56 protein-coding genes and 1 pseudogene (1 of these 57 cut by a window edge) are annotated in these 55,339 nt (G+C 67.7%); 16 read left to right on the top strand and 41 right to left on the bottom strand.

Annotated features, from left to right (window positions below; all coding sequences use genetic code 11):
- The 3 genes from ABZ004_RS20255 to ABZ004_RS20265 all read right to left on the bottom strand — a co-directional run.
- Positions 1-223: Lsr2 family protein (locus ABZ004_RS20255; RefSeq protein ID WP_355681582.1), on the bottom strand; the 223-nt coding region annotated here is incomplete at its 3' end.
- Between the two features lie 276 nt (positions 224-499).
- On the bottom strand, positions 500-2,020 hold the full coding sequence (lysS, locus tag ABZ004_RS20260; RefSeq protein ID WP_355681584.1) for a lysine--tRNA ligase: 1,521 nt from the start codon (positions 2,018-2,020) through the stop codon (positions 500-502).
- Positions 2,021-2,029: 9 nt separating this feature from the next.
- On the bottom strand, positions 2,030-3,247 hold the full coding sequence (locus ABZ004_RS20265; protein ID WP_355681586.1) for an MFS transporter: 1,218 nt from the start codon (positions 3,245-3,247) through the stop codon (positions 2,030-2,032).
- A 58-nt stretch (positions 3,248-3,305) separates the two neighbouring features.
- On the opposite strand from ABZ004_RS20265, the gene ABZ004_RS20270 reads away from it, so the two are divergent.
- The 4 genes from ABZ004_RS20270 (at position 3,306) to ABZ004_RS20285 (ending at position 5,972) form a co-directional block, all read left to right on the top strand.
- Positions 3,306-3,872 (top strand): helix-turn-helix domain-containing protein, encoded by a 567-nt coding sequence (locus ABZ004_RS20270; protein WP_355681588.1) that lies wholly within the window; start codon positions 3,306-3,308, stop codon positions 3,870-3,872.
- A 69-nt stretch (positions 3,873-3,941) separates the two neighbouring features.
- A complete protein-coding gene (locus tag ABZ004_RS20275; protein ID WP_355681590.1) occupies positions 3,942-4,388 on the top strand; it encodes an NfeD family protein in 447 nt (148 codons plus the stop codon).
- Positions 4,376-5,230, top strand: a complete 855-nt coding sequence (locus tag ABZ004_RS20280) for an SPFH domain-containing protein (protein ID WP_355681592.1) — start codon at positions 4,376-4,378, stop codon at positions 5,228-5,230. The genes ABZ004_RS20275 and ABZ004_RS20280 overlap by 13 nt, the downstream gene beginning before the upstream one ends.
- A gap of 46 nt (positions 5,231-5,276) precedes the next feature.
- Entirely contained in the window at positions 5,277-5,972 is a 696-nt protein-coding gene (locus tag ABZ004_RS20285; protein WP_355681594.1) for a DedA family protein, read from the top strand.
- On the opposite strand, the gene ABZ004_RS20290 is transcribed toward ABZ004_RS20285, so the two are convergent.
- Positions 5,958-7,241, bottom strand: a complete 1,284-nt coding sequence (locus ABZ004_RS20290) for a hypothetical protein (protein ID WP_355681596.1) — start codon at positions 7,239-7,241, stop codon at positions 5,958-5,960. The two genes, ABZ004_RS20285 and ABZ004_RS20290, sit on opposite strands and share 15 nt — an antisense overlap.
- An 82-nt stretch (positions 7,242-7,323) precedes the next feature.
- Here ABZ004_RS20290 and ABZ004_RS20295 point away from each other — a divergent pair, with 82 nt between their 5' ends.
- Positions 7,324-7,725, top strand: a complete 402-nt coding sequence (locus tag ABZ004_RS20295) for a TIGR03668 family PPOX class F420-dependent oxidoreductase (RefSeq protein WP_355681598.1) — start codon at positions 7,324-7,326, stop codon at positions 7,723-7,725.
- Here ABZ004_RS20295 and ABZ004_RS20300 read toward each other — a convergent pair.
- Genes ABZ004_RS20300 through ABZ004_RS20310 form a run of 3 tightly spaced genes read right to left on the bottom strand, consistent with a single transcriptional unit; the run spans position 7,722 to position 11,537 of the window.
- Positions 7,722-8,984 carry a hypothetical protein gene (locus ABZ004_RS20300; RefSeq protein ID WP_355681600.1) on the bottom strand — a complete coding sequence of 421 codons (1,263 nt, stop codon included), beginning with the start codon at positions 8,982-8,984 and terminating at the stop codon, positions 7,722-7,724. The genes ABZ004_RS20295 and ABZ004_RS20300 overlap by 4 nt on opposite strands.
- 10 nt (positions 8,985-8,994) lie before the next feature.
- Positions 8,995-10,260 carry a hypothetical protein gene (locus tag ABZ004_RS20305; protein ID WP_355681601.1) on the bottom strand — a complete coding sequence of 422 codons (1,266 nt, stop codon included), beginning with the start codon at positions 10,258-10,260 and terminating at the stop codon, positions 8,995-8,997.
- A gap of 14 nt (positions 10,261-10,274) precedes the next feature.
- On the bottom strand, positions 10,275-11,537 hold the full coding sequence (locus ABZ004_RS20310; protein WP_355681603.1) for a hypothetical protein: 1,263 nt from the start codon (positions 11,535-11,537) through the stop codon (positions 10,275-10,277).
- A gap of 272 nt (positions 11,538-11,809) precedes the next feature.
- Here ABZ004_RS20310 and ABZ004_RS20315 point away from each other — a divergent pair, with 272 nt between their 5' ends.
- Positions 11,810-12,214, top strand: a complete 405-nt coding sequence (locus ABZ004_RS20315) for a carboxymuconolactone decarboxylase family protein (protein WP_355681915.1) — start codon at positions 11,810-11,812, stop codon at positions 12,212-12,214.
- 617 nt (positions 12,215-12,831) lie between these two features.
- Here the strand turns inward: ABZ004_RS20315 and ABZ004_RS20320 are convergent.
- The 6 genes and pseudogenes from ABZ004_RS20320 to ABZ004_RS20345 all read right to left on the bottom strand — a co-directional run.
- Positions 12,832-13,287, bottom strand: a pseudogene (locus tag ABZ004_RS20320) (multicopper oxidase domain-containing protein); the annotation flags it as partial.
- A 204-nt stretch (positions 13,288-13,491) separates the two neighbouring features.
- Entirely contained in the window at positions 13,492-14,250 is a 759-nt protein-coding gene (locus ABZ004_RS20325; protein WP_355681605.1) for a type III pantothenate kinase, read from the bottom strand.
- A complete protein-coding gene (nadC, locus tag ABZ004_RS20330) occupies positions 14,250-15,104 on the bottom strand; it encodes a carboxylating nicotinate-nucleotide diphosphorylase (RefSeq protein ID WP_355681607.1) in 855 nt (284 codons plus the stop codon). The genes ABZ004_RS20325 and nadC overlap by 1 nt, the downstream gene beginning before the upstream one ends.
- Before the next feature lie 4 nt (positions 15,105-15,108).
- On the bottom strand, positions 15,109-16,764 hold the full coding sequence (locus ABZ004_RS20335; RefSeq protein WP_355681609.1) for an L-aspartate oxidase: 1,656 nt from the start codon (positions 16,762-16,764) through the stop codon (positions 15,109-15,111).
- Positions 16,765-16,786: 22 nt separating this feature from the next.
- Entirely contained in the window at positions 16,787-17,614 is an 828-nt protein-coding gene (gene panC / locus ABZ004_RS20340; RefSeq protein ID WP_355681611.1) for a pantoate--beta-alanine ligase, read from the bottom strand.
- Positions 17,611-18,447 carry a Rossmann-like and DUF2520 domain-containing protein gene (locus ABZ004_RS20345; RefSeq protein ID WP_355681612.1) on the bottom strand — a complete coding sequence of 279 codons (837 nt, stop codon included), beginning with the start codon at positions 18,445-18,447 and terminating at the stop codon, positions 17,611-17,613. The genes panC and ABZ004_RS20345 overlap by 4 nt, the downstream gene beginning before the upstream one ends.
- A gap of 124 nt (positions 18,448-18,571) precedes the next feature.
- Here ABZ004_RS20345 and ABZ004_RS20350 point away from each other — a divergent pair, with 124 nt between their 5' ends.
- Complete coding sequence (locus ABZ004_RS20350) at positions 18,572-19,147, top strand: 2'-5' RNA ligase family protein (RefSeq protein ID WP_355681614.1); 576 nt, start codon at positions 18,572-18,574, stop codon at positions 19,145-19,147.
- Complete coding sequence (locus ABZ004_RS20355) at positions 19,144-19,998, top strand: SAM-dependent methyltransferase (RefSeq protein WP_355681616.1); 855 nt, start codon at positions 19,144-19,146, stop codon at positions 19,996-19,998. Before ABZ004_RS20350 ends, ABZ004_RS20355 begins: the two co-directional genes overlap by 4 nt.
- On the opposite strand, the gene ABZ004_RS20360 is transcribed toward ABZ004_RS20355, so the two are convergent.
- Together ABZ004_RS20360 and ABZ004_RS20365 are read right to left on the bottom strand one after the other, a co-directional pair.
- The gene (locus tag ABZ004_RS20360; protein ID WP_355681618.1) at positions 19,939-21,321 is read right to left on the bottom strand and encodes a PH domain-containing protein; all 1,383 of its coding nucleotides are present in this window, start codon (positions 21,319-21,321) and stop codon (positions 19,939-19,941) included. The two genes, ABZ004_RS20355 and ABZ004_RS20360, sit on opposite strands and share 60 nt — an antisense overlap.
- Positions 21,318-21,806, bottom strand: coding sequence for a PH domain-containing protein (locus tag ABZ004_RS20365; RefSeq protein ID WP_355681620.1), 489 nt, complete (start codon positions 21,804-21,806; stop codon positions 21,318-21,320). The genes ABZ004_RS20360 and ABZ004_RS20365 overlap by 4 nt, the downstream gene beginning before the upstream one ends.
- 26 nt (positions 21,807-21,832) lie before the next feature.
- Between ABZ004_RS20365 and ABZ004_RS20370 the strand changes: the two genes are divergently transcribed.
- Complete coding sequence (locus ABZ004_RS20370; RefSeq protein ID WP_355681622.1) at positions 21,833-23,026, top strand: NADH-quinone oxidoreductase subunit D; 1,194 nt, start codon at positions 21,833-21,835, stop codon at positions 23,024-23,026.
- 48 nt (positions 23,027-23,074) lie between these two features.
- On the opposite strand, the gene ABZ004_RS20375 is transcribed toward ABZ004_RS20370, so the two are convergent.
- From ABZ004_RS20375 to dacB, 14 genes are all read right to left on the bottom strand, one after another.
- Positions 23,075-24,034 carry a hypothetical protein gene (locus ABZ004_RS20375; protein WP_355681624.1) on the bottom strand — a complete coding sequence of 320 codons (960 nt, stop codon included), beginning with the start codon at positions 24,032-24,034 and terminating at the stop codon, positions 23,075-23,077.
- A 123-nt stretch (positions 24,035-24,157) separates the two neighbouring features.
- Entirely contained in the window at positions 24,158-24,598 is a 441-nt protein-coding gene (locus tag ABZ004_RS20380; protein WP_355681626.1) for a hypothetical protein, read from the bottom strand.
- An 11-nt stretch (positions 24,599-24,609) separates the two neighbouring features.
- Positions 24,610-25,131 carry a DUF3180 domain-containing protein gene (locus ABZ004_RS20385; protein ID WP_355681628.1) on the bottom strand — a complete coding sequence of 174 codons (522 nt, stop codon included), beginning with the start codon at positions 25,129-25,131 and terminating at the stop codon, positions 24,610-24,612.
- Entirely contained in the window at positions 25,131-25,697 is a 567-nt protein-coding gene (gene folK, locus ABZ004_RS20390) for a 2-amino-4-hydroxy-6-hydroxymethyldihydropteridine diphosphokinase (RefSeq protein WP_355681630.1), read from the bottom strand. The genes ABZ004_RS20385 and folK overlap by 1 nt, the downstream gene beginning before the upstream one ends.
- The gene (folB, locus tag ABZ004_RS20395; RefSeq protein ID WP_355681632.1) at positions 25,694-26,083 is read right to left on the bottom strand and encodes a dihydroneopterin aldolase; all 390 of its coding nucleotides are present in this window, start codon (positions 26,081-26,083) and stop codon (positions 25,694-25,696) included. The genes folK and folB overlap by 4 nt, the downstream gene beginning before the upstream one ends.
- Positions 26,080-26,535, bottom strand: a complete 456-nt coding sequence (locus ABZ004_RS20400; RefSeq protein WP_355681633.1) for a nuclear transport factor 2 family protein — start codon at positions 26,533-26,535, stop codon at positions 26,080-26,082. Before ABZ004_RS20400 ends, folB begins: the two co-directional genes overlap by 4 nt.
- On the bottom strand, positions 26,532-27,329 hold the full coding sequence (folP, locus tag ABZ004_RS20405) for a dihydropteroate synthase (RefSeq protein WP_355681917.1): 798 nt from the start codon (positions 27,327-27,329) through the stop codon (positions 26,532-26,534). The genes ABZ004_RS20400 and folP overlap by 4 nt, the downstream gene beginning before the upstream one ends.
- Positions 27,330-27,470: 141 nt before the next feature.
- Positions 27,471-28,604, bottom strand: a complete 1,134-nt coding sequence (locus tag ABZ004_RS20410) for a S1 family peptidase (protein WP_355681635.1) — start codon at positions 28,602-28,604, stop codon at positions 27,471-27,473.
- A 130-nt stretch (positions 28,605-28,734) separates the two neighbouring features.
- Positions 28,735-29,307, bottom strand: a complete 573-nt coding sequence (folE, locus tag ABZ004_RS20415) for a GTP cyclohydrolase I FolE (RefSeq protein WP_355681637.1) — start codon at positions 29,305-29,307, stop codon at positions 28,735-28,737.
- 60 nt (positions 29,308-29,367) lie between these two features.
- Positions 29,368-31,401 (bottom strand): ATP-dependent zinc metalloprotease FtsH, encoded by a 2,034-nt coding sequence (gene ftsH, locus ABZ004_RS20420; RefSeq protein WP_355681639.1) that lies wholly within the window; start codon positions 31,399-31,401, stop codon positions 29,368-29,370.
- A 167-nt stretch (positions 31,402-31,568) separates the two neighbouring features.
- Positions 31,569-32,120: a hypoxanthine phosphoribosyltransferase gene (gene hpt, locus ABZ004_RS20425; RefSeq protein ID WP_355681641.1), complete on the bottom strand. Its 552-nt coding sequence runs from the start codon at positions 32,118-32,120 to the stop codon at positions 31,569-31,571.
- Between the two features lie 4 nt (positions 32,121-32,124).
- Complete coding sequence (tilS, locus tag ABZ004_RS20430; RefSeq protein ID WP_355681643.1) at positions 32,125-33,150, bottom strand: tRNA lysidine(34) synthetase TilS; 1,026 nt, start codon at positions 33,148-33,150, stop codon at positions 32,125-32,127.
- Positions 33,122-34,219 carry a zinc-dependent metalloprotease gene (locus ABZ004_RS20435; protein WP_355681645.1) on the bottom strand — a complete coding sequence of 366 codons (1,098 nt, stop codon included), beginning with the start codon at positions 34,217-34,219 and terminating at the stop codon, positions 33,122-33,124. Before ABZ004_RS20435 ends, tilS begins: the two co-directional genes overlap by 29 nt.
- 114 nt (positions 34,220-34,333) lie before the next feature.
- Positions 34,334-35,698, bottom strand: a complete 1,365-nt coding sequence (dacB, locus tag ABZ004_RS20440; RefSeq protein ID WP_355681646.1) for a D-alanyl-D-alanine carboxypeptidase/D-alanyl-D-alanine-endopeptidase — start codon at positions 35,696-35,698, stop codon at positions 34,334-34,336.
- A 50-nt stretch (positions 35,699-35,748) separates the two neighbouring features.
- On the opposite strand from dacB, the gene ABZ004_RS20445 reads away from it, so the two are divergent.
- The 4 genes from ABZ004_RS20445 to ABZ004_RS20460 all read left to right on the top strand — a co-directional run bounded on the left by ABZ004_RS20445 (position 35,749) and on the right by ABZ004_RS20460 (position 40,568).
- Positions 35,749-36,237 carry an inorganic diphosphatase gene (locus tag ABZ004_RS20445; protein ID WP_355681648.1) on the top strand — a complete coding sequence of 163 codons (489 nt, stop codon included), beginning with the start codon at positions 35,749-35,751 and terminating at the stop codon, positions 36,235-36,237.
- Between the two features lie 92 nt (positions 36,238-36,329).
- A complete protein-coding gene (locus ABZ004_RS20450) occupies positions 36,330-37,817 on the top strand; it encodes an alpha/beta hydrolase (RefSeq protein ID WP_355681650.1) in 1,488 nt (495 codons plus the stop codon).
- 67 nt (positions 37,818-37,884) lie between these two features.
- The gene (locus tag ABZ004_RS20455) at positions 37,885-38,496 is read left to right on the top strand and encodes a hypothetical protein (RefSeq protein WP_355681652.1); all 612 of its coding nucleotides are present in this window, start codon (positions 37,885-37,887) and stop codon (positions 38,494-38,496) included.
- 89 nt (positions 38,497-38,585) lie between these two features.
- Positions 38,586-40,568: a hypothetical protein gene (locus ABZ004_RS20460; RefSeq protein ID WP_355681653.1), complete on the top strand. Its 1,983-nt coding sequence runs from the start codon at positions 38,586-38,588 to the stop codon at positions 40,566-40,568.
- Here the strand turns inward: ABZ004_RS20460 and ABZ004_RS20465 are convergent.
- Positions 40,562-40,993, bottom strand: a complete 432-nt coding sequence (locus ABZ004_RS20465; RefSeq protein WP_355681655.1) for a MarR family winged helix-turn-helix transcriptional regulator — start codon at positions 40,991-40,993, stop codon at positions 40,562-40,564. The two genes, ABZ004_RS20460 and ABZ004_RS20465, sit on opposite strands and share 7 nt — an antisense overlap.
- An 86-nt stretch (positions 40,994-41,079) precedes the next feature.
- On the opposite strand from ABZ004_RS20465, the gene ABZ004_RS20470 reads away from it, so the two are divergent.
- Positions 41,080-42,030 (top strand): zinc-binding dehydrogenase, encoded by a 951-nt coding sequence (locus ABZ004_RS20470; protein ID WP_355681657.1) that lies wholly within the window; start codon positions 41,080-41,082, stop codon positions 42,028-42,030.
- 5 nt (positions 42,031-42,035) lie between these two features.
- Here ABZ004_RS20470 and ABZ004_RS20475 read toward each other — a convergent pair whose 3' ends face one another.
- From ABZ004_RS20475 to ABZ004_RS20505, 7 genes are all read right to left on the bottom strand, one after another.
- On the bottom strand, positions 42,036-42,209 hold the full coding sequence (locus tag ABZ004_RS20475) for a hypothetical protein (protein WP_355681659.1): 174 nt from the start codon (positions 42,207-42,209) through the stop codon (positions 42,036-42,038).
- Positions 42,210-42,300: 91 nt separating this feature from the next.
- Positions 42,301-43,629: a C40 family peptidase gene (locus ABZ004_RS20480; protein ID WP_355681660.1), complete on the bottom strand. Its 1,329-nt coding sequence runs from the start codon at positions 43,627-43,629 to the stop codon at positions 42,301-42,303.
- Positions 43,630-43,827: 198 nt separating this feature from the next.
- The gene (locus tag ABZ004_RS20485; protein WP_355681662.1) at positions 43,828-44,631 is read right to left on the bottom strand and encodes an endonuclease/exonuclease/phosphatase family protein; all 804 of its coding nucleotides are present in this window, start codon (positions 44,629-44,631) and stop codon (positions 43,828-43,830) included.
- Positions 44,632-44,692: 61 nt separating this feature from the next.
- Positions 44,693-45,772: an oxidoreductase gene (locus ABZ004_RS20490; RefSeq protein WP_355681664.1), complete on the bottom strand. Its 1,080-nt coding sequence runs from the start codon at positions 45,770-45,772 to the stop codon at positions 44,693-44,695.
- A gap of 93 nt (positions 45,773-45,865) precedes the next feature.
- Positions 45,866-47,161: a ThuA domain-containing protein gene (locus ABZ004_RS20495; RefSeq protein ID WP_355681666.1), complete on the bottom strand. Its 1,296-nt coding sequence runs from the start codon at positions 47,159-47,161 to the stop codon at positions 45,866-45,868.
- A gap of 29 nt (positions 47,162-47,190) precedes the next feature.
- The gene (locus ABZ004_RS20500) at positions 47,191-49,071 is read right to left on the bottom strand and encodes a glycoside hydrolase family 3 N-terminal domain-containing protein (RefSeq protein ID WP_355681668.1); all 1,881 of its coding nucleotides are present in this window, start codon (positions 49,069-49,071) and stop codon (positions 47,191-47,193) included.
- 112 nt (positions 49,072-49,183) lie between these two features.
- Complete coding sequence (locus tag ABZ004_RS20505) at positions 49,184-50,032, bottom strand: helix-turn-helix transcriptional regulator (RefSeq protein WP_355681670.1); 849 nt, start codon at positions 50,030-50,032, stop codon at positions 49,184-49,186.
- A 99-nt stretch (positions 50,033-50,131) separates the two neighbouring features.
- Between ABZ004_RS20505 and ABZ004_RS20510 the strand changes: the two genes are divergently transcribed.
- Positions 50,132-50,878 carry an SDR family NAD(P)-dependent oxidoreductase gene (locus ABZ004_RS20510; RefSeq protein ID WP_355681672.1) on the top strand — a complete coding sequence of 249 codons (747 nt, stop codon included), beginning with the start codon at positions 50,132-50,134 and terminating at the stop codon, positions 50,876-50,878.
- A 63-nt stretch (positions 50,879-50,941) separates the two neighbouring features.
- On the opposite strand, the gene ABZ004_RS20515 is transcribed toward ABZ004_RS20510, so the two are convergent.
- From ABZ004_RS20515 to ABZ004_RS20525, 3 genes are read right to left on the bottom strand one after another with little or no spacing between them, the layout of a single operon-like run.
- Positions 50,942-51,241: an MTH1187 family thiamine-binding protein gene (locus ABZ004_RS20515; protein ID WP_355681674.1), complete on the bottom strand. Its 300-nt coding sequence runs from the start codon at positions 51,239-51,241 to the stop codon at positions 50,942-50,944.
- A complete protein-coding gene (locus ABZ004_RS20520; protein ID WP_355681676.1) occupies positions 51,238-52,803 on the bottom strand; it encodes an MDR family MFS transporter in 1,566 nt (521 codons plus the stop codon). Before ABZ004_RS20520 ends, ABZ004_RS20515 begins: the two co-directional genes overlap by 4 nt.
- Positions 52,800-53,438, bottom strand: a complete 639-nt coding sequence (locus ABZ004_RS20525) for a TetR family transcriptional regulator (RefSeq protein WP_355681678.1) — start codon at positions 53,436-53,438, stop codon at positions 52,800-52,802. Before ABZ004_RS20525 ends, ABZ004_RS20520 begins: the two co-directional genes overlap by 4 nt.
- Positions 53,439-53,578: 140 nt before the next feature.
- Here ABZ004_RS20525 and ABZ004_RS20530 point away from each other — a divergent pair, with 140 nt between their 5' ends.
- On the top strand, positions 53,579-55,204 hold the full coding sequence (locus tag ABZ004_RS20530) for a GMC oxidoreductase (RefSeq protein ID WP_355681680.1): 1,626 nt from the start codon (positions 53,579-53,581) through the stop codon (positions 55,202-55,204).
- Here the strand turns inward: ABZ004_RS20530 and ABZ004_RS20535 are convergent.
- Positions 55,197-55,339, bottom strand: partial view of an SDR family oxidoreductase gene (locus tag ABZ004_RS20535; RefSeq protein WP_355681682.1) — the final stretch only. It continues 556 nt past the right edge of the window; 143 of the gene's 699 nt are visible here — the last part of the coding sequence; the start codon falls outside the window, past its right edge — the gene reads right to left on this strand; its stop codon occupies positions 55,197-55,199. The genes ABZ004_RS20530 and ABZ004_RS20535 overlap by 8 nt on opposite strands.

A 55,339-nucleotide genomic window follows, 5' to 3' on the forward strand; every position in this document is an offset into this window, starting at 1 on the left:
GCGGCCGAGTGTCCGTACCGCCCGGCCTACCTGCCGGTGAACCGGTTGGAGGACGGAACGGTGCAACCATGGTGATGCCGGCGAGGGCGTCGCGCAACTTGGCGGCGTTCTTCTTGGACAGATCGATCTCGTACGTCGAACCATCCAGACCGAATGTCACGGTCTCGTCGGCCTTACCGCCGTCGAGATCGTCCTCGAGAACCACCTGAACCCTTTGCGCCATCGCTGACAGTCCTTTCCGCGCCCGTCAACGGGCACAATCCCCCTGCCGATTTACTTGCAACCTGATTTGTACCGCACAAACCGGTTCCGTGTCATTCAACAGGCGGAATGGAAGCTAAAGATGTGACTAAACCCTCCGCCCCGGCCGAGATCCCGCATCGTTCGTGACGAAGGGTATTCATGTCACTCCGCGTACTTGTCACCGAAGAAATCGGACCCGGGAATGGATATGACCGTTGGTTGTGCTATGCAACGGTCACCCGGATCCGATTCCCGATCACTCCGGCCGAAGCAGCGGGAACAGAATCGTCTCCCGGATACCGACCCCGGTGAACAACATCACCAACCGGTCCAGGCCCATCCCCAGACCGCCGGCCGGCGGCATTCCGAACTCCATCGCGCGGAGGAAATCCTCGTCGAGTTCCATCGCCTCGGGATCACCGGCGGCAGCCAGCAACGACTGCGCCACCAGGCGTTCACGCTGGATCACCGGGTCGTTCAGCTCCGAGTACGCCGGTGCCAGTTCGACCCCGTTGATGATCAGGTCGAAGGCCTCGACCAATCCCTCGACCTGGCGATGCGGCTTGGCCAGCGGCCGGACGGCGGCCGGATAGTCCTGCACGAAGGTCGGCTGGATCAAGGTGTGCTCGACCAGCTTCTCGTACAGCTCCAGCGCGATGTCACCGGCATTCCAGCCCGGTTGCAACTCGACCTGATGCTGTTCGGCCAGCTTCTTCAACACGGCCGCCTCGGTGGTCACGTCGACCTCTTCACCGACCGCCTCGGAGATCAGCTCGAAAACCGTCGCCTCCCGCCACGGCGCGGTCAGATCGATCTCCGATCCGTCACGTCCGGTCACCGTCGTGCGACCGACCGCCTCGCCCGCATTCAGGATCAGATCGCGCAGCAATGTCTTCATCGTGTTGTAGTCGCCGTAGGCCTGATATGCCTCGATCATCGAGAATTCCGCGGCATGGGTGGAGTCGAGGCCCTCGTTACGGAACGTCCGGCCGATCTCGTAGACCCGGTCGACGCCACCGATCATCGCCCGCTTGAGGTCCAGCTCGAGGGCGATCCGGAGCAGCATCTGCTGATCGAAGGCATTCAGATGGGTCCGGAACGGCCGGGCCGCGGCGCCACCGTTGGTCAGCTGCAGGACCGGCGTCTCGACCTCGATGAAGCCCTGCGCGTCGAAGGTCGAGCGCAGTGACTTGAGCACGGCCGCCTTGGTGCGGACCATGTCCCGGGCCTCGGGGCGGACGATCAGGTCGACATAGCGCAGCCGGACCCGGGACTCCTCGCTCAGCGGGGTGTGCTCGTTCGGCAGCGGGCGCAGCGTCTTGGCTGCCATCTGCCAGGCGCTCGCCTGCACCGACAGCTCGCCGCGGCGACTGGTGATCACCTCGCCCTGAACCGCCAGCAGGTCGCCGATGTCGACCAGCGCCTTGAACCGGGCCAGCTCTTCCTCACCGAGATCGGCCAGTGACAGCATCACCTGCAACTCGGTCCCGTCACCCTCGCGGAGCCGGACGAAGCAGAGCTTGCCGGTGTTGCGCAGGAAGATCACCCGGCCGACCACGGCCACCTGCTCGCCGGTCCGCGTGTCGGGCTCCAGCTCCTGCGCGTCGTACCGGTCGCGGAGCTCCTTCAGCAGGTGCGTCCGCTCGACGGCGATCGGATAGGGCTGCACCCCCTCGGCCAGTAGCCGGTCACGCTTCTCCCGGCGGACCCGCATCTGCTCGGGCAGGTCGTCCTGCCCGCTGTCGGGGGTCGTCGGGGTCTCGCGTGCATCAGTCATGCCCAAAGGCTAGTGACTGAGCACCTCCGCAGCCGAATCCTTTGTCCACACCCGCACCAGCGGCACGCAAGCGACTACAGCTGCGAGCGCCGCCAGAGCGCCGGCGGTGATGAAGGTCGGCCGGGTGCCCAGCAGTGCACCCGCAACGCCTCCGAGTAGAAGAGCCAGCAGGCTGGACGCGCGGGCGGTCCCGCCGAGAGCAGCGATGACTCGACCGCGCTTGTGCTCAGCGGTCCGCGTCACCAGCAGCGTGCTGACGGCCGCATTCAGCATTCCGCTGGCCAGACCGATGGTCACCGCCCCGACGGTCAGCACCACGACATCGCGGGCCAGCCCCATCAGGACACACGAGATCCCGATCCCGGCCATCCCAACCAGTACGGCGTGCGCTCGGGGCCGGTCACCTTTGAGCCGCCCGGTGATCCAGGCACCCGCGATCGCCCCGGCGCCCTGAGCCGCCAGCACCACGCCGTACCCGGTCGGGCCGAGCCCGATCTCGTCGGTGATCAGCAACACCTCGACCACGTTGACCGCCTCGCCGACCAGGATGAAGAGCCACAGCGCCGGGACCAGGATCCGGAGCAGATCGTCGGCGAAGATGCTCCGCAGCCCGGCCGTCATCGCGCCACGCTCACGGACCGCGCCGGGCTCCGGGCGGCGCCGGGTCCGGACCAGCCGGGCAACCACCGCGAGTCCGACGAAGGTCGAAGCGTCGACCAGGAGTGCGCCTCGCGGGGACCAGCCGACCAGTACGCCGCCCAGCCCGGAGCCGGCCAGCGTCGCTACGCCGATCAGCGCCTGGCTCGTTCCGGTCGAGCGCCCGACCAGTTCCTCACCCACGATCCGGGGAATCAAGGCTCCCCACGCAGGCCCGGCAACCGCCTGGCCGAGCTGCAGGACGCCGACCAGGGCAAGCGTCGCGGCCATCCCATGGGAGAAGGCGAGGCCGACCCCTGCAGCCGCCTGCAGCAGGGACGCCCAGACCAGCACAGTGCGGGAGTCGTAGCTGTCCACGATCCGGCCGGCGAACGGAATCATCAGCACCGTCGGCACCGCGAACGCCAGCAGCAGGGCGGTGATCGCGGTAGCTCCCCCACCGTCGCCGGAGACGCGGAGCATCAGGGCGACCAGGGCGATCGAGTCGCCGGCGTACGAGAGGGCTCGGGCGGGCAGGACGAGGCGGATGTCGCGGAACGACCAGATCGAGATCTGAAGTGGTTGCTTCATAGTTGTGAAGTAAACGCTTCAGATTCCCAGGCGTCAAGCGACCGGCTACGCTGTCGCCGTGGCCAAGAAGAAACGGGTGGTGCTGACCGATCCGCGGGCGATCCGCGCGCTGGCCCATCCGGCCCGGCAGCGGATCATCGACGAGCTGTACTCCGGCAAGGTGCTGACCGCGACCGAGTGCGCCGAGCTGGCCGGGCTGACCCCGTCGGCGACCAGCTACCACCTCCGGGCGCTGGAGCGCTGGGGCATCCTCGAGCGTGCCGACGCCTCTGCCGACGGCCGCGAACGCCCCTGGCAGGCGCCGGCGCAGAGCCTGATGATCTCGTCGCAGTCCACCGGCGCGGGCCGGCTGGCCAGCCAGGCGATGATGCGGACCAATGTCGACCGGGTGATCGAGCAGTTCGCCGAGATGGCCGACGACGACCCGTGGGACGACCTGAGCCTGATGGCCCGGAGCCGGCTGTGGCTCACGAAAGCCGAGGCCGAGCAGCTCGGCAAGGAGCTCACCGAGGTGATCGAGCGCCATCGCCGCTCCCGCACGATGACCAGTCATCCGGCCGGAACCCGCCAGGTGATGACCCTGCTGGCCGTGGTACCGGTCGGGAAGCCGCCGGAAGAGACCTGACCGTTAGGGACACAATCGCCCGCGCGGGCGTACCGTCGAAGGTAGGTACTCCGCCGCGTAGGTGATCGCATGCAGTCCTGGCTCCTGTGGTTGACCATCGCCGCCGTGCTCGGGATCGCCGAGTTGACGACGGCCACCCTCGACCTGCTGCTGCTCGCCGTCGCGGCCCTGGCCGCAGGTGGCGTCGCCGCGATCGGACTGGGCGTGGGGCTGCAGTTGCTGGCGTTCGCCGTCACGGCCGCCGCGGTGATCACGCTGGTCCGGCCGGTCGCCCGGCGGCATCTCACCTCACATCCCCAGCTGCGGACCGGCGTCGCGGCGCTGATCGGCCGGGAGGCCGTAGTACTGAGTGCCGTCGGCAGGGAACCCGGGCGGGTCCGGATCGGCGGCGAGGAGTGGACCGCGCGCTCGTACGATCCCGACCTGCTGATCCCGGCCGGGACCACCGTCGACGTCTTCGCAATCGAGGGCGCGACCGCCCTCGTCCATCCCCGGGAGGATCCATGGCCGAACTGATCGTCGGACTCGTGGCCGCGCTGCTGGCCGTCGTGCTGGTGCTGCGGACCGTGCGGATCGTGCCGCAGGCCAGAGCCAGCAATGTCGAACGGCTCGGCCGCTACCTGCGCACCCTGGAGCCCGGGCTGAACGTGGTCATCCCGTTCATCGACCGGCCCCGGGCGCTGATCGACCTGCGCGAACAGGTGGTCTCGTTCGAACCGCGCTCGGTGATCACCGAGGACAACCTGGTGGTGGACATCGACACCGTGCTGTATTTCCAGGTCACCGATCCGCGCGCCGCGGCGTACGAGATCTTCAACTACATCCAGGCGATCGAGCAGCTGACCGTCACCACCCTGCGGAACGTGATCGGCAGCATGGACCTGGAGAAGACGCTCACCTCGCGCGAACACATCAACTCCCAGCTGCGCGGCGTACTGGACGAGGCGTCCGGCAAGTGGGGCATCCGGGTGAACCGGGTCGAGCTGAAGGCGATCGACCCGCCGCCGTCGATCAAGGAGTCGATGGAGAAGCAGATGCGGGCCGATCGGGAGAAGCGGGCCGCGATCCTGACCGCCGAGGGGCAGCGGCAGGCGCGGATCCTGACCGCGGAGGGTGACCGGCAGGCGGCCATCCTGCGGGCCGAGGGTCAGGCGAAGGCGATCGACACGGTCTTCGAGGCGATCCACCGCAACGATCCGGACCCCAAATTGCTCGCCTATCAGTACTTGCAGATGCTGCCCGAGCTGGCCAAGGGTCCCGGCAACACGTTCTGGGTGATTCCGTCCGAGGTCACCTCGGCGCTACAGAACGTGACGAAGGCGTTCAACGGCCTGAACCCTGAAATCCCCCCGGATTAACTGAGTTGTGAAGTAAGAGGTTGCTTCCGGATGCCAGGATGGAGGCATGGGGGCAACTATGCACGCGCTGGCCATCGCGATCCCGACCGGTGGTGTCGCGATCCTGGCGTACCTGGTGGTCGGACTCGTCATCGGCGTCGAGAGCATGGGGGTGCCGCTGCCGGGCGAGACGACGCTCATCGCGGCCGCTCTGCTGGCATCGCAGGGCGAGGTGAACATCTACTTCGTGATCGGCTCGGCCGCGACCGGCGCGATCATCGGTGACTCGGTCGGCTACTTCATCGGCCGCAAGGCGGGCCGGAGCCTGTTCGAGCGGCTCGGCCGCCGGTTCCACCACTTCTCCGAGGCCCGGATCGTGAAGGCGGAGAAGTACTTCCACAAGTACGGGGTCTGGACGGTCTTCTTCGGCCGGTTCGTGGCGCTGCTGCGGATCTTCGCCGGTCCGATGGCGGGCATGCTGCGGATGCCTTATCCGAAATTCCTCGCCGCCAACGCGGCCGGCGGCATCGCCTGGTCGACCACGATCGGCGTGGTGGCGTACAAGATCGGCGACAACGCTGACAAGATCTTCGGCGAGGTGTCGGTCTGGGCGCTGGTGGCGATCGCGGTCGTCGCCGTCACGGCGTACGTGGTCTACAAGATCCGCCGGCGCCGCACCGAGGTCCCCACCGGCCCGCTGCTGGTGGAGCCCGTGCCGGTTCCTAGCCAGATCAAGAGCGAGGACAGCTCAGCGGACGCGTAGCACCATGCTCGGCGTCGCGTAGCCGTAGACCGGGGTGCCCTGGTACTGCGAACCGGGGACCAGGAAGCGGTAGGCGAAGGTGCCGGGCCGGGTCGCCTTGAACGCGAGACTCGCCTGCCCGTTCTTGATCGGGGTCTGCTTGACGCTCGCCCAGGCCTTGCCGGTCCAGAACTGGAAGATGGCCTGCTGGTTCGCGATCGGGCGGACCGTCACGACCGCGGTGACGACGTCGTTGCGGTTGCGGACGTTACCCCCGGCGTACCCGGCGTTGGTGAGCTGGACCCGGCTCCGGCTCAGCGATGCGGCGCTGGCGGACGGGGTCACCAGGAAGCCGGCGCGGCTGGTGAGTGGGAGGTAGACGCGGTAGTTCCGCGATCCGGCCGCCGTCACCCGGAGGTCGAACCACCCGCCGAGCTGGGTCACGCCGCGGCCGGCCTCGACCCACGGACCGCCGGGCCTGCTCTGCGCCTGCAGCACCACCGGCAGCCCAGGAGCGGTCGTTTGTTGCTGGACGCAACGACTGTCGGCGCAGCTGACCTGCTGCAGCACCGTCCGGCCGCGCAGCGTCATCTGGGTGCCGAACGTCCACAGCGACGGCGCGGAGATCGAGGAGTAGCTGGTCCGGCCCGCGATCGCACCGCCGGTGAGCGAGGTCCACTCGTTGGTCGCGCGGAGCTGGAAGAAGTACGGCGGCCGGAGGTTCTTCACCACTTGCCGGGTTGCCGTCGTTCCCGTACCGAGGTCGCGGAACGGCTGCCCCGGCGTACCGACGACCGGGACGTAGAGCTGGGTGTCGTGCGGTACGTCGAGCGGGTCACCCGGTGAGAAGTCCGGCTCGGGCGGCGGCACCTTCCAGGTGACCACCACGTCCTTGCCACTCGGCACCGCCACCGCGTCGGACGGCCGCTGCGGACCGTCGGTGTCGAACATCGGCGACAGCGCGGCCTTGCTGCTCACCCCGCCGATCGACGTACCGATCTCGACCGCGATCTTGTAGTTGCCGTCGGGCGGGAAGGCCGAGGTCGGGATCGCCCAGGTGTTCGGTTCGCCGGCCGGCAGATATTTCACGTACGACGGGCTGGTGCTCACCACGCCCTGGATGGTGATCCGGTTCGGGGCGTCGGAATCCTTCCAGCTGACCTGGACCGCCTGGTGGCTCTTGTCGGACCAGCCGATCGACACCCCGGTCGGCATCGGGTCGGACGAACAGGCGGTCAACGCCGACGCGCCGACCAGAAGTGCCAACGCAACGGCGACCACCCTGCGCATTGCGTCTCACCTACCCTCACTGCTGGACCGCACAGACCATACATAGTGCGGACAATGCGCTGGCTACCAGTAGGGTCGAATCGTGATACTCGGACCGGCTGCCTGCCGGGACCACCTGGCCGCCGCGGACCACGCCTACCTGGCCACCACCGGCGAAGACCTCCGGCCGCACATCGTCCCGATCACCTTCGTCCTGACCGGCGACGAGCTGGTCTTCGCCGTCGACCACAAGCCGAAGTCGACCCGCTCACTCCGCCGCCTGGCCAACATCGCCTGGAACCCCCGCGTCGCCGTCCTCTGCGATCACTACGCCCCCGACTGGACCCACCTCTGGTGGACCCGGGCCGACGGCCACGCCACCATCACCGAGAACGGCCCGCTGACTGCCTTGGCTGCCAAATACCCGCAGTACTTGGCAGCCCCACCAGCTGGCCCCTTCGTCAAAGTCACCATCGACAACTGGACCGGCTGGTCGTTCAGTTAGGGCTTGACGGTGAGCGTGAAGTTCGGGCTGTAGGCAGCTGCGACCGACAGACCGTTGTAGGTCTGCGCCGGCACGTAGTACCGATAGGTGAAGGTGCCCGCCGTCGCAGCGCTCAGGCGCCCCGTTCCGCGGCCGGAGGTGAACGGCACGTTGGCAACGGCAACCCAGGTGCTGCCGTTCCAGCGCTGGAGTGAAGCCGTGCCGGTGGTGGCGGGGTTCACGGTCAGGGCGGCGTTCACCGGCGTGCTGCTGCGGGAGACCGTGGATGCGGCCAGTGACACCGTCGCCTTGAGCTGCGTGGTGGTGGTGACCGGGGCGCTGTAGCCGCCGAACCAGACATCGCGGCCGACGTTCGAGGTCGTGTTGCCGACGACGATGCGGTACTGCCTGGTGCCACGGCTCGGCACCGTGAACTGGTAGGAGCCCGTCGGGAAGTGGTTACTGCCTACCGCGTACCAGGCGCTCGTCGCCGTGCTGCGCGCCTGCAGGGTGACCTGGGTGCTCGTCTCGGGCCCGTCGAAGGTGCCGCGGATGACAGTGTTCTGGCCGGCGACCACCCAGGCCGGAATCGACGTCGTGAACGCGGACGAGTGAGCCCTGATGCCGTCATTCTCGACCGACATCCACTCGTTCGCCGCCCGCACCCTGAGCGTGTACGGCGGGTTGGGCCCGACGACTGTGGCCGTGGTGCTCGTCGACCGCTGCCCGACCGGCACCGTCGTGCCATCCGGAAGCTGGTACGCCGCCTGGTACTTCACCGGCAGGTCCAGGTCCAACGGGTCGCCCGGAGTCGTGTCCCGGTGGGTCGGCGTGCCTTGCTTCCAGCTCACCTGCAGCGTGCTGGTGCCGGACGGCTGATAGGACGTGATGACGGGAGCCCCGGCATCGATCGTGTCGAACGGCACCGACACGGCAACGGGGCTGGTCTCCCCCGCCGCGTCGCCGACCGTGACCCCGACCTCCAGCAGCGCCCCCACCTGCCACATGAACTCCGCCGGCAGGTCAACTGCATTCGGCGCATCCGCCGCCACGAACTTCACCCTGTTGCGCATGGTCGACCCCGGCCACCGAACGAACACCTTGTTCGGCCGCGCCGAATCCTCGTCCCAGGTCACGTGGACGAACTTGTAGGTGTCGTCCTTCCAGCTGATCTGCACGTTGGTCGGCGCCGGGTCAGCCGTCACCGCAGCCTGTGCAGGCACAACAACACCGGCAGACAACAGGCCCGCCATCAAAGCAACAAGAGAGATCTTCTTCATGTGGGGCCTTTCAGACCGTGACGGAGTAGAAGGTGTTGGTGTAGGAGGCGGCGAAGTACAGGCCAGCGTAGGTGGCGGCGGGGACGTAGTACCGGTAGGCCACCCGGCCGACGCGGGCGCTGAGCATCTGGGCTACGCCCTTGCCGTTGGTGACCTTGACCGGTCCGACGGTGGTCCAGGTCTTGCCGTTCCAGCGCTGCAGACTGGCCGTGGTGCTGATCTTGGGGAGGACATCGACGGTGGCGGGGTTCTTCATCCCGACGTACTGCGTTGTCCAGGTGAAGTACCCGAACGCGTTGAGCTGGGTCGTGGACGCAGCCGAACCGCTGTAGGCACCGAACGAGGCGACGTAGCCGTAGTCCATGGTGTTGGGGATCGCCACCCGGTACTGGCGCGATCCACCGGTGCCGAGATCGAACCCGAACTTGCCGCCGGTGAACGAGCGCGACGACACGACGTACCAAGGGCTGGTCGAGCTGTTCCGCGCCTGCAGCACCACCTGGCGCCGTTCCTCAGCCGGGGTGTAGGTGCCGGTGATGCTGACGCCGTACTTCCCGTACACGGCCCAGGCCGGGATCTTGACGGCGATCCTGGTCTGCCGGGCGTCGACCCAGGCGCCGTCGAACTGGCCGCCCCATTCGTTGTGGGCGATGACGCCGAACCAGTACGTCGACTGGGGGCCGGTGAAGGTCAGCTGGGTGGCCGGCCCGCGGCTGCCGATCATGGTCTTCGGGCCGCCCTGGGTCAGGCTGTAGTACGGCGTGTAGGTGATCGGGATGTTCCGGTCCAGCGGGTCGTTCGGCGTCGTGTCGACGAACAGCTTGGGCGCCCACTTGGCCGTGATGGTGCTGGTGCCGGACATGCCGGCCGAGACCAGCGTCGACCGGTCCGGGGTGTAGGCGTCGAAGGCCTCGGACCCCGTCGCGGGGCTGGTGTCCTCGGTGGTGCCGGTCGTGACGGCGAACTCCAGCGGACCCTCTGCGGAGCTGACCCACTGGTCGTACCGCAGGATCTGCGGGGCGACTTCCAGTACGTCGGGTGCGTCGGCCGCGACTCGGTAAGCCTCCAGGACCTTCGTCGAGCCCTTGTGGCGGAGGACGATCCGGTTCGCCTGCGGGGTCTCGTCCGTCCAGGTCAACTGGACCTTCTGGAAGGTCTCGTCCTTCCAGCTGACGTGCACGTTCGCCGGCGCCGGGTCGGCGGCGAACGCCTCGGTGGCGGTCAGGCCGGAGGTCAGGAGGGCGGCGGCGACGATCGCTACAGGCCACTTCTTCATGCTGGTGGTGCCTTTCAGCGGACTGTCGTGATGGCGAATTGGTTGCTGTAGGCAGCGGCTACCGGAAGGTTTCGCCAGGTGGCGTTGGGGACGTAGTAGCGGTAGACGGCGCGGCCGACCGTGGTGGCGCGGAGCTTGGCCTGGCCGTTGCCGTTCTGGCCGAAGGCCACGGTGCCTACCTTGATCCAGGTCTTGCCGTTCCACTGCTGGAGGGTTGCGGTGCCGCTGTGGGGCGGGCCGACATTGATGCCCAGGGTGCTCGTCAGGCCGAGCTTGATCTGATCGTTCAGCGGCGCCCCGACGACGTGTTGCTGGACGGTCATGGTGCCGGTTGCACTGTAACCACCGAAGTACGCGTCGGTCTGGGTCGCGAAGTCCGGAACCCACAGCCGGAACTGCCGGGTGCCCTGGAACGGGTGCAGCTCGAACCAGATGTTGCCGCTGGTCTTCGTCGTGCCGACCGTGTACCAAGGGCCGGTCGAGCTGTTCCGGGCCTGGAGGGACGCCGGTCGCAAGTCGGAGGACGGTGCCACCGTCCCGCCGATCGTCGCCGTGTTGTTGGCGTCGACCCAGGTCGGGATCGTGGCCTTGACCCCGCTGGGATTGACGCCGACGCGGGCGCCTGGCACTGCGAACGACCACTCGTTGATCGCGTCGACGAAGAAGTTGACGCGTTCGGCCGGTGCGCTGAAGCTCAGCTCCTTTGCCGTGATCGGGCCGCCCAGGTCCACGCTGCCGTTGTCGCTGAGCCGCTGGTAACGCGGCTGGAAACGCACCGGGAGGGCGTTGTCCAGTGGGTCGTTCGGGGTGTCATCGGCTGCGGCGACGCCGTCGATCCATTTCACCTTCATCCCGTTCGTGCCCGACATGGTGAACGAGTCCAGCCGCGCCGGAGCCGGCCCGAGGGTGTCGAAAGGTGCGGACACCGCGACCGGGCTGGCCTCGCCGTCCGGACCAATGGCGACCACGCCGATCTCCTTGGCGAGGGTGGACGTTCCTTTGCCCAGCTGCGACACGGGTACGTCGAGTTCGTTGGGCGCGTCGGCCGACGGGTGGGGGCCGTACTGGTAGCGCGTGGGCTCACCGACCACGCGGTGGAACACGATGTTCGGCTGCGGGGTTGCTTCGTCCCAGGTGATGTGGACGTACTTGAAGGTGCTGTCTTTCCAGCTGATTCTGACGTTGGTGGGCGCGGGCTCCGCGGCGGAGGCTACTGAGGGCGTGGCGAGGCCGGCGGCGAGGAGGGCAGCGGGCAGGGCGGTGGTGATGAGCTTCATGAGGGTCCCCAGGAGAAAAGGGCCTGTGTTCCCCCACTGGCCCTGGCTTGACGCATTCTGCAGTATGGAGGGGTTGGGGGCCAACAAATTGCACGTTGTTGCAAACAGGGGGTTTCACCATGGCATTCATCCGTACGCCGGACGCCGACGACGCGTATCTCGAGGAGAACCGGCTGCCGGCCGGTCACATCCCGAATTTTGCCCGGACCTTCGCAGCGCGACCCGCGGTCTTCGAAGCCTGGAAGCAGCTGAACGGCGCCATCAAGGCATCCATGGACCTACGCCGCTACGAACTGGCCACTCTCGCCGCAGCCACTGCGCTGAAATCGAGCTACTGCAGCATCGCCCACGGCCAGGTCCTCGCCGAGAAGTTCTTCACCCCCGAGGAAGTCGCCGCCCTGGCCACCACTCCACCCACCGACCCGGTCGACCGCGCCGTCATGACCTTCGCCCGCAAGGTCGCCCTCGAGGCCGACCAGATCACCCAGCAAGACATCGACAACCTGAAATCCCTAGGGTTGAGCGACGAAGACGTTCTAGATGTCTCGCTGGCAGCCGCAGCGAGATGCTTCTTCTCCAAAACCCTGGACGCCACGGGCACCACCCCCGATACGGCGTACCGCGACCTGTTACCGCCAGACCTGCTCTCCGCACTGACGGTCGGCCGCCAGATCTGACCTACTCCGGCTTGTTGTGGCCGTTGATGATGTACGGCGAGGTGACGCCTTCGTACATCAGATGGGTGAACATCGGCACGTCGGGAATACTGATGCCCGTTGATGGTCCACCACAGACCAGGACGGCCGTTGAAGAAGCCGAGCCGGCGCCCGATCGTGTAGTTGAAGTGCCGATCAGCATCCGACGAAAACGGCAGCGCCGCCGGTACGCCGTACGAAAGCAGGTCGACGCGCTGAGTAGGCGCCACCCCTGCAGGAGCGTCGCCGGACCCCACCACGAGCGTCGTCGGTCCACCGCCCAGGCCCACGCCCACCGCCGTACCGACCGTGAACTCGAGATCGACCCGCCCACCAGCCGTCACCACCACCGCCCGACCCGAAACCGCCGACGGCCCATGAACCTCGGCCCCGTCCACCGCGACCACCTTGTACGCCGCCCCGTCGACCCACGACGTCATCGGAGGGTTGTCGGTGTTGATCAGCCGCACCCGTACGACGGACCCCGCCGGAACCTCCGTACGACGTTCGCCGTACCCACCGTTGACCGTCCGGATCTTGCCGTAGGTATGCACCGAGGCCACCACATCCCTTGCCTGCAAGGGGATCCGCGGCACCACCACCAAGGCACCGAACAACCCGTCCCGCACCTGCACATGCGACTGCTGATGTGAGTGGTACCAATACGTCCCGACATCCCGTACGACGAAGCGGTAGACGAACGACTTCCCCGGCATCACCGCGTCCTGGGTGACCCCGGCGACCCCGTCCTCGGCAGCCGGTACGTCGACCCCGTGCCAGTGCAGCGTGATCCCGTCCGGCACCGATTCGTTGACCAGCGTCACCTCGACCAGATCGCCTTGCTGGGGACGGATCTCGGGCGCCGGCGAACTGTCGTTCAGCGTGTACCCGGCGAACGACCCGCGCCCGGCGATCTCGAACCGCTCCTTCCGAGCGACCAGTCGCACCACGACGTCAGGCTTCTGATCAGCCGGCCCGGTCAGGGTCTGGACATCATGCCCGTGCCCGGCATGCACCGCGGGCCCGCCACCGAAGTCGGCGTACCTCATGGCCATCGGCGACAGGTTGCCAGGCAGCAGGCTCCGCCGCCAGAAGAAGACAAGCGGAGCCAGGACGACCACCGTCGCGGCGGCCGCGATCAACCCACGACGCCGCACTAAGGAGTGACCCCCACAGCGCTAGTTGCCCCGCGACCCGCTTCAGGTGTCGCTGTCGTCATGGTGGACCCGGCCCGGTCCACAACACCAGACGCCGAGCTGTCACCCGGCGTGATTGCGGGTGTGCGCGTGATGCAGCCCCAAGAGCGGCAGGAAGGGTTCCTGCGAGGTGATCGTCTGCGATTCCTCAACCACCAACGGCGCCAACGCTCCGGTCGCAACGACCGGGGCCGGGCCGAGGTCCGCGAGGATCCGGGTCACGAGCCCGTCGACCAGCGACGCGAAACCGAAGATCGCCCCGGACTGCAGTGCTTCGACAGTGTTCTTGGCGACCACCGAGCGCGGCCGGGTCAGCTCCACCCGGCGAAGCTGGGCCGCGGCGGCGCCGAGGGCGTCGACGGACGTCTCGATTCCCGGTGCGATCGCGCCCCCGACGAAGGCTCCGGCCGCGTTCACCACATCGACCGTCGTCGCCGTACCGAAGTCGACGATCACACACGGTGCGCCGTACAGGTGGACCGCCGCCAGCGCGTTGGCGATCCGGTCGGTGCCGACCTCGCGCGGGTTGTCGACCAGCACCGGCAGGCCGGTCTTCACGCCGGGCTCGACGACGACACTCGGCAGGTCGGGGTAGTACCGCGCCACCAGGTCGCGGAGTTCGTGCAGGACGCTCGGAACCGCCGAGCAGACGGCGACGCCGGAGACCGGCGATTCCCCTGCCAGCAGTCCGTCGAGCAGCACGGCCCACTCGTCCGCCGTACGGCGTGAGTCGGTGCCGACCCACCAGTGCCGCTTGACCGTGCCGTCGAGGACCAGGCCGACCAGGGTCCGGGTGTTCTCGACGGCGACCGCGAGCAGCATCAGGATCCCTGCAGGTCCATCGCGATGTCGAGCACCGGCGCCGAGTGGGTGAGCGCCCCGACCCCAAGGAAGTCGACCCCTGTCTCGGCCACCTCCCGGGCACTGTCGAGGGTCAGCCCGCCGGACGCCTCCAGCCGGGCCCGTCCCGCGACCTGGCTGACGGCTTCGCGCAGCAACGGCACGTCCATGTTGTCGAGCAGGATCAGCTCGGCGCCGGCCTCGACCGCGATCAGCGCGTCCTCGATCGTGTCCACCTCGACCTCGATGGCGATCTCCGGATACGCCTTGCGGACCAGCCGGAACGCCTCGGCGACCCCGCCGGCGGCGATCACATGGTTGTCCTTGATCAAGGCGGCGTCGGACAGGGCCATCCGGTTGTTCTTGCCACCACCGCACCGTACGGCGTACTTCTCCAGCGTCCGCAGCAGCGGCATGGTCTTGCGGGTGTCGCGGATGACCGCACCGGTGCCCTCCACCGCGTCGACCCAGCGCCGGGTCAGGGTGGCGACACCGGAGAGGTGGCAGAGGATGTTGAGCGCCGTGCGCTCGGCCGTCAGCAGTTGCCGGGTCTTGCCGCGCACCGTCATCAGGACGTCGCCGGCCTTCACCGGGGTGCCGTCCACGACGGAGTGCTCGAGTTCCACCTCGTCCTTGCCCGCGACCAGCCGGATCACCAGTTCGGCGACCTCCAGCCCGGCCACGACGCCGTCGTCGCGGGCCACGAACTCCGCCACCGAGATCTGGCCGGCCTCGATGGTCGCCGTCGTGGTGACGTCGGCTCCCCCCGCCAGGTCTTCCTCGATGGTGGCCCGGACGAGGTCCTCGACCCATTGCCTGTCGAGCGTGTCATCCATACCGCTACTTCCCCTCCGATGGCAGTGGCACGAAAGTCGCGCCGGGCCGGCTCGAGTCGCCCTCGGCGGCCAGTGTCAGGTCCAGATTGCCCGACCAGTTCTCGTCGTCGCGATCCGGGTGGTCCTCGCGCCAGTGTGAGCCGCGGCTCTCCTCCCGGGTGGTGGCCGCCGCGATCAGCGCGGAGGCGACCGTCACCAGGTTGGTCGCCTCCCAGCCAGGCGTCCCGGGCTCGCCCGCGGGCTGCTCGATCAGCTTCTCCAGCGTGGCCCCGGCTTCGGCCAGACCGTGAGCGCTGCGGATCACTCCGGCGCCGACCGTCATCACCCGCTGCATCTCCGGTACGACGTCCGCGTCGACCAGCCCGGGCACGCGCCGGTCCACCGCCGGTTCGCGCAGCGCCGGCAGCTCGGCGGCCAGCGAGTTGGTGATCCGGCGGGCGAACACCAGCCCTTCCAGCAAGGAGTTCGAGGCGAGCCGGTTCGCACCGTGAACGCCGGTGCAGGCGACCTCGCCACAGGCGTAGAGCCCCGGTACGGAGGTCTGACCCTGCAGATCGGTCCGGACGCCGCCGGACGAGTAGTGACAGGCGGGCGCGACCGGGATCAGCTCGCGCACCGGGTCGATACCGTGCGACCGGCAGGACGCCAGGATCGTCGGGAACCGGACCCGCCACTTCTCGTCACCGAAGTGCCGCGCGTCCAGGAACACATGGTCTTTGCCGGAGGCAAGCATCTGGCGCATGATCGCCTTCGCCACGATGTCGCGCGGCGCCAGATCCGCGAGCTCGTGCTGCCCCTGCATGAACCGCTTTCCTTCATGATCCACCAGGAAAGCGCCCTCGCCACGGACAGCCTCGGACACCAACGGCTGCTGGCCTTTCGCGCTCTTGCCCAGCCACAACACGGTCGGATGGAACTGCACGAACTCCAGATCGCGCACCTTCGCCCCGGCCCGCAGCGCCAGCGCCATCCCGTCGCCGGTGGAGACACTCGGGTTCGTCGTCGCGGCGTACAGCTGACCCAGTCCGCCGGAAGCGAGGATCACTGCGCGGCTGCGAATCGCGCCGACGCCGTCCAACTGACCTTCGCCCATCACGTGCACTGTGACACCACAGACAGCACCATCTGATGCAGTCAACAGGTCCAGCACCAGGGCGTGCTCCATCAACCGGATGTCCGGCGCCCGCTTCACCGCAGCGACCAGCGCCCGCTCGATCTCGGCACCGGTCGCGTCGCCACCGGCATGCGCGATCCGGTTGCGGTGATGCCCGCCCTCGCGGGTCAGCGACAGATCGCCGGCAGCATCACTGTCGAACCGCGCACCCAGCTCGATCAGATCGCGTACGGCGTCAGGTCCCTCGGTGACCAGAGCCCGTACGGCGACCGGATCGCTCAGGCCGGCCCCGGCGACCAGGGTGTCCTGCAGGTGGTCCTCCGGTGAGTCACCCGGCCCGAGCGCGGCCGCGATCCCACCTTGCGCCCACTGCGTCGAGCCGGAAGCGACCACGTCCTTCGTCACCACCAGCACGGTGCCGAGGACGCGGGCCTCGAGGGCGGCCGTCAGGCCCGCGATCCCCGAGCCGATCACCACCACGTCGACGGTGTCGGTCCAGCCCGGTTCGGGCGCAGCCAGCCGTTGCGGCACAGCGGGAGCAGTCATTCCGCGACCGTATCAAGCACTTTCACCGCAGCGTGATGGAAATGTTGTCAATGAGACGCGTGCTACCTACCCGGGCGGCGATCAGCATCCGGGCCTCACCAGGTCCGATCACGGGACCGAGGTCGGGCGCCCGCAGAGCGAGATAGTCGATCTTCACGGACGGTACTGCTTCCAGTTCGGAGTGTGCCGCCGACATCACCGCATCCGGACCGTTCATCCCGGCCTTCGCACCTGCGGTCAGTGCCCGATAGAGCACCAGCGCCTCGTCACGTTCGGTCTCCGACAGATAGCGGTTGCGTGAGGACAGAGCGAGGCCATCCGGCTCGCGAACGGTCTGCACCGGAACGATGTCGACGTCCATGTCCAGGTCGCAGACCATCTCCCGGATCAGCGTCAGCTGCTGGTAGTCCTTCTCACCGAACAACGCCAGATCCGGCGCGGTCAGGTGCAGCATCTTCGACACCACGGTCAGTACGCCGGCGAAGTGCCCCGGCCGCACCTGGCCCTCGAGTTCGTCGGCCAGCGGTCCGGGGTGCACGGTGATCGACGGCTCGTTCGGGTAGAGCTCGTCGCGGGACGGGTTGAAGACCAGGTCGACGCCCTCGTTCTTGGCGATCGCCAGGTCGCTGGCCAGCGTCCGCGGATACCGGTCGAAGTCCTCGGTCGGCCCGAACTGCAAGGGATTCACGAAGATCGTCAGCACCACGCTGCCGTCCGGGCCGACCCGTTCGCGGGCCTCGGCGAGCAACGCGGCGTGCCCTTCGTGCAGGGCACCCATCGTCATCACGACCGCCCGTGGCCGGATCGCCGCGGCCGCCCGCAGTTCCGCCTTCGTCTGGGTGAGTCTCATCGCGGTGCCTCCCCTGTCCGATCCCGCTCCAGCACCTGTTCGATCCGCGCGGCCGTCTCCGCGTCCAGCCGGCCGTCGGCTGCCGCCAACTCGACCGTTGCTCGCGCCAACTCCGTGTATGTGCTCGCCGTCCGCCCCCGGAGAACGGCGAGATGCGCCTGCACGGTCTCGGCGTCACCCCGCACGATCGGCCCGGTGAGCGCATCATGACCGGACCGCAGCGTGTTGTCGAGAGTTGCGGTCAGCAGTGGCCGAAGTGTGGCCGACGGGTCCGCGATACCGGCCGCACGCAGTACGTCGAGGGCCTGGCTGACCAGCGTGACCAGGTGGTTCGCGCCGTGCACGAGACCCGCGTGGTACCGCGCTCGCTGCTCTTCGGCGATCCACTGCACCTCGGCGCCGAGATCCTTCACCAGTCGTTCGACCAGTGCCCGATCCGGCGCCGTCGCGGTGAACACCACACCGGCCAGACGCGCGGGCGCGTCGGTGAACGTCATCGGGGGGTGCAGGGCGACCGGGGTGGCCGCGATCCCCCGTAGTACGGATGTGCCGTGGGCGCCGGACAGATGCACGGCGTACTGGTCCTCGGTGAACGGCAAGCTGAGCGCGACGGTGGCGATCGCGTCGTCCGGTACGGCGAGCAGCACCATGTCGGCGCGGCGGGTCACCTCGTCCGGGGGCAGGACGGGGACGTGCGGAAGGAGTCGCGCGGCGCGTTCGAGTGACGCGCGCGAGCGAGCGCTGACCCCGGTGACGGGATATCCGGCCGACGCCAAGGCTGCTCCCAAGGCGCCACCGGCCCGGCCGGAGCCGATGATGCCGATGCGTTCCATGTCCACTCTCTACGTTCCAGTCCCGGGCGGGTACCAGACGGTTCGTGCGGTCGGCACCACCCTAAGGCCCGGCGCTCGGGGCCGGCACTACGTGCTTGGTCACAACTGGTGGGAGCATGGGCCGGTGAGCGACAAAGACCCCTGGGCCGCGCGCACCGGGCTGACGGCGATCCTGATCGCCCTCCCCGAGCTCGCGGCATTCACGGACCGGTGGCGGTCCGTGTCGTACTCCTCGGCGCGACCGACCATGGCGTTGAGTGAGCTGATCCCACCGCACGTGACCGTCCTCGTGCCGTGGCTTCAGGAACCCAAGCCCGACAAGGTGCAGCGGCTCGAGGAGGCGCTGGCTGCCTTCCGGCCCTTCGACCTCAGCTTCTCCACGGCAGGCCAGTTCCCGAACGGTACGACGTGGTTGCGGCCCGAGCCGTTCGACCAGGTCACCGCCCTGGTCCGGACCGTCCTGGAGGCCTTCCCCGAATGCCCGCCGTACGGCGGTGAGCATCCCGATCCGCACCCGCATCTGACCATCTCGTCGTCGGCCCAGGGCGGCGCGCAGGTGCTCGCCGAGGCCCAGGCGGCGCTCGCCGCCGAGGAGGTGCCGACCGTCCGCCTCGATGACCTGACCATCTGGCGCGAGGGCGACGACGGCATCTGGCAGCTCACCGGCTCGGTCCCGCTCGGCGGCGACCCGAACGGATGAGGTTCCGGCAGGCCTGGGACGACGCGCTCTACGGCCCGGACGGCTTCTACCGGCGCGAACGACCTGCCCAGCACTTCCGTACGTCGGTGCACGCGTCCGCCTTGTTCGGCCAGGCGATCGCCAGGCTGGCCTCGGCCGCCGGACTGACCCAGGTCGTCGACATCGGCGCTGGTTCGGGTGAACTCGGCCGGGTCCTGCGAGCCGAGGGGCTCGACGTGCTCGACATCGAACTCGACGACGAACTGCCGTCCGTGCTCACCGGACTGGTGATCGCGAACGAGTGGCTCGACAACGTTCCCTGCGAGCTGGCCGAACTGGATGACCAGGGGACACCGCGCTACCTGCAGCACGACCTGACTCTCGGCGATGTTGTCGAGGGCAACGACTTGGATTGGCTCTCGACCTGGTGGCCGCTGGCCGAACCCGGCGACCGGGCCGAGATCGGGCTGGCCCGGGACGAAGCTTGGTCGGACGTCGTCGGGCGGCTCGACAAAGGGTTGGCGGTAGCGATCGACTACGGCCATCTGCGGGACGGGCGCCCGGCGTACGGGACTCTGACCGGTTTCCGCGACGGGCGTGAGTGCGCTCCGGTGGCTGATGGGTCCTGCGACATCACTGCGCACGTCGCGCTGGACTCCCTGGCCGCTGTGGTCCCTGGTGGCACAGTCATCAGCCAGCGCGAGGCTCTGCAGGTCCTAGGCATCACGGCCGCGCGTCCGGCGTACGAGCTGTCCCGGACGGACCCGCTGCGCTACCTGTCTGAGCTGTCCGCAGCGGGTGAAGCTGCGGAGCTACTGGATCCCGGTGGCCTCGGCGCCTTCGGCTGGGTCCTGCCGGAAGGGCTGTTGTGAGAAGGACTCCGTAGTACGGCGTGCTTCTCGGGCTCTGTCGGCCTGGGCCTCTAGGAGTTGCGCGGCTTCGGCCAGGTCTCGGTGGAGGGCTACTGCGTTGGTGGGGCCTTGTGGGGTGTCCACGTGGACGTTGGCGAGGCCTAGGCGACGCTGGATGGGTCCCTGCTGCAGGCGGACCGACTGGGTCTTGTGGTGCAGGACGATCGACGTACGGCGGCTCACCCAACCCTTGGTCGTCACCAGTACTTGACCGTCAACGCCGTACGTGAGGTAACGCCAACCGACTGGGCGCAGCCATTTCGCACGCTCGGGTGCGCGGTGCATCTGGATCAGCTGCAGGTCCGTGCCAGGCAGGACGCGTCGGAGCACCTCCGCGACCTCGCCGCGCTGGCCGACGGGCAGCAGCTGTGCGCCCTCGTGCTCGTCGTCTCCGTCCGACTTGGAGCCCGCGACACCGGCGATGTCGAGATCCACTCGTGCCCAGCCGATCAGCCGCCAGATCAGCGGCTCGGTGATCAGCAGGCCTTGCACGCGACCCGGCGGAACGGTCTGCCGCTGTACGTCGAACAGGCCGCGCTTGGTCCGCAAACCGTCCTGCGTCTCCGACAGCGTGAAGCCATGGTTACCGACGACCTGCTTCCAGATCGGCTGCACGACACCGAGCAACAGCGGAAGACCAGCGAACAGACCGACATGGAACTCGAACACCATCGTCGTCACGATCAACCAGATCAGCGCGGCAGCACTAGCGAGCACTGTCGACGACAGCAGGGTCGCACCGAGCAGCCGGCCGGTCGGAACCACCAGCAGCGGCGGCCCTTCTTGCGGGGCAGGCAGCTCCTGTTCGGCCTCGCCCTTTGCCCGGAACAGCAGAGTGCCCCGCAGCTTGGTCGCATCGGCTTCGGTGAAGTAGCTCAGCTTGCCGTCGTTCTTGCCGCCACCAGCGACGTCCATCCGCAGCTCGGCCATCCCGAACAGCCTGGCCACGAACGGCTGCGCGACGTCGATCGTCTGGATCCGGTCGAACCGGATGATCCTGGTCCGCCGGAACAGGAACCCGCTGTCCACCCGGATCGCATCGTCGGTCAGCTGCCACTTGGTGAACCACCACGACAACGCGCCGAGCAGGATGCCGCCGACCAGGACCCCGAGCAGGCCGATCCCGGCGATCTTCAGGTTGCTGCGCAGACTCTCGTTGTTCGCCATCGCGATAGCCGCGACGACGAAGTACCCCCAGCCCTTCACGAACGGGGTCAGCGGGTGCAGCCGGTCCCCCGTCCTCTCGGCGACCGGCAGCTGCTGGGTCTGGGCCGGCTCGGTCACAGGCCCCACGCCTGCGCCTGGCCGAGCGCGGACAGCCGGTCACGCAGCCGCGCCGCCTCGTCCGGATGCAGCCCGGGGATCTTCGCGTCGGTGGCCGGCGTCGCGGTGTGCAACTCGACGGTGGCCATCCCGAAAGCCCGCTCCAACGGCCCGGCCGCGACGTCGACGAACTGCATCCGGCCGTACGGAACGACGACCAGCTCGCGGAACATCACCCCGTGGCTGACCAGCAGCTCGTCCTTGCGCTCGGCGTACTTCCAGGACCGCTGGTTGCGGCCGATCACGATCCAGGCCCAGCCGAAGGCGAGCCCGGCGACGACGAGCGCGAGTACGCCGTACAGCCAGCCCACGGTCAGCCCGAGGACGACCAGCGCGGCGATCCCCAGCACGCCGAGCATGATCGCGGCGTTCAGCCGGCGGAGCGCCGCGAGATTCCGGGAGACCGGCGTCCAGGTGACATCCGAAGGTGCGAAGAGGTCGTTCACGTCCTAAGCCTGTCACGATAGGGGTCATGAGCGTGGAACGAGTCGTCGGTGTTGGCGCGGGTGCTGGTGGGTTCGAGCGCGGTGGCACCGGGGCCGGCTCCGAGCTGCCGACCACCGACATGGTGCTCAACATCGGGCCACAGCATCCCGCGACACACGGCGTACTGCGGCTGCGGCTCACCCTCGACGGCGAGCGGATCGTCAGCTGCGAACCGATCGTCGGCTACATGCACCGCGGCGCCGAGAAGCTCTTCGAGGTCCGCGACTACCGGCAGATCCTCGTCCTGGCGAACCGGCACGACTGGCTGTCGGCCTTCTCCAACGAGCTCGGCGTCGTGCTCGCGGTCGAGCGGATGATGGGCCTCGAAGTACCGATTCGTGCTGTCTGGCTCCGGACGTTGCTTGCCGAGTTGAACCGGATCCTCAACCACCTGATGTTCCTCGGCTCCTACCCGCTGGAGCTCGGCGCGATCACGCCGGTCTTCTACGCCTTCCGCGAGCGGGAGACCATCCAGGCCGTCATGGAGGAACTCTCCGGCGGCCGGATGCACTACATGTTCAACCGGGTCGGCGGGCTGAAGGAGGACATCCCACTCGGCTGGCTGGAACGCACCGGGGCCGCGTCGGCCGCAGTACGGCGTCGACTGCCCGACATCGAGAACCTGATCCTCGGCAACGAGATCTTCCGCGCCCGGACCGTCGGCGTCGGCCGGCTCTCTCCCGAACTGATCGCCGCGTACGGCGTATCGGGCCCGATCGCCCGTGCCTCCGGAGTCGACGCCGACCTGCGCCGCGACGAGCCGTATCTCGCCTACGACGAGCTGACCCAGGACGGCGTACTGCGCGTCGTCACCCGCACCGAAGGCGACTGCTACGCCCGCTTCTCGGTCCTGCTCGAACAGGTCAAGGTCTCCCTCGACCTCGTCGACGCCTGCCTGGACCGCCTCCGCACCCTCCCGGCCGGCCCGGTCAGCACCCGCCTCCCCAAGATCCTCAAAGTCCCCGAAGGCCAGACCTACACCTGGACCGAGAACCCGCTGGGCATCAACGGCTACTACCTCGTCTCCCGCGGCGACAAAACCCCCTGGCGCCTCAAACTCCGCTCCGCCAGCTTCAACAACATCTCCGTCCTCCCCGAGCTCCTCCCCACCACCACCATCCCCGACCTGATAGCCATCCTCGGCAGCATGTTCTTCGTAGTAGGCGACATCGACAAATAGATCATCGGTCCCTTAATCCCCGGCGTGTCCGTGATCATCGGTCCCTTGTCACCAACGACGTGACCGCGGTACCAGCCCGAGGATCTTTCCGACGGAGTCTTCCAACGCGGTGTCCTCGCCCCAGACCTGCCATCGTCCGACCGGCAAAATGTCCCAGCCGAGCCGGCCCAGCCGCGTACGGCGTACCGAGTCCTCGCGCTGCTTCTCGGGTGTGCCGTGCCACTTGTCCGAGTCGTACTCCAGCCCGAGATGCCGATCCGCCGTACCGGGAATCGAATCGAGGAATCCCAGGTCGATCCGATAGCCGTTGACGCCGTCGGTGATCTCGATCTGCGGGACCGGCGCCGGGAACCCAGCATCGATCATCCGCAACCGGAGCCAGGACTCGCCAGGTGATTCGGCAGCCGGATCGATCAGCGCCGCCAACTCGCGGGCCTGAACGATCCCGGGATGATGCGGATAACGCCGGATTGCGTCTTGGACCTCGACCCGCGTGATCAGCCCGGCCCGAGCCATCGCATCGAGTGCGGACAGGGCGAAGGGTCGCCGGAGATGTCGGGCAAGGTGGACGGCCGTCGCCATCGGCGAGGTGATTTGCAGGCCGTACCAGTCGATCACGTCGCCAGGAAAGAGTGTCTGCGAATGCCCGTTGGCGCGGGAGATCTTCACCGCCCGCGCTTTCGTCTGACGCACGAAGTCGGCCTTGGGAGTGTCCGCGTGCTCCGACAGAGCCAGCGTGTCGATGCCGAGCAGCCAGGCAGCGGTCCGGCGGCAAGCGACGGCATCGGGTGGAGCGACTTTGGCAATCGCCGCAGCTCGCAGCGGCAGTGAGTCTTCGACGAGCGCATCGACATAGACCCCGCGGACTACAGAACGCAGCAGGCCGATCCGGAGAAGCCTGCGGATCTGCTTGGCATCCAGCGCATGGTCGCGCCCTTCGGCCCGGGTGAATGGCCGGCCGTCGAGGATGAGGTCGGGAACTGACGCGTCGGAGGTCTCGGGGTGCATCCCAGCAGGATGGGCGAGCGCGGCGCGGGTCCATCAGACTTATCCACAGGATTGCTTCAACGGACCGATGAACGCCGACACGCCGAGGAACAAGGGACCGATGATGGGTTGGGGGGTTGGGGGTTAGGAGGCGGCTAGGCCGCGGAGTTTTAGGTCTACTACGGTGGGGGCGTCGGCTTGGGAGTGTTTGTCGCCGGCGGCTACTACGGTGGCTACTTCCTCGTCGATCTTGTCCAGGCGTTGGTCGATGCGGTCTAGGCGGCGTTGCATCAGGTCGACGAACTCGGCGTTCTCGACGACGCGGGCGTTGGTGATCCGGGAGTACTCCTGGGCGACCTGGGCGCGGTCGTCGGAGTGGGCCAGGCGCTCGACCAGGAGCTGGTGGCGGATCAGGACCGAGGTGCCGATGGCGACCAGGACGGCGCCGACGGCGGCGGCGCGCAGGATCCACTGGTTCTGGGAGAACAGGGCGATCGCGACGCCCACGCAGACGACCACCAACAGCGCGTTGGCGACCGTGAGAACGGTGGTCCTGGTTCGACGGCGGCTACCCCTTGACCCCATGGACCGACATGTTAGGGGGTGTCTTCGGGGTCATCGGGGATCCGACACGCCCGTTCGAGAAGCAATCCGGCCGTGACGACCAGCACTGAGATCACCGCCGCGATACCGGCTGTGATCACCCGGTTCCGGGGACCCGAGGAACTCACCGCGTCCAGGAAGGATAACGCGAACCCTGCGTACACGCCGGTGCACAACGCGCCGACGAAAGCGCTCGCTTTCCCGATCAGCAACAGGAAAACGGCCCGCGACGGCTCGATCCGCTCGCGCCGGACCTGGATCCGCTGATGAGTGTTGCGCGCGGCAACAAAAAGTAACGACGCCAGGAACGTCCAGGCCACCAACGTGAGCAAGGACACGGTCGGTACGACGCCGCCGCGCGACTCGATCGCCTTCACCAGGGTGACCCCGATCGCCGCCCCGAGGACGGCGATCGCGACCAGCAGCCGGCGCGACGTCGGCCGGACCGAACCCTCGGGCGGCGGCTCCTTGCCCGCTCCGGGTGCGCGCTCCGGACCGGTCCCGCCGGCGGCCACTACTGGAGCTCGATGGTGAGGTCGTCGAGGCGCTTGACCCCGTCGCTCCCCACCTTGGCGAGCAGCTCGGCGACCGGGCCCACCCCGGGCAGGACCGCGTCGGACTCGATGTCGAGCCACGGCGCCAGCACGAACGCGCGCTCGTGCGCCCGCGGGTGCGGCACGGTGAGCTCGTCGGTCGAGATCTCCTTCTTGCCGTAGGTGATCAGGTCCACGTCCAGGGTCCGCGGTGCACCCGGCACGCTGCGCTCCCGGCCGAACGCCTGCTCGACGGCGTGCGCGCGGTCCAGCAGCGTCTCGACGGCCAGCGTGGTGTCGGCGAGCAGCACGATGTTCAGGTACGGGCCGGACTCGTCCGGGCCGCCGATCGGCTCGGTCTCGTAGACCGGCGAGACGTCGACGACCACGACGTCCGGGGTGTCCCGGAGCGCGTCGACGGCGCCCTGCAGGTTCGCCTCACGGTCACCGAGGTTGCTGCCGAGCGACAGGATCACCTGGCGGATCGGCTTCAGGCCACCGCTGAGGGTGTCCGCGTCGATGACGTGGGGACTAGGGGTCTCGGTCACGAGGATTCTCCGGCTCTGCGCTGCACGGTCAGGACAACGTCGTCGAACGGCACCTTGATCGGCGCCGAGGGTTTGTGGATGGTCACCGCGGCTGCTGTCACCCGCTTGTCGGCGAGGCACAGATCCGCGATCCGTTGGGCCAGTGTCTCAATCAGGTCGACGGGGTCCTTCTCGATCGCCGCGTGCACCTGCTCGGCGACGACTCCGTAGTTGACCGTGTCGGCCAGGTCGTCCGATGCCGCCGCGGGCCGGGTGTCCAGCTCGAGCCTGACATCGACGACGAACTCCTGCCCCTCGGCCCGCTCGTGGTCGAACACCCCGTGCCGGCCGAAGCCACGGATGCCGCGGATCTCGATGACGTCAGGAGGCAACTCGGGACCGCTCATTCCGCCTCCTCCAGTGGACCCCCAGACGACAGTACCGGGGACGCATGGTGGATCCACAACCGCCAGCCGGAAGAAGTTCTCCGGAAGACGTTGGTCGCCAGCGCCTTACCCCCCGCGAAACCCTCCTCCGGGGCACCTTCACCGGACGACAGGACATTCTCCGTACACGTGACGTAAGCCACGTCTTCATCGACTCTTACCTGCACATCGGTCAGGAAGAACTGGATGTACGGCGTATTGGCGAAGATCATCGCCCACGCGCGCATCATCTCGCTGTAGCCGTAGATCGCCGCGTTGCCCGGGTGGATGCAGACCGGATCGGGCTCCGGCAGCCAGACCGCCGCCATCAGATCCAGGTCGCCGGCCTCGAACGCGTTGTAGAACGCGGTGTTCGCGTTCGTCACCTCGGTCTGCTTCGTCAGACCACGACCCATCGGCTGCTCCTGCGTCATACCCCTCCCCACCTGCGGGCCACCCGGACCGCATCCGCGCTCGGCGCCACTGCGTGCGCCCTGACACACCACGCGCCTGCCGCGGCGGCGAGGGCGGAGACGGCCGCGCTGGCGTCGTCTCGCCGGACCGCCGGTCTCGGCTCGCCGGTCTCCTCGTCGGCGAGCAGCCTACCGAGGAACGCCTTGCGGGACGCACCGATCAGCAACGGCAGGCCCAGTACGCCGAACTCCCGCAGCCGGCGTAGCACCTCCCAGTTGTGGTCCGCGTTCTTCGCAAAACCCAGGCCCGGGTCGAGCGCCACCCGGCCGAGGTCGATCCCGGCCGAACGGATCGCTTCTACCCGCTCCCCGAGCTCGGCAATCACCTCGGCGACAACATCGTCGTACGTGGCCCGGTTCTGCATGTCGACCGAGTGCCCGCGCCAATGCATGCACACGTACGCCGTACGCCGGTCAGCCACCAACGGGAGCATCTCGGGGTCGGCCAAGCCGCCGGAGACGTCGTTCACCATCACCGCGCCGGCGTCCAGGGCCAGCGCGGCCACGTCGGCGCGCATCGTGTCGATCGAGATCAGCGCGCCCTCGGCGGCCAGCGTCTCGATCACCGGCAGCACCCGCCGGATCTCCTCGGCCGGCGCGGGCCGGACGGCACCCGGGCGGGTGGACTCACCGCCGACGTCGAGCAGATCGGCGCCCTCGGCGAGCAGATCCCGGCCGTGCTTGATCGCGGCCGCCGGCTCAAGCCACAAGCCGCCGTCGGTGAAGGAGTCCGGAGTCACGTTGACGACGCCCATCACCAGACAGCGATCCGGTGTCGGCAGGCCTTGAACGTGACTCGGTGGGGCAGTTCGCACCCGACCACCGTAGTGGCCGTGTCCGGACTGCCCCACCTAGGTACCAGGCCCCCATCGGATCCCGGCTCCCGCCGGGGGCCGCTAACCCAGTACCAATGAGGCGCCGCTAGCGGACAGCGCCTCACCGATCGGTTGACTGTACGACTCGTTCTGCTGACCGTATTTCGCCTGGCACTCGCCGCTGATCAGAGCGGCGCCACTGGTGATTCCCTGCGCGTAGTCGCCGGACATGTTGGCACCACCGGAGTCACCGGCCTCGACACAGGCGGTGTGCTGGAACAGGCCCTTGACGACCCTGTTGTTTCCGTAGTTCACGGTGACGTTGCGCGCGACGATCCGCCCACAGGTCCACTTGGTGCTCTTGCCGGACTTGCAGACCTCGGAGCCCACGGTCGGGCTCGCGACACCCCGTACGACGATGTCGTCGCTGCCCCAGCGCTCCACCCGGCCCTGGGGATCCCAGCCGTCGATCACGCTGACGGTGCCGAAGTCGTTGCCCGGGAAGCTCGAGGTCCGGGTGTTGCCCAGGACGTAGCCGTTGCGGGACCACGACGGCTTGCCGCTCGTGCAGTGCCCCGCGGTCAGGAAGATGTGCTGCCCCTCGCCGGTCGTAGCGTTGAAGCCCAGCGAGCAGGTGTAACCGGTGTTCTTGTCGACCTGGAGGCCGCCCAGCAGCCCGAACTCGCCGTCGGTGAGGGTCACCTTGCCCTCCGTACGCCGGACGGTCACCTTGGCGCCGTTCTGCTCGGCTGCCCGCAGGAACCGCTGGGTGATCAGATCACGGGCTCCGGAGGCCACCGTGACGACGACCGTGCCGGTGACCGGGTCGACGTACCAGGACTTGACCTGGCCCGCGCTGGAGCCGATCGCGAGGTGGTCCAGCTCGCCCTGCACCGAGTTCAGCTCGGTGGCGGTGTAGCGGACCAGTTTGGGGATCGCGCCGGCCGCCCGGACCGCGGCGGCGGTCGCCTGGTCGGAGACCGCGACGATCAGGTCACCGGAGTTGTCGAAGTAGCTGCCGACCACCCGCGAGCCGAGTTTGGACTCCAGCGACGAGGCCTGCAGCAGTTGCTGATCCTGCACGAGGGCATGGTCCGGCAGCTTCACAGCGCCGACCTTGGGATCCGCTTGCGCGCCGTTCGCCGCGATCAGTCCGGCGGTCGTCAGGACGACGATCCCGGTGAGTGCGGCGCCGACCCGAAAACGCCCTGACATACGTCCTCCTCACGAGTGGCACCCTGCACCCGAGTCAGGACGCCACTACGGACCGTAGGCGCTCGGACACGGAATGTCCATGGGAAACCGCTCTGAATGTTCAACGAGAACGCCCGGCCAGGGCTACGGCTCACCCGACGATCAGGCTCATCGCCTCGGCCCGCGTCACCGGATTCCTCAACTGCCCCCGGACCGCCGACGTGATCGTCTTCGCGCCCGCTTTCCGGACGCCGCGCATCGTCATACACAGATGCTCACACTCGATCACCACGATCACCCCGCGCGGCTTCAGGATCTCCACCAGCGACTCCGCCACCTGCGTAGTCAACCGCTCCTGCACCTGCGGCCGCTTCGCATACACATCGACGAGCCGCGCCAACTTGGAAAGCCCAGTGATCCGCCCGTCCACCCCCGGGATATACCCGACATGCGCCACCCCGGTGAAGGGCACCAGATGGTGTTCGCAGATGCTCCAGACCTCCATGTCCTTGACCAGGATCAGTTCGTCGTGGCCGAGGTCGAAGGTGGTGGTCAGGACGTCCTCGGCGCGCTGGCCGAGGCCGGCCGCGATCTCGGCGTACGAGCGCGCCACCCGGGCCGGGGTCTCCCGCAGGCCTTCGCGGTCGGGGTCCTCGCCGATCGCGAACAGCAGTTCGCGGACCGCCCGTTCGGCGCGGGCATGGTCGAAGTTCGGCGCGATCATCTGCCCAACATAGAACAAGCCCCGGGATCCACTGGGGATCCCGGGGCTCACCTCAACGCATCACTCGGCGGGAGGAGTCGGTCCGCCGCCGTAGTCCGGGCCCTTGGCCGCCTCGTCCGGGCCGATCGAGCCACCCGGGATGACGTCCTGCAGCGAACCGTTCTGCTCGTTGCGCGGCAGCGGCATCACCGGCGGCTGCTCGGACGGCACCCGGGTCGACGATCCGGTCCAGGCCGGGCGCAGCTCGCGCTTGACGATCGGCTGGAAGATCCGGGCGATCTCGCCCTTGTCCAGCGTCTCCTTCTCGAGCAGCTCCTCGACCAGCGCGTCGAGCACGGCCCGGTTGTCGACCAGGATGTCGAAGGCCTCCTGGTGCGCGTTCAGGATCAGCTTGCCGACCTCTTCGTCGACCGCCGCGGCGATCTCCTCGGAGTAGTTCCGCTGGCTGCCCAGATCGCGGCCGAGGAACGGCTCACCGGAGTCCTGGCCGAACTTGATCGCCCCGAGCCGCTCGGTCATGCCGTACTGCGTGACCATCGCGCGGGCGAGCGAGGTCGCCTTCTCGATGTCGTTGCTGGCACCGGTGGTCGGGTCGTGGAAGACCATCTCCTCGGCAGCGCGGCCACCGAGCATGTAGGCCAGCTTGTCGAGCATCTCCGACCGGGTGGTCGAGTACTTGTCCTCGTCCGGCAGCACCATCGTGTAGCCGAGGGCGCGGCCGCGCGGCAGGATCGTCACCTTGTGCACCGGGTCGGAGTGCGGCAGCGCCGCGGCGACCAGGGCGTGTCCGCCCTCGTGGTACGCCGTGAGCACCTTCTCCTTGTCCGACATCAGCCGGGTCCGGCGCTGCGGTCCGGCGATCACGCGGTCGATCGCCTCGTCGAGCGCGTTCTTGTCGATCTGCTGCTTGTTCAGCCGGGCGGTCAGCAGCGCGGCCTCGTTCAGCACGTTGGCCAGGTCGGCACCGGTGAAGCCCGGCGTACGGCGGGCGACCGCGCGCAGGTCCGCGTTCTCCGACATCGGCTTGCCGCGGGCGTGCACCTTCAGGATCTTCTCGCGGCCCGGCAGGTCCGGCGCGTCGACGGCGATCTGCCGGTCGAACCGGCCCGGCCGCAGCAGCGCCGGGTCGAGCACGTCGGGACGGTTGGTGGCCGCGATCAGGATGACCCCGCCGCGGACGTCGAAGCCGTCCATCTCGACCAGCAGCTGGTTCAGCGTCTGCTCGCGCTCGTCGTGGCCACCGCCGAGGCCGGCGCCACGGTGCCGGCCGACGGCGTCGATCTCGTCGATGAAGACGATCGCCGGCGCGTTGGTCTTGGCGGTCTCGAACAGGTCGCGGACCCGGGAGGCACCGACACCGACGAACATCTCGACGAAGTCCGAACCGGAGATCGAGTAGAACGGCACCCCGGCCTCACCGGCGACGGCGCGGGCGAGCAGCGTCTTACCGGTACCGGGCTGGCCGTAGAGCAGCACGCCCTTGGGGATCTTGGCGCCGACGGCCTGGAACTTCCCCGGTTCCTGCAGGAACTCCTTGATCTCGCCGAGTTCCTCGATCGCCTCGTCACACCCGGCCACGTCCGCGAAGGTCGTCTTCGGGGTGTCCTTGGTGATCAGTTTGGCCTTCGACTTGGCGAAGCTCATCACCCGCGAGCCGCCGCCCTGCATCGAGTTCATCAAGAAGATGAAGACGACGGCGATCAACAGGAACGGGATCAGCGTCGAGAACACCTGGCCGATGAAGCTCGGCTTCGGGTTCTCCACGTCGTACTTCTCGATCTTGCCGTTCTGGAACAGATTCTGCAGGTCGGTCCCGAGTGTGTTGGCCTGACCGTCGACCCAGTGCGCGCGCACCTTGGTGCCGTCGGTCTTCTCGATCCGGATCTCCTGGTCGGGGTCGATCAGGGTCGCCGACTTGATCGACTTCTCGCCGGCCGGGGCGTCGGTGGCCTGCTTGATCAGCTGCACCACCTGGCCGGTGGGCTCGGTCTTGTACCCGGTCGAGCCGGTCAGGAGCTGCCCGATCACCAGCACGCCCAAGAAGGCGACGACGATCCAGAACAGGGGTCCGCGGAAGATGCGCTTGACGTCCATGATCAGGGCAGGTGCCCCGTCCCTCCTAGCTCAGCAGGCCCGGGATAACGGGCTTGTGACGGTAATACCAGTCCAAGTGTCTCGTGTCGGGCAAGCGTGCCCACCACGAGGGTCACCAAAAACTGGTACTCCACTGTCTACAGCCTGTCACAAGCCCGTGAGCCTGCTCAGGAGTAGACGTGCGGTGCCAAGGTAGCCACACAGCGGAGGTTGCGGTACTTCTCTGCATAATCCAGGCCGTAGCCGACCACGAACTCGTCCGGCAGCTCCAGGCCGACGTACTTGACCGGTACCGACATCTTGGCGGCGTCCGGCTTGCGGAACGCCGTGCAGATCTCCAGTGAGGCGGGCTTGCGGGACTGCAGGTTGCTGACCAGCCAGGTCAGCGTCAGGCCGGTGTCGATGATGTCCTCGACGATCAGCACGTGCCGGTTGGTGATGTCGGTGTCCAGGTCCTTCTGGATCCGGACCACACCGGACGACTTCGTTCCGGAACCGTAAGAGGAGATGGCCATCCAGTCCATCTCCACGTGCCGGCTGAACGAGCGGGCCAGGTCGGCCATCACCATCACCGCACCGCGCAGGACGCCGATGATCAGCAGGTCCTTGCCCTCGTAGTCCACCTCGATCCGGGCGGCGAGTTCCCTCAGCTTCGCCTGGATCTCTTCCTCGGTGAAATGAATCCGGTCCAGGTCTTTCTCGATGTCCGACGCATCCACGCGATCAGGGTGTCACACCTGGCGCCAAGACGATGAATCCGGCCCGCCGCACCGCCCGGACCCCTTGCGGCAGGTCGATCCAGCGCTGTCCGCGCCAGTCGGTGACCAGCGCGTCGACGGCCGCCACGTGTCCCGCGGTGAGGTCGTTGGCCCGGCAACCGGCTTCCAGCGCCGCCTGCCGGAGCGCCCTGGTCCGGAGTGCTGCCGGCTCTCCCTCGAGGAGTCCAACATCACACTCCACGCAGGCGTCCGTACGCCGTACCGCGGACTCCGCAAGGTCAGCGGCCAGCGCGTCGAGCGCATCCGCGTCGGCGCGCAACAGACCCGCGGTACGGGCCAGTGCCTCGGTGACTCCTGGTCCTAGGGACTCCTCGAGCACGGGGAGCACCTCGTGCCGCACTCGCACTCTCTTGTACTTCGGGTCGTCGTTGTGCGGGTCGTGCCAGGCCCGGAGCCCTGATGCCAGGCAAGCGGCCGTAGTGGTCGATCGCGACAGCTCGAGGAACGGCCTGCGCAGGATCCCAGCGACCGGCGACATCCCTGCCAGCGACCGTGCACCAGATCCCCTGGCCAGGCCGAGCAGAACCGTCTCTGCCTGGTCGTTGCGAGTATGAGCGACCAGTACGACGTCCGCGCCCTCCTCGTCGGCTACGTCGCGTAGTGCGTCGTACCGGGCGGTCCTGGCAGCTCCTTCAGGTCCGCCCTCGTCGCCAACCTCTACTGCCCGAACGTGCACGGGCTCCAGGCCCAGAGATCTGCACTGCTCGGCTGCGGCCGCTGCGACATCACCGGACTTCTCCTGCAACCCGTGGTCGACGATGACCGCTCCTGCTCGCAGCCCAAGCTTCGGCGCTTCGAAGGCGGTTGCTGCGGCCAGTGCAAGTGAGTCGGCGCCACCGGAGCAGGCGACCAGCACTGTGGTCTCCTGCGGCAAGTCGGCCAGCGCAGTACGGACTGCCTCTCTGATCTTGGCGACAGCCGGGTGCAACTTGCCCCGGTGGTCAGCCGTGGAGTCTGCTGACCCAGGCATCCGGGTTGGCGATCTCGTTCTTGGTCGGCAGCGTGTTCGGGCCGGTCCAGACGCGGTTGAAGCCCTCCATGCCGACCTGGTCGACCACCCGGCGTACGAAGGCCGTCCCGTCCTGGTACTGGCGCAGCTTGGCGTCCAGACCGAGCAACCGCTTCAGCAACTGGTCCAGCGGGTTTCCGCTCGCCCGGCGGGAGGTGAACTTGGACCGGATGGTGTCCACGGTCGGGATCACCGACGGCCCGACCCCGTCCATCACGAAGTCGGCGTGACCTTCCAGCAAGGACATGACGGCAGTCAGTCGATCCAGTACTGCTCGCTGCTCCGGCGACTGCATCAGGTCGACCAGGCTCAGCTCGCTCTCACCCTTCAACGAGCGCCCGAGCCGCTGCACCGCCTCGCGGAACATCGCCGCGTACGCCGAAGCGTCCAGCTCCGCCTGGTCCAGGAACAACGCGATCTCGGAGCGCAGGTGGTCGCGCAACCACGGTACGGCGGTGAACTGCACCCGGTGGGTCTCCTCGTGCAGGCACACCCAGAGCCGGAAGTCCCGCGGTACGACGCCCAGCTCGGACTCCACATGCATCACGTTCGGCGCCACCAGGAGCAGCCGGCCGGTCAGGTCGGGCCGTGCCGGGTCCGGTTCGGACGGGTAGAACGGGTCGAACTGCCCGAGGACTCGAGACGACAGGAACGCCAGCAGCGCGCCTGCCTCAATCGCTGTCACCCGGGGACCCACGGCCGACGACAGACCGCCGCCGGAGCGCTCCTGCTTCTCCCGCAGCTTCTCGGTCAACGGTCGCAGCACGGTCCGGAAACCGTCGGCATTGGCCTGCACCCAGCCGGGCCGGTCCACGATCACCACCGGCGCCGTGGCCGAAGTCGCCTGCAGACCGGTGAAGTCCCGGACGTGTTGCTCGGAGTCCGCGGCGAACTGCCGCAGCTCGGCCACCACCTGGTCCGCCTCCGCCCGGCTGACCGCCGGACCAGGCCGGAGCAGCTTGCGGGCCACCACGGTCGCCAACTGCCAATCGACCATGTCAGTCGAGGTATCGCCTTCCGCCGTACTCATGTTTCGACCCTAGTGGCATGTTCCAACATGCGCCCCTCGGGAGCGCAGTTCATAGGACCCTGAACAACCGCATGAAGAGAGAGCGGAGGCGATGGCGCCCCTCGGGGCGCCGGTCTACGGGCCTGAACAACCGCAGTTGGCGAGGGCGGCGGTGATGCGGTCGAGCGCGGCACGGGCTGCCAGAGCCTTGGCGGGTGGCGCGCTGTCTGTGGCGACGGCGAACACCAGGAGCGTCCCGGTGCGGTCCCTGACATACCCGGCGAGTGAGTGGACCCCGGTCAGCGTTCCTGTCTTCGCTCGCACCAGCCCCGTGCCCGGCCCGGCACCAGCGCCGGCAAACCTGTCTTCAAGACTCCCGCTGAACCCAGCGATCGGCAGACCACTCAGCAGATGCCGTAGCCCAGGCGTGGCCACTGCCATTCGTACTGCGCCTGCCAGCACTTCCAGCGGGACGTGGTTCGACCGGGAGAGTCCGCTGCCGTCGTAGATCGTCGCCTTGCTCATGTCGATCCCGAGCTTGGTCAGTGTCGCCCGCAGACCTTTCACGCCACCGGTGTACGAGCCGCCGTTCCCGGTGGCGATCCCTACCTGCCGCAGCAGCACCTCGGCGCCGTCGTTGTCGCTGTGCAGGTTGATGTACTCGACGATGTCACCGAGCGTCGGCGACTTGACCTGCGCGAGCTCGGTAGCCGACGACGGCGCCACCACCGGCTTCGGAGCGCTCGTGACCTTGATCCCGGCCTTCTTGAGCAGTCCCGAGAACGCAGTGGCTGCCGCGAGGGCCGGTGAGGGTGCCCGCTTCGCCATTCCGTTCGAGAGCCGGCCCTCGTTGATCCAGAGCGCCGACGTCCGGGCCGCGATCCCCTCGGTGAGGTAGTTCGGCTCCCAGTTGGCGTTCGCGGCCGGGCCGGTGAAAAGACTGGCGTCGTATCCGAGCGTCACCCCGGTGACTCCCTGCGCCTTGAGCGCCTTCGCCGTACCGGCTGCCAGCTCCTGGAGCGTGGCTCGCTGGGGGAAGTCGGTCGACGGCCCCGGCCTGAGAGCCAGCAGTGGATCACCACCGCCGACCAGGGTCACCGAGCCCTTGGCGCCACTGACCGCCTTCGTGGTGAAGGTGTGGTCGGCCCCGAGCGTCTCCAGCGCGGACACCGTGGTCAGCAGCTTCATCGTGGAGGCCGGCACGTACGGCGTGGTCGCGTTCAGCGAGAGCAGTGGCTTGGCCCGCGACGCGTCGTACACGTAGACGCCGTGGTGCGGACCGAGCGAGGGGTCGCTGAACGCGGCGCTCAGTGCGGCCTTGATCCCGGCCGCGGTGGGCGCGACACCCTCGGTCTTGGCCGGCGGCAGTACCAGTGGCGCAGTGGTGTCACTCTGCGACCGGCCGGGCACAGCCTGCGCTCCGGTGGAGCCGGTGAGCGCGATCGGCAGCACCAACATCACGGCAAGCGTGACGAAGACCGCACGGGGAGGACGGGCCACCAGGCTGCTCCTGTCATTTCGTCGGTCCGAACCGTGACAGTATCTGCCGTATGGAGTTCGACGTCTTCATCGAGATCCCCAAGGGCACCCGCAACAAGTACGAGCTGGATCACAAGACCAACCGGCTACGGCTTGACCGCACCTTGTTCACGGCCACTCAGTACCCGTCCGACTACGGGTTCATCGAGGAGACCCTGGGCCAGGACGGCGACCCACTGGACGCTCTGGTCCTGCTGAGCGAGCCGACCTTCCCCGGCTGCCTGATCAAGGCCCGGGCGATCGGCATGTTCCGGATGACCGACGAGAAGGGCCCGGACGACAAGGTCCTCTGCGTCCCGGCCGGTGACCCGCGCCAGGAGCACCTGCGCGACATCCACCACGTGCCGGAGTTCGACCGGCTCGAGATCCAGCACTTCTTCGAGGTCTACAAGGACCTCGAGCCCGGCAAGTCCGTCGAGGGCGCCACCTGGGTGGGCCGCGCCGACGCCGAAGCCGAGATCGTCGCCTCCTTCGACCGCCTGAAGAACGAACCCCACTAAACCTTCTGCAGGTTGCTGCAACGGGGGTGTCGGTCACCTCCTGCGCTTACTAGGTTGCCCTCTGTCCGGTGCTGTCGACGGAGGGTTGACCGATGAGATTCCAGCGGCTGGTGGGAGTGCTGGCGGCAGGCGTGCTGCTGGCGACAGGACTGGCGCAGACCGCGTCCGCCACGAAGGCTCCGGTGATCACGTGGACGCCGTGCGCCGAGGTGCCGGCGATGTCGTGCGGCAAGGTCACGCTGCCGGTCGACTGGAGCAAACCGAACGGGCCGACCTTCGAGCTCGCACTGGCGAAGCGGCCGGCTGATGATCCGGCCGCCTCGAAGGGTCCGCTCTTCATCAACCCCGGCGGACCGGGCGGGTCCGGCGTGAGCATGGCCTTCAACGCGGGCGGCCTGTTCAGCCCGGAGATCCTGCGCACCTTCGACATCGTCGGGATCGATCCGCGCGGCGTCGCCCGCAGCCATCCGGTCGTCTGCACGGCGGAGGCCATGAACCAGCCGGGCGACACGGTCCTGCCCCGCACCCAGACGGAGTTCGACGCGCTGGTCCGGTTCAACAAGCAGCTCGCCGCCGACTGCCGCGCGCAGACCGGCCCGCTCTACGACCACGTCGACTCGGTCTCGGTGGCCCGCGACCTGGATGCCGTCCGGGCGGCGCTCGGCGCCGAGAAGCTCAACTGGTACGGCGCTTCGTACGGCTCGCTGACCGGTCAGATGTACGCCGAACTGTTCCCGCACCGGATCCGCAGCATGGTCAACGACGGCAACATGGACCACAGCCTCGGCAAGTGGCCCTTCCTGCTGAGCGAGGGCGGATTCGCCGAGGACTCGTTCCAGCAGTTCGCCGACTGGTGCGACCAGAGCACCAATTGCACTCTGCACGGCCAGGACGTCTCGAAGGTGTACGCCGATCTGCTGGCCAAGGCGGACGCCGGCACGTTGATCGACCCGTCCGACGGCACGACCGTGGATCCCTGGGACCTACTGGACGTCACCCAGTTCTACTTCGTCCGTCCCCGCTGGGTGCAGCTCGGCCAGCTCCTCACCTCGCTGTCGAGCGGGGCCGCCGCCAAGGCCACCTTCGCCAAGGCCCAGAGCGAACTGGCCGCCACCCGGCAACCCGTAGTACGGGCTGCTGCTGACCTGGTGGCGGACGTCCGGCCGCAGTTCTGCGAGGACTGGTCCCTACCGGTCCACACCTTCAGCGAGCTGGACGCGATGTACAAGGCCAGCTTGAAGGTCGCGCCCCGCATGCGTGCATCAGTAGAAGCGCTCTCCTCCATGACCGAGTGCATCGGCTTCCCCGGCAAGGTGAACAACCCGCAGCACCGGCTCCGGGTGCAGGGCGCCCCCACGATCCTGATGATGAACGGCATCCACGACCCGGCCACCGGTTACACCTGGGCGACCAACGCCGCTCGCCAACTCGGCAAGGCTGCACAGCTCGTCACGTACGACGGCGCCGGCCATGTGGTCTACTCGCGCACCCCCTGCACCCGCGCGGCCGCCGACAACTACTGGCTGACTCTGACCCTCCCTGCCCCCGGCACCCACTGCGCGGCCAGCAATCCGGCATAACCGCTTTCCACACTACTGCGCAATGTGTAATAGTCTCCTGAGTGGAACACCGGACCAGGAGGCTGTAGTGACGTACCAAGCGACGATGGCGGCCGAGTCGTACCTCAGACGAGTGCGGGCGGAGTTGGCCGATCTACCGGTCATCGAATTGGACGAGGTGATCCAGGAGACTGCCGCCCATCTCGCTGAAGTCAGTGATGAGCTGGCGACGGAGGCCAGCCTTGAGACGCGTCTAGGTTCACCGCGGGAGTACGCCGATCAGCTGCGCAGTGCGGCCGGCTACCCGCCTCGGTCGAATGACTACGGTCCTACAAGTCGCGGGACCGCAGCTCTGGTCTGGCTAGCGCTCTCTACTGTTCTTACACCACTCCTTCTGATCCCGTGGTTCGCCCTGGACTCCGAATCTTCCAGAGCCGTCTTCACCCTGCTCGCGATCGGCCTGGCACCAGCAGCGCTCAGCCTGCGAGCACTACGCGGCCACGCCCCATCCGTAGTCACCGACACACCGCTCTGGCGACGCAACAAACTCCACCTCAACCGCCTGACCAACAGGCTCTGGCTGCTCGTCCCGCTGAACAGCCTCGCACTCCTCGCCGTAGCCATCCTGCTGATCGGCGGCACCAGCGCCTGGGACGTCGACGGCTACAACTTCAGCGGCGTCCACCACACCCACCTCTAACCCGCCTCCCGGCACGCACCCCGTGCCGGGATTCTTTTCGCTCACTATTCAGTTTCGCGTAGTACTACACCAACCTGAAGGAGATCCTGATGTCCCGAAGACGGACCGCGGCCCTCGCCGCTCTACCCCTAGCTCTAACCCTCGCCAGCCCCCAAGCCGAGGCAGTCCCCCCGGAGGCCACCAGCTTCGACGCGACGATCCAGCTCGACGGCACGACACCACCACAGCTCCCCCGAGCACGCCAGACGCGCAGCACCACCACCAAGGCCGTTACCGTCGACCTGATCGGCCGCGACGGCAAGCCCGGCATCAGGCCGAGCGAGGCCGTCATCACCGATCTCGACCACCCGACCGGCTTCCACTTCGCCGAGCCAGGCGAGGTGCTCGATCTACCACCCGGTCGCTACGCCGCGGCAGCCACGATCTACTCCCCGATCCCCGGCCAGTGGATGCCCGCCCTCACCACCGTCGCCAGCCCGGAGTTCCGCGTCGACACCGCCCGCCACCTCACCCTCGACGCCCGCCCCGGCCAACCGGTCACCCTCCAGGTCGACCGCCCCGACGCGCAGATCATCGACCAGCGCCTCGGCGTGCGCCTCAACAACAACAACGGGGCCCACTACAGCCTCACAGCCGGCGGCAACTCCCAGCTGTACGCCGTACCGACCGACTCTCCGCAACTCGACTGGTACCTGCAGGCCCAGGTGGAGAAGCCGCAAGGCAGCCTGACCGTGACAGCCCCGGACCGCTTCAAGGTCCCGGTCGAGTGGACCCTCGAGCAACCGAGACTCGCCGGACGCCACGACCTCACCATGATCGACGTCGGCCACGCCCTGCCAACAGATCTCCGCGGCAAGGATCTCCGCGGCAAACTCGCAGTCTTCACCCTCAGCCCGGCCGAAGCCGACCAGTACGGCGTACGCGTGCAGGCGCTCGCCAAGGCCGGCGCGAAAGCAGCCGTCCTCTACCTGACCGAGATCCTCAAGTTCTCCACCAAGGACGGCACCGCGCTCCCCGTCCTGCTCAGCATCGGACCGGAAGGCAGCCGCCTCGCCCGCACCGGCGCCCGGGTCACCATCGAAGGCATCGACGCCAGCCCGTACCAGTACGAGCTCGCCTTTCCGCACCGCGGCGGCATCCCGCACGGCCGGAGCTACCACCCAGCCAACCGCGACCTCGCCGCCGTCCACACCAGCTTCCATGCCCTCGGCAACGATCGTTGGGCCTCCGCGAACACCTATCCCGTGCTCGGAGACCTGGAGATGCACGACTTCTCGCCATCGTCACTCGCCGGCACGACCCAGACCCAATACTTCTCTCCCGCACCCATCACCTGGTCACGCAGCTGGCGCAGCGGCCAACAGGTCTTCCGGCCACAGGACATCACCTTCACCAAAGGCCACTCGACCGAACACTGGGCCAAAGCCGTCCTCGCCCCGTCCCTCCCGACGCAATCACCTGATGGCCAACCACCGGCCACCAGAACAGCCGACACCCTGCGAATCAACATCCCACTACGCAGCGACTCGGCCGGCAACAGCGGCTTTGTCGGCGAGAGCAACAGCAGCTTCGGCGACCAGGGCGAAACCCGCCTGTACGCCGACGGCCGGCTCCTCGGCCGCACCGATACGCCAGGCCTCGGAACCTTCCAGGTGCCGACCGAACCCACGACGTACCGGCTTGTCACCGAAGTCACCCGGACGCTTCCGGAACTCCCGCTGTCCAACAAAGTCGTCGCCGACTGGACCTTCCGCTCGGCCGCCGGTCAATCCAAGCTGCCGCTACCGACCGTCGGCTTCGACCCGAAACTCGACCTCCAGAACTCCGCTCCGGCGGGCCGCGCCTTTACCTTCCCAGTGACCAGCTCGGACACACTCAGGTCGGTCGAAGCGTCCTACGACAACGGCGCCACCTGGCACATGGCCGTCCTTCGCAAGAACGGCTCAGCCTGGTCCGCCACCGTCACCCATCCGAAGACCGCCAGCTTCGTCTCCCTGCGCGCCGAAGCAAAAGATGCCCGAGGCAACAAAGCCGTCATCACCGTCCTGCAGGCCTACCGCCTGACTCACTGATCCCGGGTCAACCGGCTGAGCAAGCTGAGGAGGGTCTTGCGATCGGCCGGAGACAGCCCTTCGAGGAGTTCGGCCTCGGCCGCAAAGATCAACTCGTCCATCGCCGCCAAGGCCTCCGAACCCTTGGCGGTGATGGCGACGATGTTGCGACGCCGATCAGCAGGATCAGTACGCCGTATGACGTACTCCAGCTCGCCGAGCTCGTCCAGCAAGGTGACCAGGTCGCTGCGGTCGAAGATGATCCGGTCCGCCAGCGCGGTCTGGGTCGCGTCGCCGTCGTCGGCGAGGCTGGCCAGGACGTGATAGTGCTGCGTCTTGAACCCGCCACCGACCAGGTGCTGCCGGATCAGCCGGCGCGACTGATGACTCGCGTGACCCAGTTGCCAGATCACCCGATCACCATGGCGACGCCGGGACGTGTTCACAGCGAACACTCTAGGACCACAACCCTCTTGACTAAATCGTAGGAGATTCCCATCATTAGAGTCTCCTACGATTTGGTGAGGCGAACATGCGAGCAGTGCGTTACCACCGCCACGGCGGTCCCGAGGTCCTGCAGATCGAGGACGTCGACGTTCCGGTGCCGGCCGACGGCCAGGTCCTGATCGAAGTGGAGGCGATCGGCGCGAACGCGATCGACACCGTCTTCCGCCGCGGCGACGGCCCCTGGACCCGACCGCTCCCCGGGAAGCTGACCGGCGATGTCGTCGGCCGGATCACCGCCGTCGGCCCGAACACGAACGCCGAAGTGGGCCGGCGGGTAGCCGCTCTCTCCGAGGACGCCTTCGCCGACCAGGTCGTCGTCGACGCCGACTGGATCGCCCCTGTTCCGGACGACGCCGACGCCGGCGAGGTCAGCACCCTCTCGATGACCGCCCCGCTCGCTCTCCGGCTGCTCAAGACCGCCAAGGCCGGCCCGGCGGACGTCGTACTGATCCATTCAGCCGCCGGAACGGTCGGCCATCTCGCCGTGCAACTCGCCCGGGCGCTCGGCGTGACGACAGTGATCGGTACGGCGTCGTCGCCCGCCAAGCTCGACTTCATCCGAGCCCAGGGCGCCGACCATGCCGTGGACCTCAGCGACCCGAACTGGCCGGACCAGATCCCCGGCGGCGTCGATGTCGTCCTCGACTCCGTCGGCGGCAAGGTCTTCACCCAAGGCCTCGAACTGCTCGCGCCGCTCGGCCGGATGGTCACCTACGGCGCGATCGGCGGCGAGCTCCCGACAGCCTCCGCCACCAGCCTGTTCCAACTCAAGTCGGTCACCGGCCTGTCGATGCTCGCCTGGCGAACCGCCCGTCCACAGGAGGCCCACGACGATCTCGCCGAGGTGACGCGCTACTGGCGATCAGGCGAGCTGAAACCAGTTGTCCACGGCACCTATCCGCTGGCCGAGACCGCCAAGATCCACACGATCCTGGACGACCGGGCGAATCTCGGCCGGCTGATCGCGACCACCTGACCTGACTACCAGCCGATCAAGGAGTACGACGTGGCGCGGCGCTCCAACGGCTCGATCGGCTGACCGACCGGCTCGATGGTTGCCGATCGCAACGGATTGTCCGGCTTGCCGCGCCGGACAGCCGGCCGGACCAAGGACATCGCCGACACGATCATCGCCCTGCTACGCAATCGATTCATCACTCGCAACCGTTCTGCACGCCGACGGGCGGACACCGGCTCGACTGTCATGGAGAGGGGACCTGGGCTCACGCAAGTAGGCCAGGCGCTGTCAGGGGCGGCCGAAGAAATCGGGGGTCTCCCAGTAGTAGACGCTCTCGAGCTTGACCGGCTTCCCGGTCCGCGGCGCATGCACCATCCGGCCGCCGCCGAGGTACATCGCGACATGGAAGATCGTGCTCGGGTCGTTGTGGTCCTCGGCCCAGAAGATCAGGTCGCCGGGCCGGAGCTCATCGGCCGAGATGTGCTTGATCTGCTCGTACTGCGCGACGCTGTAGTGCGGCAGCTGCACCCCGGCCTTCTCCCAGGCACCCATCGTCAGCCCGGAGCAGTCCCACCGGTTCGGCCCGGTCGCGCCCCACAGGTACATGTCGCCCAACTGGGACAGCGCGAACGCGATCGCCGCCGCGGCACCCCGGCCCGCCGAGCTACCACCACCGTTGCCACCACCGTTGCCACCGCCGTTGCCACCGCCGCCGTGGCCAGGCTTGTGATGCGAAGGCTTGTCGCCCTTGTGCGCCTTCTGCCGCGCCTTCTCCTCGGCCGCTTCCCGGGCCCGCTCGGCGGCCTCCCGGGCAGCGATCCGCTTGCGCAGCTCCTCGGCCTTCTTCGCCGCCAGCGCCGCGGCCCGCTGCCGGGCGAGCTCCTCGAGCCCCCGCTGCCGCTGCTCAGCCACCTGGTACGACGTGTTGCGCAACGTCGCCAGCTGGCTGATCTGGGTCTTGCGCTCGGCGCCGATGGCGGCCACGGCAGCAGCCTGAGAATCCTCGGCAGCCTCTGCCTCAGCCTTGGCCTTGGCGGCCGCGTCGGACGCCGCCTTCACCTTGACCACTGCCTGGTCGGCCTGCAGCTTGAACGCGTTGGTGACCACCTGCGTCGCGGTGAAGCGCAGGAACGAACCCTGCATCGCGGTGGAGATAGAGTGCGCCGCACCGGCCGAGTCCAGCAGCTGCTGCGGCCCGTCGGCGGTGAACAGCGGCCCGTACTTCGCTACGTCGCCACCACCTTGGTACGACGCGGCGGCGTACCGGCCGATCTGCTGACGTTGCCCGGCCAGGGTCTGCTCGGCCTTGGCCGCCCGGGCAGCCGCCGCGGCCGCGTCGGTCTTCGCCTGCTGCAACCGGTACATCGCGCCGTTGTAGTTCTCGTCGGCCTTGCCGGAGGCGATCCCGAGCTGCTCCAGCCGATTGTTCGCGGCGGCCAGCTGCTGCTCGATGGCGGCGACCTGAGCGGCCTTGGCGGCGGCGGCCCGCTTGGCCGCGTCGACCGTCGACTGGGAAGGAATGACCGGCGGCTTGGGGTCAGCCTGCGCGGGAACCGGGACCAGCCCCGTCGTGGCGGCCAGCGAGACCGCGAGCACCCCCGAGAGAAGCGATCGCATCGGGATTTCCTTCCGCCGTTTTGGTCCTTCTGGACCACATACGTGACACTAGTTGCCTACAGCCCCATTGGGAACACCTTTCACACCAATAACTTTGTTTCACCTGCGTGTCGGCTTGACAAACTACAAGCTTGTAATTCAGGCGCAGTCAGAAAAGTGCCCAATTTCCGGGCTTTCGGCAACTAGTCCGGCGAGATGTCAGCGGCAGAAGGTGTAGCTCGCCGCCACCGGCAGATGGTCGGAAGCGAACGTGACGGGGACGTCGGCCGAGGTCGGCCGCAACGATGCCGTGTGCAAGAGGTAGTCGATCCGGGCCGTCGGGTGGTCGGCCTCATGGGTGTAGCCGGGGCCGGCGCCGACCTCGGTCCAGGTGTCGCGCCAGACCTCGGCGAGCACCTTGATCTCGGGCTTCTCCGGGCTGGCGTTGAGGTCACCGGCCAGGATCGTCGGCTCCTGCGAGCCACTCAGCAACTCGACCACCTTGTGCGCCTGCTCGAGTCGCTCGGCATTGTTGTTCGAGGTCAGGTGGGTGTTGGCGAACCGTAGTTCTTGCCCGCGGACCTTGAGCTCGGCGACCGCCAGACCGCGCTGCTCGCCGGTCGGGTAGAGCGGCAACAGGGTGTTCGTGAAGTTCCTGATCGGGTACCGCGAGAGCACCGCCGTACCGTACTGACGGCGCGGCTCCCCCGTGTTGACCGGTGGCAGGTCGAGATTCGCCGCGAAGGCGAAGTGCAGCTCGAGCCGCTGTGCCAGCCAGGCAGCCTGGTCCACCCAGTTGCTGCGAGCGCTCCAGTGGTTGTCGACCTCTTGCAGGCCGATCACGTCAGCGCCGGACTGCTCGATCACCTGAGCGATCCGCTCGAGGTCGACGACACCGTCGATCCCGGCGCCGTGATGGATGTTGTACGTCAGCACCTTCACTTGACGCGAAGGTACAGCAGCTGCGACGGAGGGTGGCAGCAGGAACAGACAGGACAGGGCGACCGTGATGAGTTTCCGCATCCCTCATCCTGGTCGCGCCGGTGCGACACCCGCACCAAGTACGGGTGTCGCCCAAGCGAACTCAGTGCTTCGGCACCAGCTTGCCGACGGCTCCCTTCGCACCCGATGCCCAGCATCCGGCGCGGATCCCGTGACCGGCGCACTCGACGCTGTCGAAGCTGCCGTCGTAGAACTGCGTCCAGCTCCGGCCGCCGTCGAGGCTGACGTCGCTGCCCGACGGTCCGACCGCGACCACCGTGGCCGGGGACCAGGGCACGAAGGCCGACCCGCTGCGATAGCCCTTCGGCGCCTTGTCCGCGGGAACGAGCTTCCAGGACCGGCCGCCGTCGTACGTGACCGACGCGGCGTCGACCGCTTCGGTCGGCTTCAGGAAGTCACCGCCGACAGCGACCCCGAAGAGCGGTCCGCGGAAGGCCAGGCTGAAGATCCCGGCCGCCGCGCCACTCGCCATCGGCGAATCGGTGGCCTTCCAGTGCACGCCACCGTCGTTCGTGCGGAACACCCGCGGCCGATCGCCGCCGCCGGTCGCGAACCAGGCGGTGCGTCCCGGTCCGGCCACCAGACAGGTCCCGCTGGCCGCGAACGCGAACTCACCCTCCAGCGCCGCCGGCATCCCGGCGTTCGGCAGCACCTTCCATGACTTACCGCCGTCGACCGACGAGGCGATCCGGAACTTGCCATCGACCGGGTCGCTCAACGCCAAACCGTGCGAACCGTTGAAGTCCAAGCAGTCGTAGAACGCGGTCGGCTCCGTGTTCCGGAAGGTCTCCGTCCAGGTCTTGCCGCCGTTCACGGTCCGGTAGATCCGGGAGTCCTCGCCGTTGCCGATCGTCATCGCCACCGCGCGCCGGGCGTCGAACGCCTCGATGTCGCGGAACTGCAGCGCCTCGGCACCCGGCGGGCTGACGTTCGTCCACTTCTCGCCACCGTCGGTGGTCAACAGCACCTGCCCCGCCGTCCCCGCGATCCACGCGGTGTCCCGGTCGACCGCGGCCAGCCCGCGGAACTGCGACGCGCTCCCCGGCGGCGTCAACTTCCACTCGTACGACGGACCGTGCCGCCCGACCGCCTGAGCAGGCACCATCTGGCTCACCGCCAACAGGACTCCAGCCGCCAGAGCGGCAACGCGCAGGGTTCTCATGCCCGGCAAACTAACCCAACCCCGAGACATTAAACAGCGAACCCGTGCATGACTACGGCCGGTGAACCAAGGTCCACCGGCCGTAGCAATCCCTTAGGCTGCGGTCAGCTTGAAGGACTGGGCTGTGCTCCCGTTGCAGGTGAGTTGGACGAGCTGGGTGGAGTCGGCAGTAGAACCGCCCGGTACTGCGAGGCACTTGTTGCTCAGGCGGCTCGTGAAGTGGAAGTAGCCGCTGCCCTCGGAGACCGCCTGCCACTGCTGGTTGCTGCCGTTGCTGTAGGTCCACAACTGCAGGCCGGCGTTGTCGGCCGAGGACACCCCGGTCACGTCGATCACCTTGGTGGCGTCGTTGCGGTTGTTGATCCGGACGAATCCGTCCGAGGTCGGCTGGAACTGGAACTGCTGCGCCTGCGACGCGTTGCACGAGTACTGCTGGATCACCGTGCCGTTCGCCGTACCGGCTGCGCGTGCGTCGACACACTTGCTGTTCGCCTTGTTGGCCACGGAGTACCAGGTTCCTGCCTCCGGCTGGTCGACCGGCGGGGTCGTCGTACCGCCGCCACCGAGCCACTTCAGCGCATCCATCATGAACTGGTTCTGCGCCGGGCTGTCGAAGGTCGACGAGAGCCGGGTGTTGGTGTCGTAGTTCATCGCGTTGTGGCCGAAGTTGGCGTAGATCACCTTGTAGTTCTTGTTGGTCCAGATGATCGGGTAGTAGCCGGAGGTCCAGATGTTGCCCTGCTGGTTGCCGACCGGGAAGCTCGACGGGTCGATCGAGGCCAGCACCTGGATGTTCGGGTTCTGCCGCAGGTCGTTCTGCCAGCTGTACCACTCACTCACCGATGAGCGGAACGTCGCACCGGTGTTCACCAGCGACGGGTGCGAACGGTTCTCGGTCCGCAGCGTGACCGCGGACGGACCCCAGGTGTTCGACTGGAACCGGCCGGTGCCGAGCAGGGTGTTGTTGAACCACGGCCAACCGCCACTCGCGTCGTTGTACGCCGAGACGTGGAAGCCGAAGAACGCACCACCGTTGTTCATGTAGTTCTGGAAGCCGGTCCGCTGCGCGTCGCTGTGCGGCGAGTCGTCCAGGAACATCACCACCTGGTACTGCGACGAGCTGAGATTGTTCAGCCGGTTCCAGTCGTTGGTAGCGGTGTAGTTGAAGCCGTTCTGCGCACCGAACTGCGGGAAGCGCTGGTTTGCCTCCTTCTCGAAGTCGATGTGCGCGGCGTCGTACGTCCCGCTGTAGAACGCCAGCACGTTGAAGGTGGCGGCGGCCTGCTCGGTCTGGGCCTCCCGGGCGTACGCGCTGGCTGAGGTCAGGCACAGACAGACGACGAGCAGACTCAACAGCTTGGCGAGGAACCTCTTGTGATCGGAAAGCATGTGGGGGCGGTCCTTCCGTGATGGTGGTGCTAGTGGCGATAGCGGAGTCCGTATCCGAACGGAAACAGCGGCGTCTGCCCGTCGCCGACGTTGATGGGTTCTTGTGCCGCGCTCTGCATCCAGGTGACAGGCAACTTCCCGGTCGGGTTGTAGTCGCCGAACAGCACGTCCGCGACGCCCTGTCCTTCGGTGCCTGGCAACCAGGAGGCGACGAGGCCGTCCCAGTCCGGCAGTTGCGCGGCGATGTCCAGCGGCCGGCCGGACACCAGTACTACGACGGTCGGTACGCCACTCGCCTTCAAGCGGGCCAGGGTGTCCAGATCGACCTGGTCCAGGCCCATCCCAGCGGGCCGGTCACCCTTACCCTCGGCGTACGGCGTCTCCCCGACGACCGCGACAGCCACGTCGTACGAGCTGTCGATGCCGGTCGCGTCCTTGCTGTAGGCAACTGTCGAGGACGGCTTGGCGGCGGCCTGGATGCCCTGCAGGATGGTGGTTCCGGGCGTCACCGGGCCGCTCGCGCCCTGCCAGCCGACGGTCCAGCCGCCCGCCTGGTTGCCGATGTCGTCCGCGTTCTTGCCGGCCACAAAGATCCGGTTGTGGCTCTTGGCCAGCGGCAGAACGTCTTTGTTCTTCAGCAGTACCTGGGATTCGCGGACCGCCTGGCGGGCCAGGTCGCGGTGCGCTTTGCTGCCGATCGTCTTGGTGAAGCTGCGATCGGTGAATGGGTGCTCGAACAATCCGAGCTCGAACTTCTTGGTCAGGATCCGCCGGTTGGCGTCGTCGATCCGGCTGGGTGCGATGTGCCCGTTCTGCACCTCGGCGCGCAGCGTGTCGATGAACTGCTTCCAGGCGAACGGGACCATCACCATGTCCACGCCCGCGTTGATCGACGCGGTCACCTCGGCCGGCGTGAAGCCCGGCTTGCCGTCGATCTTGTCGATCCCGTTGTAATCGGAGATGACGATGCCGTCGAAGCCGAGTTCCCGCTTCAGCACGTCGTTGATCAGGTACGAGTTCGCGTGCATCTTGACCGCGTTGAAGCTGCTGTAGGAGATCATCACCGAGCCGACGCCGCGATCCACCGCGGCCTTGAACGGCGGCAGGTGGATGGCCCGCAGCTCGGCCTCACTGATGTTCGTCTCGCCCTGGTCCTTACCGCCGACCGTGCCGCCGTCGCCCACGTAATGCTTCGCGGTAGCGAGCACCGAGCCGGGCGCCTTGAGCGACCAGCCCTGCAGACCGTTGACGATCGTGCTCATCGAACTCGCGAGCTGCGGCAGCTCACCGAACGACTCGTACGTCCGCCCCCAGCGATCGTTGCGAGCCACACACAGACACGGCGCGAAGTCCCAGTCGATCCCGGTGCCGGAGACTTCCTCAGCCGTCGCGCGCCCGATTCGGTAAGCCAGCAAGGGGTCTCGGGTCGCCCCGAGGCCGATGTTGTGCGGGAAGATCGTCGCGCCCTTGACCCCGTTGTGCCCGTGCACCGCGTCGACGCCGTAGATCAGCGGGATCCCGAGCCGCGACGCCAACGCCGACCGCTGGAACCCGTCGTACATGTCGGCCCAGGTCTCCGGCGTGTTCGGCGTCGGCTGAGACGAGCCGCCGGAGAGCAACGACCCGACCCCGTACGTCGCAAGGTCGGCCTGGTCGGTCACACCGAGCCGCTCCGCCTGGATCATCTGGCCAAGCTTCTCGTCCAGCGTCATCCGGCCCAGCAGGTCGTCGACCCGCACCTTCACCGGCAGCCAGGAGTCCTTGTACGCCGGTACGCCGTCCTGCTGCGCCGGAGACGCAGGGGCGCCGTCCTGATGAGTCGGGGACGCAGGGGCCGGTGATGGCGCCGCCAACATGAGCGCGCCAGTCAGCAGACCAACGAGGGCAGGCAGAAGTTTCCGAGCGGGCATGGGGCGGATCCCCTCAGTGAGCGCGGTGTTACCCAGGGTCTAATTCAGGGCTTAAATTAACCCATGACCCAACCCGCGTAAAGACTTCGGCAAGCCTTTTCCGAAAAGTCCTTCACTTTTCGGCAGTAGCCAGCCTCTGACTCCCGACCACAGACAGAAGTTCGAGCCTCTCAGCACTGACGCTGCCCGGCTCTGCGGTGAAAATGATCAACGTCTGCTGCTGGTCCCGGTTGTCGATCACCTCGCAGTACAGCTCGAGCTCACCGACCACCGGATGCCGGAAGCGCTTGGTCCGGCTGTGCGGAGCGACCACCTCGTGGGTGTCCCAGATCGCCGCGAACTCCGGACTCAGCTCCTGCAGGGTCCGCGCGATCGAGGCGGCATACGACTTCGGCCCGTCGACCGTGGCCACCGCGCGCAGCATCGACACCAGCAGCCGGCTGTGCGTGCTCAACTCGGGTTCGGCGTACAGCGCTCGCGCGTGCGGGTGGACGAACCAGCGGTAGACCTCGCTGCGTTCCATCCCGTCGAAGTTGGTCTGCTCCCCCGCGAACGCAACGTGCGCCGGGGTCTGCGCGACAGTCTCACCGCAGCGGTTCAGCAGGAGTGCCGGGGTGTCGTGCAGCCGGTCCATGATGCGCAACATCCCAGGGTCGACGTGGCAGGCACGGGTCGTCCGCGGCGGCGTACCGTGTCCGGCCAGCACGAAGAGGTAGTCGCGTTCCTCGAGCGTCAGGCGCAGCGCGCGGGCGATCGCCCCGAGCATCTCGACCGACGGCTGCGGTCCCCGGCCGCCTTCGAGCCGGCTGTAGTAGTCGGTCGACATCGACGCGAGCGTGGCGACCTCCTCGCGCCGAAGTCCCGGCGTACGGCGCCGTCGGCCGCGCGGCATCCCGACGTCCTCGGGCTGCAGGGCTCCGCGGCGCTTGCGGAGGAAATCGGACAGATCGGCGTACTCCATGGTTCCAGTGTCGCGAACTCGCCGGAGTTATCCACTGCCTGCCGAGCAGTGGCTGAACCGAGCCTGGTTGCCGGCGGCATCCGATCCCAGCCTGGAGACATGAAAACGACAGCGAACACGATCTTCGTCACCGGCGGTACTTCGGGTCTCGGGCTGGGGCTGGCGCTGCGCTGGCAGGCGCTCGGCAACCAGGTGATCATCGGCGGCCGCCGCAAGGAGTTGCTGGACCGGATCGCGGCCGAGCGCCCCGGCATCGGCACCGTCGTCATCGACGTCGACGACCCGGCCTCGATCCAGGCGGCGTACGACGAGGTCACCACCCGCTACCCCGACCTGAACGCGATCGTCACCATGTCCGGCATCATGCGACCGGAGAACCTGCTCGACCCCGCGCATCTGGAGACGACCGAGGCCATCGTCACCACCAACCTGCTCGGCACGATCCGTACGGTCGCCGTCTTCACCCCGTGGCTGGTGACGAAGCAGGACGCGGCGATCCTGACGGTGTCGTCGGGTCTCGCGTTCGTCCCGCTGATCCACACCCCGACCTACAACGCAACCAAGGCCGCCATCCACAGCTACACCCAGAGCCTGCGACTCCAGCTCGCCGACACCGGCATCCAGGTCATCGAACTGATCCCGCCGTCCGTCCAAACCGACCTGATGCCCGGCCAGCGCACCGCCGAGCACGCCCAGCCGCTCGACGAGTACCTGACCGACACCATCGACATCCTCCTCACCCAGCCCGACGTCACCGAGGTCGTCATCGACCGCGTCAAGTTCCTCCGCAACGCCGAACCCGAAGGCCGCCTCCCCGAAACCATCACGGCCCTCAACAGCCACTAGTACTACGACCAGAAGCCGCCCCACCGCCGGGACCAGCCCCTAGCCAGCACTCCCTGGTGCGGGCTAGTCGGCGAGGGCTTGTTCGATGCGGTCTACCTTGGCGGTGAGCTGGCCGGTGAAGCCGGGGCGGATGTCGGCCTTGAGGACCAGGCCGACCCGGGGTGAGACGGCGGTGACGGCTTCGACAGCTTGCTTCACCACCGCCATCACCTCGTCCCACTCGCCCTCGATGTTGGTGAACATGGCGTTGGTCTCGTTCGGCAGGCCAGAGGCGCGGACGATGCGGATCGCCTCGGCGACCGCCTTGCTCACGCTTCCGGTCTCGTCCCCGGCAGCCGGGCTGATACTGAAGGCAACGATCATGCCTCCAGCTTGTCATCCTCCTCGGCCGCTCGACGCTCGGCACCCGAAGTGGTGAGCAGGGCCTTCTCCTTGATGAACAACACCGCGATCAAGGCCAGCACGGCGAACGGCACCGACATCGTGAAGAGGTCTGCGGTCGCGTTGCCGTAGGCGTTCTCGACGACGGTCCGGGCCTGTTCCGGCAGATCCGCGATGTTCGGCACGGTGTTGCTGCCACCGCCGGACGAGGCGCCGCCAGGGTTCAGCGTCTCGGTGACCTTTTTGGCCAGGATCGCGCCGAGCACGCTGACCCCGATCGTGCCGCCCATGCTCCGGAAGAAGCTCACCGCCGATGTCGCGGCACCGAGTTCACGAGCCGGTACGTCGTTCTGCGCGGCGAGCACCAGGTTCTGCATCACCAGGCCGATCCCGACGCCGAGCACCAGCATGAACGCCCACAGCATGTACTTCGACGTGTGCGCGTCGATCGTGCCGAACAACCCGAGCCCGATCGGCAGCAGCACGCTCCCGATCACCAGGTAGATCTTCCACTTGCCGTACTTCGTGATCAGCCCACCGGCGATCGTCGAAGCGACCATCATGCCGAGGATCAGCGGCAGGCTCATCAGGCCGGCCTTGGTCGGCGAGTAGCCCTGCGCGATCTGGAAGTACTGCGCCAGGAAGACCGAGCCGCCGAACATCGCGACCCCGACCAGCGCGCTGGCGACGATGGCCAGCGTCACCGTGCGGTTGCGGAACAGGTCCATCGGGATGATCGGCTCGGGGTGCCGGCGCTCGACCAGCACCGCGGCGACCAGTGCGACCAGAGCCGCTCCGACGAGCACGAAGCTCCACCCGGACACCCAGTCGAACTTGTTGCCTGCAAAGGACGACCAGACCAGCAGGGTGCTCACGCCGGCGGTGATCAGGAACGCGCCCCACCAGTCGATCTTCACCTCCCGGCGTACGGTCGGCAGGTGCAGGGTGCGCTGCAGCAGGATGATCGCGGCGACGACGAACGGTACGCCGACCAGGAAGCAGGCCCGCCAGCCCAACGGCGAGTCGACCAGGAAGCCGCCGAGCAGGGGCCCACCGACGGTCGCCGAGGCGAAGACGGCACCGAAGATTCCGGAGTACCGGCCGAGTTCGCGCGGCGGGATGATCGCCGCCATCACGATCTGCACCAGCGCGGTCAGACCGCCACCGCCCAGGCCCTGCAGGACCCGGCTGCCCAGTAGTACTTCGATGTTCGGCGCGAAGCCGGCCACCAGCGAGCCGACCACGAAGAAGCTCAGGGACAGCTGGACGAGCAGTTTGTTGTTGTAGAGGTCGGCGAGCTTGCCCCACAACGGCACCGTGGCCGTCATCGTGAGCAGCTCGAGGGTGACGACCCAGGTGTAGGACGACTGGCTGGCGCCGAGGTCGTGGATGATCCGCGGCAGCGCCGTCGACACCACGGTGCCGGCCAGGATCGCCACGAACAGCCCCATCATCAGGCCGGAGATGGCCTGGATGGTCTGCCGCGGCGTCAGCTGGGCGATCGGCCCGGCGGTGACGTCGTCGGGGGAAGAGGTCGTGGTCATGCCTGACCTTTCTGTGTTCTGTTGCGGTGGAAACGCGGGTCGATGCCGTCGGCAAGTAGTTGGAAGGCCTCGTCGACGAGCCCCCGCAGCGATCGCTCGGGCGCCTGCTTGTGCGCCTCCATCGCGACCCGGCACGCCGTACCGGCGCTGCTGATGATCAGGGCCGCCCGGACCGATCCGGCCGGCTCACCCAGCCGCTCGGCCAGGGCGACGGTGAGCCGGCGCTCGTCCTCGATGCTCGACAACATCAAGTGGTAAAGGAGATCCGGCGAAGCCATGATCAGCTCGCCCCGCCGGGACAGCTCACCTTCGCTCTCCAGGTCGCGCAGGACGTCACGGACGACCAGCCACATCGTGGTCAGCGGCGACTGCTCGGCCGGCGCCGTCCGGAACCGCTCCAGCGCGAGCTCGAGATGCTCGGGGTTGCGGCCGAGGATCGCATGCTCTTTGTGCGGGAAGTAGTTGAAGAACGTCCGCACCGACACATCGGCGGCCTCGGCGATCTCCTCGACCGTGACGTTGTCCGGCCCCTTCTCCAACGCCAGCCGCAACGCCGCGTCGGCCAGCGCCTGCCGCGTCTCGCGCTTCTTCCGCTCCCGACGTCCCGGCGCGGCATCGTTCTCGGTCTGGATCACGTCACCCAGAGTAGACAAACTTGCAGTGCATGCAAATTGATATTCGTGCAACTTTGCAACTCTGCGCGATCGGGCAGCGCGCCACGTGACGCCGCTCACGCTGGGATCACCATCAGCATTCAATCCGTTACGGTGCGTCGGTGACCGCCTTTATCGAGACTGACCCGTCCGTTATGTCCCGCCGCCGGTTCGCCGGCCTGGCCGCCTTCAGCTCCGCCGCCGCTCTCGGCCTCACTCGGATCGGCACCGCCTTCGCCGCCCAGTCCCGCGACTTCGTTCCCGCCGTGGTGATCGGCACCGGCTACGGCTCGGCCGTCACCGCGCTCCGGCTCGGCGAGGCCGGGATTGCCACCACGATGCTCGAACTCGGCCAGCTCTGGAACAAGCCCGCCGCCGACGGCAAGGTCTTCTGCTCGACCTTGAATCCCGACCGCCGCTCGATGTGGTTCCACCGCCGCACCGCAGCACCCCTCGACACGTTCCTGTGGCTCGACCTGGTCAACCGCGACATCGGTACGCCGTACGCGGGCGTGCTCGAACGCCTCGACTTCCCGAACATGGGTGTGTACGTCGGACGCGGCGTCGGCGGTGGCTCGCTCGTCAACGGCGGAATGGCACCCACCCCGCAACGCGCGTACTTCGAGAAGCTGCTGCCTGCCGTGAACGCGGACCAGATGTATCGGCGCTACTTCCCGCTGGCTCGGCGGATGCTCGGGGTGAACACGATCGACCCGCGCTACCTGGAGAAGACCGAGGTGTACCGCTATGCACGGGTCTCGCGGCGGCATGCGCACCAGGCTGGCTTCAAGACCGCGGTGATCCCGAACGTCTACGATTTCCGTTACCTGGAACGCGAGGAGCGCAATCTCGTCCCGCGCTCGGCGCTGGCCGGCGAAGTGATCTACGGCAACAACCACGGCAAGAAGTCGCTCGACAAGACCTACCTGGCCGAAGCCGTCGGCACCGGACGGGTGACGATCCGGACCCTGACCCGGGTGACCGCGATCCGCCAGGACAAGAGCGGCTACGTGCTCTCGCTGGAGCAGATCGACACCTCTGGCAAGGTGCTGCGCCGAACCGAACTCGGCTGCCGCCACCTCTTCCTCGGCGCCGGCAGCATCGGCTCGACCGAGCTACTCCTCCGCGCCCGCGAGACCGGTGCCCTAGGCAACCTTTCGGCCGAGATCGGCGAGGGCTGGGGCAGCAACGGCAACGTGATGACGTCCCGCGCGAACCACCTCTGGGACCCGACCGGCTTCCTCCAATCAACCATCCCGACCCTGGCGATCGACAACTGGAACGACCCGGTCCACCCAGCCTTCGCCGAGATCGCCCCACTCCCGATCGGCCTGGAAACCTGGGCCAGCCTCTACCTCGCCATCACCGCCAGCCCCGAACGCGGCCGCCTCAGCTACGACCGGCACGCGGATCGCGCCCACCTCCACTGGGGCGCCACCCAGAGCAACCCGGCGATCGCCGCCGCCCGCTCCCTCTTCGACAAACTCAACCGAGCCACCGGTACGACGTACCGCCGGGACCTCTTCTCCAACAACCGCGAGTTCGCCGCCAACTTCTGCTACCACCCCCTGGGCGGCTGCCTCCTAGGCAAAGCCACCGACACCTACGGCCGAGTCAAGGGCCACCCCAACCTCTACGTCACCGATGGCTCCCTCATCCCCGGCTCCCTCGGCGTAAACCCCTTCCTCACCATCACAGCCCTGGCCGAACGCAACATCGCCCACGTACTAGCCACAGACCTCAGTTGACCTGGCCGGTGGGGCGGATTACGACTTGGTTGATGTCTACGCCTTCGGGTTGGTTGAGGGCGAACAGGATTGTGTCGGCTACCTGTTCGGCGGTCAGGGTGGGGGCGGCTGCGGGGGATCCGCCGCGGTCGTCCC

The organism is Kribbella sp. NPDC006257, from assembly GCF_040613535.1.
In the GTDB taxonomy this organism is placed as follows: Bacteria; Actinomycetota; Actinomycetes; order Propionibacteriales; family Kribbellaceae; genus Kribbella.

What these genes read in the sequence shown, in the direction of transcription:
- lysS (WP_355681584.1), bottom strand. Translation starts at nt 2,020, where the DNA reads ATGACTGATGCACGCGAGACCCCGACGACCCCCGACAGCGGGCAGGAC.
- ABZ004_RS20265 (WP_355681586.1), bottom strand. Translation starts at nt 3,247, where the DNA reads ATGAAGCAACCACTTCAGATCTCGATCTGGTCGTTCCGCGACATCCGC.
- ABZ004_RS20275 (WP_355681590.1), top strand. Translation starts at nt 3,942, where the DNA reads ATGCAGTCCTGGCTCCTGTGGTTGACCATCGCCGCCGTGCTCGGGATC.
- ABZ004_RS20280 (WP_355681592.1), top strand. Translation starts at nt 4,376, where the DNA reads ATGGCCGAACTGATCGTCGGACTCGTGGCCGCGCTGCTGGCCGTCGTG.
- ABZ004_RS20285 (WP_355681594.1), top strand. Translation starts at nt 5,277, where the DNA reads ATGGGGGCAACTATGCACGCGCTGGCCATCGCGATCCCGACCGGTGGT.
- ABZ004_RS20290 (WP_355681596.1), bottom strand. Translation starts at nt 7,241, where the DNA reads ATGCGCAGGGTGGTCGCCGTTGCGTTGGCACTTCTGGTCGGCGCGTCG.
- ABZ004_RS20300 (WP_355681600.1), bottom strand. Translation starts at nt 8,984, where the DNA reads ATGAAGAAGATCTCTCTTGTTGCTTTGATGGCGGGCCTGTTGTCTGCC.
- ABZ004_RS20305 (WP_355681601.1), bottom strand. Translation starts at nt 10,260, where the DNA reads ATGAAGAAGTGGCCTGTAGCGATCGTCGCCGCCGCCCTCCTGACCTCC.
- ABZ004_RS20310 (WP_355681603.1), bottom strand. Translation starts at nt 11,537, where the DNA reads ATGAAGCTCATCACCACCGCCCTGCCCGCTGCCCTCCTCGCCGCCGGC.
- ABZ004_RS20315 (WP_355681915.1), top strand. Translation starts at nt 11,810, where the DNA reads ATGGACCTACGCCGCTACGAACTGGCCACTCTCGCCGCAGCCACTGCG.
- ABZ004_RS20325 (WP_355681605.1), bottom strand. Translation starts at nt 14,250, where the DNA reads ATGCTGCTCGCGGTCGCCGTCGAGAACACCCGGACCCTGGTCGGCCTG.
- nadC (WP_355681607.1), bottom strand. Translation starts at nt 15,104, where the DNA reads ATGGATGACACGCTCGACAGGCAATGGGTCGAGGACCTCGTCCGGGCC.
- ABZ004_RS20335 (WP_355681609.1), bottom strand. Translation starts at nt 16,764, where the DNA reads ATGACTGCTCCCGCTGTGCCGCAACGGCTGGCTGCGCCCGAACCGGGC.
- panC (WP_355681611.1), bottom strand. Translation starts at nt 17,614, where the DNA reads ATGAGACTCACCCAGACGAAGGCGGAACTGCGGGCGGCCGCGGCGATC.
- ABZ004_RS20345 (WP_355681612.1), bottom strand. Translation starts at nt 18,447, where the DNA reads ATGGAACGCATCGGCATCATCGGCTCCGGCCGGGCCGGTGGCGCCTTG.
- ABZ004_RS20355 (WP_355681616.1), top strand. Translation starts at nt 19,144, where the DNA reads ATGAGGTTCCGGCAGGCCTGGGACGACGCGCTCTACGGCCCGGACGGC.
- ABZ004_RS20370 (WP_355681622.1), top strand. Translation starts at nt 21,833, where the DNA reads ATGAGCGTGGAACGAGTCGTCGGTGTTGGCGCGGGTGCTGGTGGGTTC.
- ABZ004_RS20375 (WP_355681624.1), bottom strand. Translation starts at nt 24,034, where the DNA reads ATGCACCCCGAGACCTCCGACGCGTCAGTTCCCGACCTCATCCTCGAC.
- ABZ004_RS20380 (WP_355681626.1), bottom strand. Translation starts at nt 24,598, where the DNA reads ATGGGGTCAAGGGGTAGCCGCCGTCGAACCAGGACCACCGTTCTCACG.
- folB (WP_355681632.1), bottom strand. Translation starts at nt 26,083, where the DNA reads ATGAGCGGTCCCGAGTTGCCTCCTGACGTCATCGAGATCCGCGGCATC.
- ABZ004_RS20400 (WP_355681633.1), bottom strand. Translation starts at nt 26,535, where the DNA reads ATGACGCAGGAGCAGCCGATGGGTCGTGGTCTGACGAAGCAGACCGAG.
- folP (WP_355681917.1), bottom strand. Translation starts at nt 27,329, where the DNA reads ATGGGCGTCGTCAACGTGACTCCGGACTCCTTCACCGACGGCGGCTTG.
- ABZ004_RS20410 (WP_355681635.1), bottom strand. Translation starts at nt 28,604, where the DNA reads ATGTCAGGGCGTTTTCGGGTCGGCGCCGCACTCACCGGGATCGTCGTC.
- folE (WP_355681637.1), bottom strand. Translation starts at nt 29,307, where the DNA reads ATGATCGCGCCGAACTTCGACCATGCCCGCGCCGAACGGGCGGTCCGC.
- ftsH (WP_355681639.1), bottom strand. Translation starts at nt 31,401, where the DNA reads ATGGACGTCAAGCGCATCTTCCGCGGACCCCTGTTCTGGATCGTCGTC.
- tilS (WP_355681643.1), bottom strand. Translation starts at nt 33,150, where the DNA reads ATGCCTGGGTCAGCAGACTCCACGGCTGACCACCGGGGCAAGTTGCAC.
- ABZ004_RS20435 (WP_355681645.1), bottom strand. Translation starts at nt 34,219, where the DNA reads ATGAGTACGGCGGAAGGCGATACCTCGACTGACATGGTCGATTGGCAG.
- ABZ004_RS20445 (WP_355681648.1), top strand. Translation starts at nt 35,749, where the DNA reads ATGGAGTTCGACGTCTTCATCGAGATCCCCAAGGGCACCCGCAACAAG.
- ABZ004_RS20450 (WP_355681650.1), top strand. Translation starts at nt 36,330, where the DNA reads ATGAGATTCCAGCGGCTGGTGGGAGTGCTGGCGGCAGGCGTGCTGCTG.
- ABZ004_RS20460 (WP_355681653.1), top strand. Translation starts at nt 38,586, where the DNA reads ATGTCCCGAAGACGGACCGCGGCCCTCGCCGCTCTACCCCTAGCTCTA.
- ABZ004_RS20470 (WP_355681657.1), top strand. Translation starts at nt 41,080, where the DNA reads ATGCGAGCAGTGCGTTACCACCGCCACGGCGGTCCCGAGGTCCTGCAG.
- ABZ004_RS20475 (WP_355681659.1), bottom strand. Translation starts at nt 42,209, where the DNA reads ATGAATCGATTGCGTAGCAGGGCGATGATCGTGTCGGCGATGTCCTTG.
- ABZ004_RS20480 (WP_355681660.1), bottom strand. Translation starts at nt 43,629, where the DNA reads ATGCGATCGCTTCTCTCGGGGGTGCTCGCGGTCTCGCTGGCCGCCACG.
- ABZ004_RS20485 (WP_355681662.1), bottom strand. Translation starts at nt 44,631, where the DNA reads ATGCGGAAACTCATCACGGTCGCCCTGTCCTGTCTGTTCCTGCTGCCA.
- ABZ004_RS20490 (WP_355681664.1), bottom strand. Translation starts at nt 45,772, where the DNA reads ATGAGAACCCTGCGCGTTGCCGCTCTGGCGGCTGGAGTCCTGTTGGCG.
- ABZ004_RS20495 (WP_355681666.1), bottom strand. Translation starts at nt 47,161, where the DNA reads ATGCTTTCCGATCACAAGAGGTTCCTCGCCAAGCTGTTGAGTCTGCTC.
- ABZ004_RS20500 (WP_355681668.1), bottom strand. Translation starts at nt 49,071, where the DNA reads ATGCCCGCTCGGAAACTTCTGCCTGCCCTCGTTGGTCTGCTGACTGGC.
- ABZ004_RS20505 (WP_355681670.1), bottom strand. Translation starts at nt 50,032, where the DNA reads ATGGAGTACGCCGATCTGTCCGATTTCCTCCGCAAGCGCCGCGGAGCC.
- ABZ004_RS20510 (WP_355681672.1), top strand. Translation starts at nt 50,132, where the DNA reads ATGAAAACGACAGCGAACACGATCTTCGTCACCGGCGGTACTTCGGGT.
- ABZ004_RS20515 (WP_355681674.1), bottom strand. Translation starts at nt 51,241, where the DNA reads ATGATCGTTGCCTTCAGTATCAGCCCGGCTGCCGGGGACGAGACCGGA.
- ABZ004_RS20520 (WP_355681676.1), bottom strand. Translation starts at nt 52,803, where the DNA reads ATGACCACGACCTCTTCCCCCGACGACGTCACCGCCGGGCCGATCGCC.